The 55,182-nt window shown below is 70.8% G+C and carries 52 protein-coding genes, 1 pseudogene, 1 riboswitch and 2 other annotated features (2 of these 56 running past the window's edge); of the genes and pseudogenes, 20 read left to right on the forward strand and 33 right to left on the reverse strand.

Annotated features, from left to right (window positions below):
* A protein-coding gene (locus tag NP064_RS15895; RefSeq protein WP_227569883.1) for a flippase-like domain-containing protein crosses the window boundary here: on the forward strand, positions 1–970 show its final stretch. The gene continues 1,550 nt to the left of window position 1, outside the view; the window shows 970 of its 2,520 coding nt (coding positions 1,551–2,520); the start codon falls outside the window, past its left edge; its stop codon occupies positions 968–970.
* A 36-nt stretch (positions 971–1,006) separates the two neighbouring features.
* On the opposite strand, the gene NP064_RS15900 is transcribed toward NP064_RS15895, so the two are convergent.
* The 10 genes from NP064_RS15900 to NP064_RS15945 form a co-directional block, all read right to left on the reverse strand.
* On the reverse strand, positions 1,007–1,390 hold the full coding sequence (locus NP064_RS15900) for an SHOCT domain-containing protein (RefSeq protein WP_227569882.1): 384 nt from the start codon (positions 1,388–1,390) through the stop codon (positions 1,007–1,009).
* 79 nt (positions 1,391–1,469) lie between these two features.
* Positions 1,470–2,210: a Pr6Pr family membrane protein gene (locus NP064_RS15905; protein ID WP_227569881.1), complete on the reverse strand. Its 741-nt coding sequence runs from the start codon at positions 2,208–2,210 to the stop codon at positions 1,470–1,472.
* A gap of 131 nt (positions 2,211–2,341) precedes the next feature.
* A complete protein-coding gene (locus tag NP064_RS15910; RefSeq protein ID WP_227569880.1) occupies positions 2,342–2,518 on the reverse strand; it encodes a hypothetical protein in 177 nt (58 codons plus the stop codon).
* A gap of 15 nt (positions 2,519–2,533) precedes the next feature.
* A riboswitch (cyclic di-GMP riboswitch) is annotated at positions 2,534–2,608 on the reverse strand.
* A 429-nt stretch (positions 2,609–3,037) separates the two neighbouring features.
* The gene (locus tag NP064_RS15915; RefSeq protein WP_227569879.1) at positions 3,038–4,945 is read right to left on the reverse strand and encodes a penicillin-binding transpeptidase domain-containing protein; all 1,908 of its coding nucleotides are present in this window, start codon (positions 4,943–4,945) and stop codon (positions 3,038–3,040) included.
* A gap of 117 nt (positions 4,946–5,062) precedes the next feature.
* Positions 5,063–5,986: a cation diffusion facilitator family transporter gene (locus tag NP064_RS15920; RefSeq protein WP_227569878.1), complete on the reverse strand. Its 924-nt coding sequence runs from the start codon at positions 5,984–5,986 to the stop codon at positions 5,063–5,065.
* Positions 5,962–7,881: an FAD-dependent oxidoreductase gene (locus NP064_RS15925; RefSeq protein ID WP_284439677.1), complete on the reverse strand. Its 1,920-nt coding sequence runs from the start codon at positions 7,879–7,881 to the stop codon at positions 5,962–5,964. The genes NP064_RS15920 and NP064_RS15925 overlap by 25 nt, the downstream gene beginning before the upstream one ends.
* Before the next feature lie 34 nt (positions 7,882–7,915).
* Positions 7,916–8,455 carry a GyrI-like domain-containing protein gene (locus NP064_RS15930; RefSeq protein WP_227569877.1) on the reverse strand — a complete coding sequence of 180 codons (540 nt, stop codon included), beginning with the start codon at positions 8,453–8,455 and terminating at the stop codon, positions 7,916–7,918.
* Between the two features lie 92 nt (positions 8,456–8,547).
* A complete protein-coding gene (locus NP064_RS15935; protein WP_227569876.1) occupies positions 8,548–9,036 on the reverse strand; it encodes a nitroreductase family deazaflavin-dependent oxidoreductase in 489 nt (162 codons plus the stop codon).
* Positions 9,033–10,352, reverse strand: a complete 1,320-nt coding sequence (locus NP064_RS15940) for a TrpB-like pyridoxal phosphate-dependent enzyme (RefSeq protein WP_227569875.1) — start codon at positions 10,350–10,352, stop codon at positions 9,033–9,035. Before NP064_RS15940 ends, NP064_RS15935 begins: the two co-directional genes overlap by 4 nt.
* A 79-nt stretch (positions 10,353–10,431) precedes the next feature.
* Complete coding sequence (locus NP064_RS15945; RefSeq protein WP_227569874.1) at positions 10,432–11,022, reverse strand: 1-acyl-sn-glycerol-3-phosphate acyltransferase; 591 nt, start codon at positions 11,020–11,022, stop codon at positions 10,432–10,434.
* A gap of 81 nt (positions 11,023–11,103) precedes the next feature.
* On the opposite strand from NP064_RS15945, the gene NP064_RS15950 reads away from it, so the two are divergent.
* On the forward strand, positions 11,104–11,616 hold the full coding sequence (locus NP064_RS15950; RefSeq protein ID WP_227569873.1) for a metallophosphoesterase family protein: 513 nt from the start codon (positions 11,104–11,106) through the stop codon (positions 11,614–11,616).
* Positions 11,617–11,627: 11 nt separating this feature from the next.
* Here the strand turns inward: NP064_RS15950 and NP064_RS15955 are convergent, their stop codons facing one another.
* Both NP064_RS15955 and NP064_RS15960 read right to left on the reverse strand, forming a co-directional pair.
* Positions 11,628–12,089 carry a hypothetical protein gene (locus NP064_RS15955; protein ID WP_227569872.1) on the reverse strand — a complete coding sequence of 154 codons (462 nt, stop codon included), beginning with the start codon at positions 12,087–12,089 and terminating at the stop codon, positions 11,628–11,630.
* 223 nt (positions 12,090–12,312) lie between these two features.
* Positions 12,313–13,863: a glycoside hydrolase family 43 protein gene (locus NP064_RS15960; RefSeq protein ID WP_227569871.1), complete on the reverse strand. Its 1,551-nt coding sequence runs from the start codon at positions 13,861–13,863 to the stop codon at positions 12,313–12,315.
* A 142-nt stretch (positions 13,864–14,005) separates the two neighbouring features.
* Here NP064_RS15960 and NP064_RS15965 point away from each other — a divergent pair, with 142 nt between their 5' ends.
* The 4 genes from NP064_RS15965 to NP064_RS15980 all read left to right on the forward strand — a co-directional run bounded on the left by NP064_RS15965 (position 14,006) and on the right by NP064_RS15980 (position 16,435).
* A complete protein-coding gene (locus NP064_RS15965; protein ID WP_227569870.1) occupies positions 14,006–14,413 on the forward strand; it encodes a TIGR03618 family F420-dependent PPOX class oxidoreductase in 408 nt (135 codons plus the stop codon).
* A gap of 288 nt (positions 14,414–14,701) precedes the next feature.
* Positions 14,702–15,265 carry a hypothetical protein gene (locus NP064_RS15970; RefSeq protein WP_227569869.1) on the forward strand — a complete coding sequence of 188 codons (564 nt, stop codon included), beginning with the start codon at positions 14,702–14,704 and terminating at the stop codon, positions 15,263–15,265.
* 104 nt (positions 15,266–15,369) lie between these two features.
* Positions 15,370–15,822: a helix-turn-helix domain-containing protein gene (locus tag NP064_RS15975; RefSeq protein WP_227569868.1), complete on the forward strand. Its 453-nt coding sequence runs from the start codon at positions 15,370–15,372 to the stop codon at positions 15,820–15,822.
* Position 15,823: 1 nt separating this feature from the next.
* Entirely contained in the window at positions 15,824–16,435 is a 612-nt protein-coding gene (locus NP064_RS15980) for a PIN domain-containing protein (RefSeq protein WP_227569867.1), read from the forward strand.
* A gap of 37 nt (positions 16,436–16,472) precedes the next feature.
* On the opposite strand, the gene NP064_RS15985 is transcribed toward NP064_RS15980, so the two are convergent.
* Genes NP064_RS15985 through NP064_RS15995 form a run of 3 tightly spaced genes read right to left on the reverse strand, consistent with a single transcriptional unit; the run spans position 16,473 to position 23,188 of the window.
* Positions 16,473–20,912: a coiled-coil domain-containing protein gene (locus NP064_RS15985; RefSeq protein WP_227569866.1), complete on the reverse strand. Its 4,440-nt coding sequence runs from the start codon at positions 20,910–20,912 to the stop codon at positions 16,473–16,475.
* Between the two features lie 12 nt (positions 20,913–20,924).
* Positions 20,925–21,716, reverse strand: coding sequence for a hypothetical protein (locus NP064_RS15990; RefSeq protein ID WP_227569865.1), 792 nt, complete (start codon positions 21,714–21,716; stop codon positions 20,925–20,927).
* The gene (locus NP064_RS15995; RefSeq protein WP_227569864.1) at positions 21,713–23,188 is read right to left on the reverse strand and encodes a hypothetical protein; all 1,476 of its coding nucleotides are present in this window, start codon (positions 23,186–23,188) and stop codon (positions 21,713–21,715) included. Before NP064_RS15995 ends, NP064_RS15990 begins: the two co-directional genes overlap by 4 nt.
* Before the next feature lie 159 nt (positions 23,189–23,347).
* Here NP064_RS15995 and NP064_RS16000 point away from each other — a divergent pair, with 159 nt between their 5' ends.
* Positions 23,348–23,731, forward strand: coding sequence for a hypothetical protein (locus NP064_RS16000; protein ID WP_227569863.1), 384 nt, complete (start codon positions 23,348–23,350; stop codon positions 23,729–23,731).
* Between the two features lie 433 nt (positions 23,732–24,164).
* Here the strand turns inward: NP064_RS16000 and NP064_RS16005 are convergent, their stop codons facing one another.
* On the reverse strand, positions 24,165–24,536 hold the full coding sequence (locus tag NP064_RS16005) for a hypothetical protein (protein ID WP_227569862.1): 372 nt from the start codon (positions 24,534–24,536) through the stop codon (positions 24,165–24,167).
* On the reverse strand, positions 24,533–25,075 hold the full coding sequence (locus NP064_RS16010; protein ID WP_227569861.1) for a hypothetical protein: 543 nt from the start codon (positions 25,073–25,075) through the stop codon (positions 24,533–24,535). Before NP064_RS16010 ends, NP064_RS16005 begins: the two co-directional genes overlap by 4 nt.
* Here NP064_RS16010 and NP064_RS16015 point away from each other — a divergent pair.
* Entirely contained in the window at positions 25,074–26,681 is a 1,608-nt protein-coding gene (locus tag NP064_RS16015) for a pentapeptide repeat-containing protein (RefSeq protein WP_227569948.1), read from the forward strand. The two genes, NP064_RS16010 and NP064_RS16015, sit on opposite strands and share 2 nt — an antisense overlap.
* A gap of 161 nt (positions 26,682–26,842) precedes the next feature.
* On the forward strand, positions 26,843–28,051 hold the full coding sequence (locus NP064_RS16020; RefSeq protein WP_227569860.1) for a Fic family protein: 1,209 nt from the start codon (positions 26,843–26,845) through the stop codon (positions 28,049–28,051).
* A gap of 16 nt (positions 28,052–28,067) precedes the next feature.
* Here NP064_RS16020 and NP064_RS16025 read toward each other — a convergent pair whose 3' ends face one another.
* Positions 28,068–28,733, reverse strand: coding sequence for a cation efflux transmembrane domain-containing protein (locus tag NP064_RS16025; protein ID WP_227569859.1), 666 nt, complete (start codon positions 28,731–28,733; stop codon positions 28,068–28,070).
* A complete protein-coding gene (gene cmtR / locus NP064_RS16030; protein ID WP_227569858.1) occupies positions 28,730–29,086 on the reverse strand; it encodes a Cd(II)/Pb(II)-sensing metalloregulatory transcriptional regulator CmtR in 357 nt (118 codons plus the stop codon). The genes NP064_RS16025 and cmtR (NP064_RS16030) overlap by 4 nt, the downstream gene beginning before the upstream one ends.
* A gap of 174 nt (positions 29,087–29,260) precedes the next feature.
* On the opposite strand from cmtR (NP064_RS16030), the gene NP064_RS16035 reads away from it, so the two are divergent.
* Together NP064_RS16035 and NP064_RS16040 are read left to right on the forward strand one after the other, a co-directional pair.
* Positions 29,261–30,106, forward strand: coding sequence for a hypothetical protein (locus NP064_RS16035; protein ID WP_227569960.1), 846 nt, complete (start codon positions 29,261–29,263; stop codon positions 30,104–30,106).
* 54 nt (positions 30,107–30,160) lie between these two features.
* The gene (locus NP064_RS16040) at positions 30,161–30,496 is read left to right on the forward strand and encodes a hypothetical protein (protein WP_227569857.1); all 336 of its coding nucleotides are present in this window, start codon (positions 30,161–30,163) and stop codon (positions 30,494–30,496) included.
* Between the two features lie 482 nt (positions 30,497–30,978).
* Here the strand turns inward: NP064_RS16040 and NP064_RS16045 are convergent.
* The 9 genes and pseudogenes from NP064_RS16045 to NP064_RS16080 form a co-directional block, all read right to left on the reverse strand.
* Positions 30,979–32,216 (reverse strand): IS3 family transposase gene (locus NP064_RS16045; RefSeq protein WP_256813698.1). Its coding sequence is split into 2 segments (ribosomal slippage): positions 30,979–31,937 and positions 31,937–32,216, totalling 1,239 coding nucleotides; the frame shifts between segments, so codons are not numbered across the junction.
* Positions 31,825–31,938: a sequence feature (AL1L pseudoknot), on the reverse strand. It overlaps the preceding gene by 114 nt.
* Positions 32,217–32,559: 343 nt before the next feature.
* Positions 32,560–33,168: a DUF1643 domain-containing protein gene (locus NP064_RS16785; RefSeq protein WP_431355869.1), complete on the reverse strand. Its 609-nt coding sequence runs from the start codon at positions 33,166–33,168 to the stop codon at positions 32,560–32,562.
* Positions 33,165–33,863 (reverse strand): hypothetical protein, encoded by a 699-nt coding sequence (locus NP064_RS16050; RefSeq protein WP_227569855.1) that lies wholly within the window; start codon positions 33,861–33,863, stop codon positions 33,165–33,167. The genes NP064_RS16785 and NP064_RS16050 overlap by 4 nt, the downstream gene beginning before the upstream one ends.
* A complete protein-coding gene (locus tag NP064_RS16055; protein WP_227569854.1) occupies positions 33,860–35,650 on the reverse strand; it encodes a PglZ domain-containing protein in 1,791 nt (596 codons plus the stop codon). Before NP064_RS16055 ends, NP064_RS16050 begins: the two co-directional genes overlap by 4 nt.
* Positions 35,647–38,049 (reverse strand): DEAD/DEAH box helicase, encoded by a 2,403-nt coding sequence (locus NP064_RS16060; RefSeq protein WP_227569853.1) that lies wholly within the window; start codon positions 38,047–38,049, stop codon positions 35,647–35,649. The genes NP064_RS16055 and NP064_RS16060 overlap by 4 nt, the downstream gene beginning before the upstream one ends.
* Positions 38,046–40,664: a DNA methyltransferase gene (locus NP064_RS16065; protein ID WP_227569852.1), complete on the reverse strand. Its 2,619-nt coding sequence runs from the start codon at positions 40,662–40,664 to the stop codon at positions 38,046–38,048. The genes NP064_RS16060 and NP064_RS16065 overlap by 4 nt, the downstream gene beginning before the upstream one ends.
* Positions 40,661–44,350 (reverse strand): DUF6079 family protein, encoded by a 3,690-nt coding sequence (locus NP064_RS16070; RefSeq protein WP_227569851.1) that lies wholly within the window; start codon positions 44,348–44,350, stop codon positions 40,661–40,663. Before NP064_RS16070 ends, NP064_RS16065 begins: the two co-directional genes overlap by 4 nt.
* Positions 44,350–44,898, reverse strand: a complete 549-nt coding sequence (locus NP064_RS16075) for a hypothetical protein (protein ID WP_227569850.1) — start codon at positions 44,896–44,898, stop codon at positions 44,350–44,352. The genes NP064_RS16070 and NP064_RS16075 overlap by 1 nt, the downstream gene beginning before the upstream one ends.
* 301 nt (positions 44,899–45,199) lie before the next feature.
* Positions 45,200–46,436: pseudogene (locus tag NP064_RS16080) on the reverse strand (IS3 family transposase).
* Positions 46,046–46,159: a sequence feature (AL1L pseudoknot), on the reverse strand. Its footprint overlaps the pseudogene before it by 114 nt.
* A 165-nt stretch (positions 46,437–46,601) precedes the next feature.
* On the opposite strand from NP064_RS16080, the gene cmtR (NP064_RS16085) reads away from it, so the two are divergent.
* Both cmtR (NP064_RS16085) and NP064_RS16090 read left to right on the forward strand, forming a co-directional pair.
* Positions 46,602–46,955, forward strand: a complete 354-nt coding sequence (gene cmtR, locus NP064_RS16085; RefSeq protein ID WP_227568664.1) for a Cd(II)/Pb(II)-sensing metalloregulatory transcriptional regulator CmtR — start codon at positions 46,602–46,604, stop codon at positions 46,953–46,955.
* Entirely contained in the window at positions 46,952–47,617 is a 666-nt protein-coding gene (locus tag NP064_RS16090) for a cation efflux transmembrane domain-containing protein (protein WP_227568663.1), read from the forward strand. The genes cmtR (NP064_RS16085) and NP064_RS16090 overlap by 4 nt, the downstream gene beginning before the upstream one ends.
* 176 nt (positions 47,618–47,793) lie before the next feature.
* On the opposite strand, the gene NP064_RS16095 is transcribed toward NP064_RS16090, so the two are convergent.
* Positions 47,794–48,789, reverse strand: coding sequence for a helix-turn-helix transcriptional regulator (locus NP064_RS16095; RefSeq protein WP_227568662.1), 996 nt, complete (start codon positions 48,787–48,789; stop codon positions 47,794–47,796).
* A 90-nt stretch (positions 48,790–48,879) separates the two neighbouring features.
* Here NP064_RS16095 and NP064_RS16100 point away from each other — a divergent pair, with 90 nt between their 5' ends.
* From NP064_RS16100 to NP064_RS16110, 3 genes are all read left to right on the forward strand, one after another.
* Positions 48,880–49,620, forward strand: a complete 741-nt coding sequence (locus tag NP064_RS16100) for an alpha/beta fold hydrolase (RefSeq protein ID WP_227568661.1) — start codon at positions 48,880–48,882, stop codon at positions 49,618–49,620.
* A 169-nt stretch (positions 49,621–49,789) separates the two neighbouring features.
* Positions 49,790–50,134: a YciI family protein gene (locus NP064_RS16105; RefSeq protein WP_227568660.1), complete on the forward strand. Its 345-nt coding sequence runs from the start codon at positions 49,790–49,792 to the stop codon at positions 50,132–50,134.
* Positions 50,135–50,140: 6 nt separating this feature from the next.
* Positions 50,141–51,385: an RNA polymerase sigma factor gene (locus NP064_RS16110; protein ID WP_227568659.1), complete on the forward strand. Its 1,245-nt coding sequence runs from the start codon at positions 50,141–50,143 to the stop codon at positions 51,383–51,385.
* A gap of 2 nt (positions 51,386–51,387) precedes the next feature.
* On the opposite strand, the gene NP064_RS16115 is transcribed toward NP064_RS16110, so the two are convergent.
* Positions 51,388–51,936, reverse strand: coding sequence for a GNAT family N-acetyltransferase (locus NP064_RS16115; protein ID WP_227568658.1), 549 nt, complete (start codon positions 51,934–51,936; stop codon positions 51,388–51,390).
* Positions 51,937–52,067: 131 nt separating this feature from the next.
* On the opposite strand from NP064_RS16115, the gene NP064_RS16120 reads away from it, so the two are divergent.
* Genes NP064_RS16120 through NP064_RS16130 form a run of 3 tightly spaced genes read left to right on the forward strand, consistent with a single transcriptional unit; the run spans position 52,068 to position 53,165 of the window.
* The gene (locus tag NP064_RS16120; RefSeq protein ID WP_227568657.1) at positions 52,068–52,472 is read left to right on the forward strand and encodes a hypothetical protein; all 405 of its coding nucleotides are present in this window, start codon (positions 52,068–52,070) and stop codon (positions 52,470–52,472) included.
* Positions 52,473–52,524: 52 nt separating this feature from the next.
* On the forward strand, positions 52,525–52,782 hold the full coding sequence (locus NP064_RS16125; RefSeq protein ID WP_227568656.1) for a type II toxin-antitoxin system Phd/YefM family antitoxin: 258 nt from the start codon (positions 52,525–52,527) through the stop codon (positions 52,780–52,782).
* The gene (locus tag NP064_RS16130) at positions 52,767–53,165 is read left to right on the forward strand and encodes a PIN domain-containing protein (RefSeq protein WP_227568655.1); all 399 of its coding nucleotides are present in this window, start codon (positions 52,767–52,769) and stop codon (positions 53,163–53,165) included. The genes NP064_RS16125 and NP064_RS16130 overlap by 16 nt, the downstream gene beginning before the upstream one ends.
* A 353-nt stretch (positions 53,166–53,518) precedes the next feature.
* On the opposite strand, the gene NP064_RS16135 is transcribed toward NP064_RS16130, so the two are convergent.
* Together NP064_RS16135 and NP064_RS16140 are read right to left on the reverse strand one after the other, a co-directional pair.
* Positions 53,519–53,719 (reverse strand): hypothetical protein, encoded by a 201-nt coding sequence (locus NP064_RS16135; RefSeq protein ID WP_227568654.1) that lies wholly within the window; start codon positions 53,717–53,719, stop codon positions 53,519–53,521.
* The gene (locus NP064_RS16140) at positions 53,716–54,267 is read right to left on the reverse strand and encodes an NADPH-dependent FMN reductase (protein WP_227568653.1); all 552 of its coding nucleotides are present in this window, start codon (positions 54,265–54,267) and stop codon (positions 53,716–53,718) included. Before NP064_RS16140 ends, NP064_RS16135 begins: the two co-directional genes overlap by 4 nt.
* Before the next feature lie 54 nt (positions 54,268–54,321).
* On the opposite strand from NP064_RS16140, the gene NP064_RS16145 reads away from it, so the two are divergent.
* On the forward strand, positions 54,322–54,699 hold the full coding sequence (locus NP064_RS16145; RefSeq protein WP_227568652.1) for a winged helix-turn-helix transcriptional regulator: 378 nt from the start codon (positions 54,322–54,324) through the stop codon (positions 54,697–54,699).
* Here the strand turns inward: NP064_RS16145 and NP064_RS16150 are convergent.
* Positions 54,671–55,182: the 3' portion of a class I SAM-dependent methyltransferase gene (locus tag NP064_RS16150; RefSeq protein ID WP_227568651.1), read on the reverse strand. It continues 631 nt past the right edge of the window; the window shows 512 of its 1,143 coding nt (coding positions 632–1,143); the start codon falls outside the window, past its right edge; the stop codon is at positions 54,671–54,673. The two genes, NP064_RS16145 and NP064_RS16150, sit on opposite strands and share 29 nt — an antisense overlap.

The raw sequence follows: 55,182 nt of genomic DNA on the forward strand, positions 1-55,182 counted from the left end.
GCTGGTCAAGCGCCTGCCCGAGGCGGACGTCGAGCCCACCCAACTCGTCCGGTTCGGCGCCCGGACGCTGCTCACGATCGTCCTGACGGTCGTGGCCGCGGTGATCGTCCTCACCACCGTCAACGTCAAGGAGATCAGCGACGCCGTCGCCCAGAGCGACTGGCGCTGGAGCATCGTCGCGTTCGGGCTCGGGCTGTTCACCCACTTCGCGGCGGCCCTGGTGTTCGTGGCGTTCTCGCCCGTGCGGCTGTCCATCTGGAAGGCCACGCTCACGCAGACCTCCGCCGCGTTCGTCGCGGTCGCGGCCCCGGCGGGGATCGGCCCAGCGGCGCTCAACCTGCGGATGCTCACCAAGCGCGGGGTGTCGACCACGCTCGCCGCCGCGACGGTGGCCCTCGTCCAGGTCTCGCAGTTCGTGGTGACCATCGTGCTGCTGCTGGTGCTGTCGGTCGCCTCGGGCACCAACCAGGCCGAGCGGTTCAAGGTGCCCCCGCTGGCGCCCGTCATCGGCGCCGTCATCGTGGTGCTGGTGGCGGCGCTGCTGCTGGTGCCGAGCATTCGGCAGTGGGCGATGAGCAAGGTCGTGCCCACGCTGCAGCAGACCTGGCCCCGCCTCATCGAGGTGGTCGGCCAGCCCCGGCGCCTTGCCCTGGCCTTCGCCGGCAACGTGGGCATGACGCTCGGCTACGTGTTCGCCTTCGAGGCCTGCCTCGCGGCCTTCGGCGAGCAGCTCACCCTCATCCAGGTCGCGCTGATCTACCTGGCCGGGAACACGGCCGGCGCCGTCGTCCCGGTGCCCGGCGGCATCGGCACCATCGAGGTGAGCATGATCGCGCTGCTCGCCGGGTCAGGTGTCAACGCCGGTGTGGCGACCTCGGTGGTGCTCTTGTTCCGGGCGCTCACGTACTGGCTGCGGATCCCGATCGGCTGGGTCGCGATGCGGTACATGCAGCGCAAGGGCGAGCTCTAGCCGCGCGCCCGCCCCGGATCGGGCGAGGCCTCTGGATCAGGCGAGCGCTTTGGCCTTGAGCTGGGTGAACTCCGCGTCGTCGATCACCCCGGCGTCGTAGAGCTCCTTGGCATGCTGGATCTCCTGGGCGGGAGACCTGCCCGCGACCTGCCGGATGTACTGGTCCGTCTCAGCCTGAACGTGCTGGGCGGCCTCGGCCTGCCGATGGGCCATGCCCGTGCCGCGGAAGATGATGTACAGCAGCGCGGTCAGGAACGGGAAGACCACCAGCCCGATGATCCACAGCGCCTTCCACCAGCCGCTCAGCCCTCGGTCGCGGAAGATGTCCGCGAGGATCTGGAACAAGATCATGAGGTAGACCACGAACAAGAAGGCCCAGATCGCGATCCACAAGAAGTCCCACACGCTGTCCCACTCCATGACGCCCCCCGACGCTCCCGCTGAGCCAGCCGCAGGAGTCGGTCACGCGGCCCCCCGGACGTGGTCTGACATCTCGATGCTAGGCGCGCGTTCCACGCACGTCCCCTCGAAGCGGGTCATCCTGGGCAGACCCGGGCGGAGGCGCAGATTCCGGGATTGAGGCCAGGCGCGGGGGCGCCAGCAGGGACCGCGTGGGCAGCACCCGGTCGAGGCCGATGATGATCGCCCCGAGCACCCAGAACCCGACGCCGTACAGCGCGACGTTGACCAGCAGGCCTGCGTACCCGTGCACGGCCACGTCGACGAAGCCGTACGGGTACCCGAGCTCGGGGGCGACCGCGCCGCGCACGGTCGTGAACAGGCAGTACGCGAGCGGGTACGCGAGCCACGCGAGGGCCAGCCTCAGGCGCAGCCTGCGGTGGGGGTCGACGAGCACGAAGTCGGCGAGGGCCGCGATCGGGGTCACCACGTGCACCAGGTCGGAGTCCGTCAGGCCCAGAATGAGCTCGGGCTGCGGATCGCCCGGCTCGAGGATGACGGCGTAGACGAGCCCGGCGATGAGGATGAACAGCGTCGCGGCGCCTTTGAGCCAGGCGGGCGGCCCGTCGAGCCTGCTGCTGGTGGCTGGGGGCGCGCCCCGGCGGGTGGCGGCGCGCAACGACCCGACACCGGCCCAGGCCATCACGACCACGAGCAGCAGGTTCGACTGGTTGGTGAAGTAGACGAGCCCGGGCAGGTCGTCGCCCAGCCAGATCTCGCGCACGCCGACGATCCCGATCGCGGCGACGAGCAGGCGGAACACGCCGACGATCAGGTGCATCACGTCACTCCCGGGTGCTGGCCCTGCCGGGGCCGGACCTCGGCGGGCGGGCCGAGGCAGGCGCCAGTTTGCCAGGGGTGCGAGGAGCAGGCCAGGAGCCGCCTGCCGTCAGGCGGGTCCCGGCAGGTAGCTCAGGGGAGCCCGACGTAGTTGCGCTGAGTGGGGACGAAGTCGAGCTGCGCTGCGCCGGCGGAGGCGATCCGCGCCCACGCCTGGAGCCGTCCGGCGCCCGGGCCGGCCTGCTGCTCGATGCGGGTGAGCTCAGCCTCGGCCGAGTCGTAGGGGCCGAGGGGTCCGCGCTGGTCCATGTCCGTGTCCTGTCGTTCGGTAGCCCGGCTGACCGCATGGGTCCCGTGGCTTTGCGTCCCCTCCTTGCGGAGGGTTTGCCTGTTCGCTGACAGGTGCGACATTAGACGAGGGTGAGATCCCGCGGAAGCGTTTGCGTCGAACATCTCGTGAACAGACGTCCAAATCACCCAGTCAGACCAAACGGACAGAGGGGACGGGGCCACCTCCGTGTGAGCGCGCGGTGGCGCACGGGCGCCACCAGGGCCATACTGTTGTGACGCAGATCACACCAATGCGTGGTGGATGGCGTCATCCACCGACATCTCACGAGACGGGGCGCTCCCTCGCAGGAGCCCCGCCGCGCTGGACGTGCCGCGGGCGACACGCAGGGGGGGTCGTCCGCACACCGGCGCAGCCGCGTCACGCGGGGGGCAGACGTGGCGGCGCCACAGCGCGGGGCTTCTGACCGAGCCCCCCACGGCCGGTCAGAAGCCAACCCCCGGGTCAGCCGCGATGGGGCGGGCCCCCGGGGACCTCACTCAGCCAGCGGCGGCGCGCAGGAACGACTCGAGCAGCGGGCCCGAGGTCGTCGACCCGAAGTCGCCCTCCTCCACGAAGACCGCCACCGCCAGGTCCCCGTGCACCGCGATCATCCAGGTGTGGTTGCGCAACGCGTCCTGCGCGCCGAACTGCGCCGTCCCGCTCTTGGCCAGCACCGGCTCCCCGGGCACGTCCTGCAAGAACGTCCCGCCGCCCTCGGTGACGAAGGCCCGCATCATGCCCCGCAACGCCTCGGCCTCGGCCGCCGTGAGGGGAGCCGCCGCCGGAGCCTCGGCCGCCTCGGCAGAGGCCACGAGCCGCGGCACGACCCGCTCGCCCTGGGCCACCGACGCGGCGACGACGGCCATCGCCAGTGGCGACGCCTGGACCTTGCCCTGGCCGATCATCGAGGCCGCGTGGTCCGTGCCCTCCGCGCTGCTCGGCACCGATCCCAGGTACGCGGGGAAACCGACCGCGACCTCCTGGCCCAGGCCCAGGCTGGCCGCCGCGTCCGCGAGAGCCTGCTGGGACGCGGACTCCCGCGCCCCGATGAACGCGGTGTTGCACGACTGGGCCAGCGCCACGCGCAGCGGGATCTCGCCCAGCGCGCTCGCCGGGTAGCCCGGGTAGTTGGCGAACGACCGGCCGTCCACGGTGACCGTCGCCGGGCAGCTCAACGGGCTGTCCGGCGTCAGGCCGGAGCGCAGCAGCGCGAGCGAGCTCACCACCTTGAACGTGGATCCGGGCGCGTACGTGCCGACTGTCGCCGTCGACAGCCCGCCGCCGCCCGGGCCGCTCGCGGCGGCGAGCACCTCACCGGTCGAGGGGCGCAGCGCCACGATCGCGCTGGCGGGCGCCACCGGGGCGAGGACCTCCTCAGCGGAGCGCTGCAGCTCCACGTCGAGGGTCAGGGCCAACGGCTCGCCCTCCGCCGGGTCGAGGTGGAACAGCACCCGGGTGGCGGGTCCGGCGGCCGCGGTGATGGTCAGCCCGGGGTTGCCGCGCAGCTGCTCGTCGTACTGCTTCTGCAGGCCGCTGAGCCCGGTCAGGTCGCCCGCGGCGATCGCCCCCTCGGAGGCCTCGACGATCTCCGCGGTCGCGGGCCCGACGGCGCCCAGGATGGGCCGCGCGAAGGTGCGGGTCGGCGCCAGTGGGAGCTGGTCGGGGACGGCGTTGACGCCCGGCAGCGCGCTCAGCAGCGCCAGGTCGTACGCGGGGTCCCCCTGGCGCACGACGATGGCCTCGACGAAGGCCTTCTCCCCCGCGGCGGCGACCCGGCCGGCGTAGGCGTCGGCGTCCATCTCGAGGGCCGTCGCGAGACCGCGGGCCGCGGCGTCCTGGCCTGCGGCGTCGACGCGGGTCTTGTCGATGCCCAGGCGGGTCACCGCGCGATCCTCCACGATCACGGCGCCACCGGCTCCCAGCACGTCGGCACGGGGCGCCCGGTCGCGCTGGACGGCCAGGGTCTCCTCGGCCGTGAGGTCCGGGGCGAGCACCGCGGGGGACCAGACCGGCTGCCACTGGCCGTCGACCCGGGTGAGGGCGGCCTCGGTGGTGTAGGTCCAGTCGACGTCGCCCGGGTCGACGTCCCAGGTGTGGGCGAGCGTCGCGGTCGCCCGGTCCTCGTCCTGCTCGTCCACGGCCACCGACTCGACGGTCACCGCAGGAGTCCACTGCTCCAGGGCGGCGAAGGCCTCCTCCCGGAAGGCGGCGGCGGAGGCCGCGTCCGACTCGGGGAGGCCGGACCCAGCGAAGTCGCCCGAGGCCAGCGCGGCCGCGAGCGCGTCGGCGGCGCCCTCCGGGCCGGGTTGCGAGGACGTGCACCCCGCCAGCGCGCCCATCGCCAGGCTGAGGGCCAGCACGGCTCGCAGCCCTCCGCGACCACCGGTGCCGAACGTGCAGGTCATCTCTCCCCCAGCTGTCGTGCGATCGCCCGCTGTCCCGCGTCGCCGCGGCAGACGTGGCGCTCCGCGCCTCCGACATCCTGCCTGACTGGTCGCCTCCGCGGGCCGCCACGTGGTTTCTCAGCCGTGATGACCGCGCTCGTGCTGGGCGTGACGCTCGGGCTCGAGCTGGAACGTCGAGTGCTCGATGGACACGGGGAAGTGCTCGGCCACGCAGGACTGCAGCGCGTCGAGCATCTCGGGGGCGTGCCCGTCGTGGAAGCACGAGTCCTGGACCACGACGTGCGCGGTCAGCACGGGCAGGCCGGTGGCGATCTGGGTGCAGTGCAGGTCGTGGACCTCGACCACGTGGGGCACGCCCAGCAGGTGCGACCGCACCGCCTCGAGGTCCAGCCCGCGCGGGGTCGACTCGAGCAGCACGTCCACGGTCTCCCGCAGCAGGCGCAGGGTGCGGGGCAGGATCAGCGCGCCGATCAGCAGGGCCACCACCGCGTCGGCCCGGTCCCAGCCGGTCAGCGCGATGACCACGGCCGCCACGATCACCGCCACTGACCCCAGCGCGTCGTTGAGGACCTCCAGGTACGCCGCCCGCATGTTGAAACTCGACGACCGCCCGCTGGACAGCACCGCCATGGCGGCCAGGTTGCCGAGCAGCCCGACCACGCCGAACACGATCATCTCGGTCGAGGCGACCTCCGCCGGGGTGAACAACCGCCGCACGGCCTCCACCAGCACGTAGACGCCGACCACCAGCAGCACGGCCGCCTGGGCCGTCGCCGCGAGCACCTCCGCCCGGCGCAGCCCCCACGTGCGATGGTCCGTGGCCGGACGCGTCACGAGCGACGCCGCGACGAGCGCCATCAGCAGGCCGCCCGCGTCGGTGAGCATGTGCGCGGAGTCGACGAGCAGTGCGAGGCTGCCGCTGAGCAGCGCTCCGACGACCTGCGCGACCAGCACCGTCGCGGTGATGCCGAACGCCACCGCCAGCCGCCCACGGTGCTGCCCGGCGGGCGAGCCGCTCACGTGGTGGTGCTCGTGCCCCATGTCACCTCTCCGACTCCAGCCTCTCCCGACGCGCGGCTGGCTCCTGCCGTGCGTCCAGCTCCTGTCGCGCTTCCGGGACCTTGCCCGTCGCCGCCCCGGCGCGCTTCAGCACCCTCGACCGTACCCGGGCCCGGTGTGCGCGAGCGGATCGGCCTCAGGGCTCCGGGCGCGTGGGCGGGCACGGCGGGGTGGCGCGGGGCCACCGGGGGCACCCGCCGGTACGGCTCCCCCGGCGCGGGCCGCGGGTCCTCTTCGCCACGGTTGGGCCACAGCGCCATGGCCCGCTCCGCCTGCGCGGTGATGGTCAACGACGGGTTGACCCCGAGGTTCGCGGAGACCGCCGCGCCGTCGGCCACGTGCAGGGTGGGATACCCGTGCACCCGCTGGTACGGGTCCAGCACACCTGTCGCGGCGGTCGCGCCGATCGGGCAGCCTCCCAGGAAGTGCGCGGTCATCGGCATGTTGGCCAGGTCGCCGAGCGTGCCGCCCGCCACGCCGCCCATCTCCTCGGCGAGCAGCCGGGCCGCGCGGTGGCCCGACGGGATCCACGTGGGGTTCGGCTCCCCCCGGCCCTGCCTGCTGGTGAGCTGACGGTGGCGCGCCGGCACGGGCACGCCCAGCCGGCGCGGCGCCAGCGAGGTGGTGAGCGAGTTGTCGGCTGCCTGCATCACCAGCGCGATGACGGTGCGCTCGCTCCACCGGTACGGCGCGAAGGCCCGCAGTGTCGCGATCGGCGACCGTCGGGCGTCCCGGGCGAAGGCGCCGAGCACCGATGCCCACCGGCGCCAGGTGGGCGCGCCGGGCGCCAGCGCGGTCTGCAGCAGCGCCATCGCGTTGGAGCCCCTGCCGTACCGGACCGGCTCCACGTGCGTCGTCTCGTCGGTGAAGAAGGACGACGTGATGGCGACGCCCCGGGTCAGGTCCCGTGCCGGGTCCACGCGCGGCGAGCTGGCGCCCAGCAGCGCCTCTGAGTTCGTGCGGGTGAGCTCGCCGAGCCGCGGCGAGATGTCGGGCAGCCGCCCACTGGCCCTCATCCGGTGCAGCAGCGTCTGCGTGCCGTGCGTGCCCGCCGCGAGCACCACCTGGTCCGCCAGCCAGGTGGTGCGCCGCCGCAGGCCGGGCAGACCGGGCCCCGTGGACCGCGAGCGCACCGCCCACCCGCCACCTGTGGCCGGCGCGACGTCCGTCACGGTGGTCATCGGCACGATCTCGGCGCCCGCCTGCTCCGCGAGGTGCAGGTAGTTCTTCGTCAGCGTGTTCTTGGCCCCGACACGGCAGCCCGTCATGCACGCCCCGCACTCCACGCAGCCGGTGCGGGCTGGCCCCGCGCCCCCGAAGAACGGGTCGGGGACGTCACGGCCCGGCTCTCCGAACAGCACCCCCACGTCGGTGGGGTGGTGGGTGTGCTCGCGGCCCATCCGGGTCGCGACCCGCAGCATCAGATCGTCGGCGGGGGTGGTCGACGGATTGCGGGCGACCCCGAGCATCCGCGACGCCTGGTCGAAGTGCGGCGCGAGCTCCGCCTCCCAGTCGGCGATGCCCGCCCACTGCGGGTCCTGGTAGAAAGCCGGCAACGGCCGGTACAGCGTCGCGCCGTACACGAGCGACCCGCCGCCGACCCCGGCGCCCGCGAGGATCAGGGAGTCCTTGAGCAGGTGGATGCGCTGGATGCCGTAGCACCCGATCGCAGGCGCCCACAGGAACGTGCGCAGTTGCCAGGACGTGCCGAAGTCCTCGTCGGCGAACCGGCGGCCGGCCTCCAGGACGGCGACCCGGTAGCCCTTCTCGGCCAGGCGCAGCGCGGCCACCGCGCCCCCGAAGCCGGAGCCGACGACCAGCACGTCGTACCTGGTGGGACGCCCGTGCGCGCGGGACAGGGGGGCATCGTCGGCCATCTGCGCATCGTGGCACAGCGGCACGGGAAGCGGCTCACGCGAGCCGGAAGGCGAGCTCGGTGCGGCAGACGGCGTCCGGGGCGTCCGGTGGGCCGCCCGTCAGGTCGTACTCGACCCGGCCACCCCATGCCGAGCCGCGGCCGGTCGACCAGCGGTCCAGCGAGAGCCCTTTCGACCCGATCCACCACTCGAGCATCTGCCGGACCTCGTCGAGCTCGGCTGGATCACCCTCGTGGACCACCCACGCGTAGTCGCCCGCCGGGAGGCGGTCCAGGTGCACCCCGGCGCCGGGCTCCCCCACCGGGGACTGGCCGAGCTCGATCGCCTCGATGAGCTGCGGCATGCTCGCCCGCGCTACGGGGTACCCGACGTCCACTTGCGCGCGGGCGCCGTCGTCGACCACGAGGTACCGCAGCAGCGGGCCGCCTCCGGGCAAGAACTCGTGCAGGTGGAACCACAGCCGCACCACGTCCCGCAGGCGCGCTGACTCCTCGGCCAGCGAGCCGGACGTCATCGTGGCGCGGATCGCGGCGTACGGCTGCTCGTCCCGTCGAGCGCACACTGGCTCAGCCATGCCGACCAACCCCTCCCACGGTCGGACCCACCCCCTCAGTCTCCGCCGGGCGCCCGCCAGGGCACAACCACCGCCGGACCCGAGAGGACGGGTCAGACGGGGTCGAAGCGGACGAACAGCGTCCGGGCGCCTAGGTCCCGCCACCTCTGGTCGGCGGCCTCCGGGGCGAGGTCCGTGGGAGCGGACTCGCCCACGGCGCGGGCGATGCGCCGGGCGGTCCGTGGCCGGGTCGCCACGAGGGCGGCCATGCGGTCCGCCGCCTCGTCGGGGCCCAGCACCGCCGCACGGGCTGGCCGCTCGTCCTTGCCGATCTGCACCGTGACCTCGGGGTGCGCCTGCACGTTGCGGTACCAGTCGGTGCGGGGGCCGAACCCGGCGACCACCGTGATCGCGCCCGACTCCTCGCGCTCGACGATCTCCAGGACGGCCTGGCGCGGCTCGCCCGTGACCCGCCCGCGATGGGTCAGGAGCACGAAGCCCGAGCCGAGCATCCCGCCCAGCCCTCGGCGGTAGAGCCCGAGCGGCGCCCGGTAGAACCACCGGCGCCACCCGGTCGGAGGGCTGGACGGGGAGGGGCTCACACGTAGGAAGAGTACGCGGGCAGGTCGAGCACCCCGTTCCCGGAGAGGCCGATCACGACGACCTCCGGCTCGGTGACCTCGCGCGCGTAGGCCAGCGCGGCCGCTACGGCGTGGGTCGACTCGGGCGCGGGGACGATGCCCTCGGCGCGGGCGAACTCGATTCCCGCGGCGAACGCGTCGTCCTGCTCGACGGCCACCGCCTCCATGAGCCCCAGGTTCACCGCGTGCGAGACCATCGGCGACATGCCGTGGTAGCGCAGGCCGCCCGCGTGGATCGACGGCGGCACGAAGTCCTTGCCGAGCGTGTGCATCTTGAGCAGCGGCGTCAGGCCGGCCACGTCGCCGTGGTCGTAGCGGTACTCGCCCTGGGTGAGGGACGGGCAGGCGGCCGGCTCGCAGGCCACCGAGCGGGTGGTGGTGCCCTCGCGCAGGTTCTGCCCGATGAGCGGGAACGTCAGTCCCGCCAGGTTCGACCCGCCGCCCGCGCACCCGAACACGACGTCCGCCTGCGCCTCCCCCGCCTCGGCGAGCTGGACCAGCACCTCCTGGCCGATCACGCTCTGGTGCAGCATGACGTGGTTCAGCACGCTGCCCAGCGCGTAGTGGGCGCCCGGGTCGCTGACCGCCGCCTCGACGGCCTCGCTGATCGCCATGCCGAGCGAGCCCGTCGTGTCGGGCATCTCCGCGAGGATCGCGCGCCCCGCCTCGGTGAGGTCCGAGGGCGACGGGTGGCACACGCTGCCGTAGGCCTCCATCTGGATGCGGCGGTAGGGCTTCGCGTCGTAGGACGCGCGCACCTGCCACACCTCGCAGGTCAGCCCCAGCAGGGCGGCGGCCATCGACAGCGACGCGCCCCACTGCCCGGCCCCGGTCTCGGTGGTGAGCCGCGTGATGCCCTCGGCGGCGTTGTAGTACGCCTGCGCGACGGCCGTGTTCGGCTTGTGCGAGCCGACCGGGCTCACGCCCTCGTACTTGTAGTAGATCCGGGCCTTCGTGCCGAGCGCCCGCTCGAGCCGCAGCGCGCGCACCAGCGGCGAGGGCCGCCACATCGCGTAGATCTCGCGCACGGTCTGCGGGATCTCGATGTACCGCTCGGTGCTGACCTCCTGGGCGATGAGCGCCATGGGGAACAGTGGCGCCAGGTCGTCCGGGGTGAGCGGCTGGCGGGTGCCCGGGTGCAGGTGCGGTGGCACCGGCTCTGGAAGGTCCGCGTTGAGGTTGTACCAGTGGGTCGGCACCGCCGAGGGGATCACGGCGCCGAGTGGCTCGAGGGAGCGCGCCGGGGTGGGGGTTGCTGAGGTGTCGGTGAGCGCCATTGCTGTCCCGTCTCGTCTGTCCTGGGGAACGTCTACGAGCCGGAGCCTAGACCGCGCCATGCGGCCTCAGGGGGCGTCCTCAATCGGTGGTCGGCGCGGTGGTCTCGTCCCGCAGCCGCGGCTCGGTGCGCAGCTCCGGGTGGAAGCCCGCCTTGTCGGCGTAGAACGCGCGCACCCGGTCCATGTCCGCGGCGACGTCGCCGGTGAGCCGCAGCGTCTCGCCCAGGCCCGCCGTCATGGTGGTCCGGTCGACGAAGCCCAGGGTGACCGGCAGCCCGGTCTCATAGGCGACCCGGTAGAAGCCGGACTTCCAGTACTCGCCCTTGCTGCGCGTCCCCTCAGGAGTGATGACGAGGTAGAAGAGCTCCCCGGCGCGCACCCGGCCGATGAGGTCGTCCACCAGGCCTTGCGGGTTGCGGCGGTCCACGGGGATGCCGCCCAGGGCCCGCATCAACCAGCCGAACGGCGGGATGAAGAGCGTCTTCTTGCCCAGGTAGCGGACCTTCAGCCCGTGTGCCCACGCGATCGCCAACATCAGGATGAAGTCCCAGTTGGAGGTGTGCGGGGCTCCGATCAGGATGCCGACACCGTCGTCGGGGAGTTGCGCCTTGCGCAGCCGCCAACGGCTCACTGACCAGAAGGCGCGGGACAGGGCGCGCTGGATCCTCATCGGCTCATCACAGAGGGGATGGTAAGCAGCGAACCTCGGATCTGCCGGGACGTCCCGGATGACGTGCGGTAGGACAGGGGCATGACCCCTGCGCCCGTCCGGCTCCTGCTGCTCGCCGACACCCACGTGCCGGCCCGGGCGCGCGACCTTCCGGCCGAGGTCTGGGACGCGGTCGACACCGCCGACGTCGTGGTCCACGCGGGCGACTGGGTGGACGTGAGCCTGCTTGACGCGCTCGAGCAGCGTGCCCGCCGGCTTGTCGCGTGCCACGGGAACAACGACGGGCAGCCGCTGCGGGAGCGGCTGCCGCTGATCGGCCGCATCGAGCTCGACGGGGTGCGGCTCGCCGTGGTGCACGAGACGGGGCCCGCCGCCGGCCGGGAGCAGCGCGCGGACGTGGCGCATCCGGACGTGGACTGCCTGGTGTTCGGGCACAGCCACATCCCATGGGACTCGACCACGCCCGGCGGGATGCGCCTGCTCAACCCGGGCTCGCCAACCGACCGGCGGCGACAGCCGCACTGCACGTACATGACCGCGGCGATCGATCTCGGCGGGGTGCGCGACGTCGAGCTGCACCGGATCCTCCGCTGACGGGCGGCGGCTCAGGCAGGTGGCAGCGCCATGACCCGGGTGAGCGTCACGCCCGGGTCGTCGGGAAGCGCCGCGCCGCCCGAGCCCTCGACGCGCGCGACCGCTCCCCCGGCCACCCCCTCGGCCGCCGCACCGGTGGCGTCGACCGACGAGTAGACAAATCGGCTGGCGCCCGGCCGCACGTCCTGCGCCTCGACCCGGAAGTGGTCACCGGCCACCCAGATCTGCACCGCGAGGTGCTCCCCCGGCGTCCAGCCCCACTCGGCGAGGTCCGCCGCCGAGTCCACCGGCTCCTCGTCGTCGAAGAGCAGGGCCGAGTGCATCGCCATCGCCAGGTTCCGCACGCTCGACGCCGTCGAGGCGTCGTACGCCGGGCCGAAGAGCGCCGCCGGGGCGGACAACACCGAGCTGGGAGCCATCGCGGCCACGGCGATGAGCGCGCCTATGCCGAACACCAGTGACCGTGCCTGCATCGTGCTCCCCGTGCGGCGCGGGGGGTGGCGCGGACGTCCCGCACCGGCTGTCGCCCTCGCGCCGGATCGGATGAACCTCGCATATCAGACAGTGTTGTGCGGAGGTATCTGGTGATTGACACCCGGATGGGTGTTTCTCTCACCCGATCGCCGGGCAGGTCGACCCGCTCGTCGCGTGTGCCGCCAGGTCGTCAGACAGCGGCGGTCGGCCCCCTGCCGCGCGCTACGGCGTCGTGAGCTCGAAGCCGCGCACCGTCACGGACCCACCGAGCGCACGCGTCGCGTGGTGGAAGATCCCGGCCCGGTAGCCCATGAAGAACTGCCACGCCGCCTCGAGGGTCATCGCGGGCCCGAGCGGTGCGAACGTCTCGCCGTCGGTGCTCCACGAGAACGTCGCCTGCCGGTCGGCGCCGGGGCGGATGTCGGCCTGCACGCGCAGCCACACCCGGCCCCCGGTCAGCGGCGCCGACGCACGCTCGGTTCCGGTGCTCGTCGTCGCCCACTGCTCGTCCATCGTCAGGCCGTCGGTCATGACGACGCGGTCCGTGCCGTCGTCCGCCCGGACGACCCCGACCCAGGCCGACGTCTGGCGGAGCATGACGAGCCCCGCACGGTCACCGGCGCGCATCCCGGACACGTCCAGCTCGATCGTCACGGTCGACGTCGGGCCCTGCAGCCGGTGCGTGAGGGTGTTCCGGGCGGCGTACAGGTCGTCGGTCACGGTGACCGCGCGCAGCGTCAGCCCGTCGCCGGGCGTGACCGCCGAGAGGTCCGGGTTGTGGTTCCACTCCCACCGCGGGGCGAGCGTCGGCGCGGTGAACGTGTCGGCGCCCGTGAGCGGCTCGACGGCGCGTGCCGGCGCGGTCGCCGGGCGCGGGTAGTCCGTCGCCCAGCGCCCGTCGACTGTCCGCAGGACCGGCCAGCCGTCGACCCAGGTGATGGGGGCCAGCGTCGGCATCCGCCCCCCGGGGTAGGCGTCGGTGAACGCCATGTACCACCAGTCGCCGTCGGGGGTGTCGACGAGCCCGCCCTGGTGCGGCACGCCCCCGCCCTCGATCGGCCCCGGCAGGTCGAGCAGCACCTCGCGGATCTCGTACGGCCCCCACGGGGACCGCGAGCGCAGCACGTACTGCCCGTTGGCGGGCCGCGTGAGCCACAGGTAGTACAGGCCGTCCTTGCGGTAGAACCGGGCGCCCTCGAGGACACCGATCTCCGGGGGCGTGCGGAACACCACCTGCGACCGGACCTCGCGGGTGCCGGTCGCGTCGAGCTGCGCGACGCTGATCGTCGTGTTGCCGTACGCGACGTACATCGTGTCGTCGTCGTCGACGAGCAGCCCGGCGTCGTAGTACCCGGCCTCGATGCGCGCCTTCCTCGTCCACGGGCCCTCGACGGCCGGTGCGGTCCACACGTACGTCCGGTCGAGCTCGACGCAGCCGTACCAGTAGAACGTCGCCTCGCCGGGACGGTAGCCGAACGCCGACGCCCAGATCCCCTTGACGTACCGGCTGCCTCCGACGAGGTCATACCGCTCGTCGTCGAAGTCGAGGCGCGGCACGGAGTGCCCCGCGTGCTCCCAGGTGAGGAGGTCGTACGAGCGCAGGATCGGCGCACCCGGCGAGTAGTGCATCGTCGAGGCCGAGTAGTAGTACGTGTCGCCCACCCGGACGACGTCACCGTCGGCGAAGTCCTGCCAGACGACGGGGTTCGTGTACGTCGCGGGGGCCGCTGCCGGCGTGAGGGCCTGCGCGTCGGCGGGGTGCTGGTGGCTCATGCCGTCCCGGTTCATCGCTGCGGTGCACGGCGCACGGCCGTGCGCCGTCGGACGGCCCAGTTGACCACGGGCGGGACCCCCGCTCGCGCGGCGACGCACCGTTGGCATACTCGGGGCACACCCAGCAGCGAAGGAGCCGAGCATGCCGAAGCCGCCCCTGCCGCAGGACGTCGTCGACCTCCTGCGCCGTCCCAACCCGGCGGTCATGGCGACCGTCGACCTCCAGGGCCGTCCGGTGACCGTTGCGACCTGGTACCTGCTCGAGGACGACGGGCGGGTCCTGCTCAACCTCGACGCCGCTCGCGCACGGCTCACCCACCTGCGCGCGAACCCGGACGTCTCGCTCACCGTGCTGGCGGAGAACTGGTACACGCACGTGAGCGTCCAGGGCCGCGTCGTGGACATCAGCGACGACGTCGACCTCGCCGACATCGACCGGCTGTCGACGCACTACGGCGGCAACCCGTACCCGGTGCGCGACCGCCCGCGGGTGAGCGTGCGCGTGGAGATCGACCGCTGGCACGGGTGGGGCGCCGTCCGGCAGGACTAGCCCGGCCCCGTCTCGGCGCCAAGCTCACCGTCTGCGCACACGCATCCCGGTCGGCGCTGCGGTGCAGGAACTCGTCGAAGCTGTCCGAGCGGCGTGGCTGGCAACTACGCCGGCGGCACAGACGCGAAGCGGGCGCTGCTGCACTTGGAGTCCGCGGGGGGCCATGAGCGCTCCGCATGCGGCGCCATCGGGGCTCTGCTAGACCTGGCCTGACGCTCGACTCGTCGCGTGATCGGCTCTGGGGGGGCACCGATGTCGCGTGTGCTGTGGACCGTCTGGCTCGCCGGGGTGACTGACTCCGACAACTACTACAAGTCGACGACGGTGCGCTTCCTGCCCACCGACGTGGTCGCGACCATCGCGGTGTCCGCGTTCCGGGCCGAGCTGCCCGCCCGCGACAACCTCATCCGGCCCGAGGTGGACGCGTGGATCACCCCGAAGATCCCGCTGACCCCCTGGGGCGGGCACGAGTACGGCTCCTCGAACTCCCGGTGGGCGGACGACGTCAGCGAGCTCACGTTCAACATCCGGGTCTCGAGGGCCGCCACAGCCGCCACCGGCATCGTGCACGACCGTCGTGACGGCTCCCTGGGGACCCGTGCCGCGCAGGTGCTCCAGCGGGCCGTCGTGGACCGGGCCAGCGGCGCCATCCACCACCTGCACACCGACGTCACCCTCGAGGGCGCGACCCCGGTCGACCTGGACGCCCTCGACGTGCTGCTCGCACGGGAGGGCCTGGACGTCGTGGGCCTCGAGCCGCTCTCGGACGAGGCGGGCGCGCGGCCCGCGCGCTACGACCGCGAGCAGGATCGCGTGGTGTTCGGCGGGCCGCACTCCTCCGGCGCCGCCTGACCGGACCACCCAGGGCTCTGCTCGCCCTTCCGGAGTCGTCACGCGGGCTCGATTGCCCTTCCACAGGCCTGCCGCTTTCGTTTCTTTCGATCTAGACTCACGGCATGAGCACGATCCTTGAGCACACGGTGCTGCCTCCGCCTGCCAGCTCGACGCTGTCCGACCTCGCGGCAGCGTTGGAAGCGGCCGACTCGCCATCGCTCGTCAGCCCGGACGGATCGCAGATCGCGCTGCCCGATGAGGTCCTCGCGGTGTTGCGAGATGCCGTGCGCGCCATGGCACAAGGGCAGGCGATCACCCTGGCACCCCACGACACGGTCTTGACGACCCAGGATGCCGCCAACTTCCTCGGGATCTCGCGCCCCACACTGGTCAGACTCCTGACCGACGGGGTGATCCCGTACACCCAGCCCAACCGGCATCGACGAGTTCGACTCTCGGACCTAGTCGACTACCAGCAGCGCTCACGACACGAGCGCCGCCAGATCTTGGCCGAGATGTCCCGCGAGGCCACCGCGGACGACAACACAGGAGACGGCTTCGAGGCAACACGCTGAGATGACGACTCTCGCCGTCCTCGACGCATGCGTGCTCGTCCCACATCCACTGTTCGACACGCTGCTGCGCGTTGCTGACGCAGGACTGTTCCGCCCTTTGTGGTCGGACCAGATCTTGATAGAGGTCGAGCGAACACTGACTCTCAAGCGAGGCCTGACTCCTCACAAGGCGCGTCGACGCATCGACCAGATGAGACGCGCGTTCCCTGAGGCGCTGATCGAGGGATACGACGACCTCATCCCGGCGATGACCAACCACCCCAAAGACCGTCATGTCGTGGCTGCGGCAGTGTTCTCGGGCGCGAACCTCATCGTGACCGCCAACCTGAAGGACTTCCCGGCTCAGTCCTTGAGGCACTACGACCTCGAGGCGCGCCATCCGGACGACTTCCTCCTCGATCAACTGAATCTCGACGTGGACGCTGTCATCGAGTGCCTACACCAGCAGCGCGCCGACTACACCGATCCAGCCATGGAGGTCACGGAGTTCTTCGCGGCTTTCATGCCGACGGTGCCGCGATTCGCGCAGGCCGCCCATTCCCTGGAGGCCAGCGTGGCGCCCGAAGTCATCGGCACCTTCTTCGGCAGCGGTCTTCCTGGCGAGAACCTCTGACACCTCCACCGACTTGTGCAGCGACGCCGAGGCCCGGTCAACCCGTTGTCACGGGCTTGCGGTAGATGCGGGTGCTGGTGAGGCGGCCGGTGCCGTCGTCCTCGCCGAGGGCGTCGAGCTGGGCGCGGATCTCGTCCTCGACGATCAGGTACCGCATGCCGGTGCGCAGGTCGCGGTCGTTGCGCAGGCGCACGATCAGCGGGAACACCGACAGGGCGTTCGTGTCGAACAGGCCCGTGGTGTAGACGAGCTGCACGCCGAGCGCCGCGGCGACCCCGAGCTGCAGGTCCAGCAGGTAGCCGGCCGAGGCGCGCCCGATGGGGTTGTCCAGGAAGAGCACGCCCGCGTGACGGCGGCCGGAGATGCCGCGGTCGTTGGCCCGCAGCGCCGCCATGGTGCAGTACAGGACGATCGCTGAGGTCAGCAGCTGGCCGCCGGAGTACACGTGCGCCACGTCGGCGATCCGCACCCGCTCGGTGCGCAATGAGGCGTCGGGCTTGAGCATCTCGACCTTGACGCCCTGCGGCAGCGCCGCGTGCACGCCCTGGAGCAGCAGGCTCATGCCGTCGCGCTTGCGCGGCTTGTCGCCCCGGGAGGCGGCGGCGTCGATGACCTGCGCGAGCTGCTCGTCGAGCAGCGTGGGGTCCGGGTCGGCGAAGCGGATGCGGAGGAACTTCTGCCCGCCCCAGTCGCCCAGGGTGTCGGGCAGCACCGAGACCTTCTCGGCGCTGCGCAGCGTGGTGAGCGCCACCTCGACGAGCCCGCGCAGGCGCGCGGTGAGCTGGGTGCGGTGGCGCTCGATCTGCGCCAGGTCGTCGCGCAGCGTGCGCAGGCGGGGGCGCAGGGCGTCCTCCCACTCGGCGGCGTGGCCGGGCAGCTCGTCCAGGTCCACGTCGCGGATCTGGCGCTGCACCAGGCTCTCCACGGCGTCGAACTGCGGGCTGGCGGCGTACCGGCTGAGCGCCTTCGACGCGTCCCGCAGCTCGGCGGTGGCCTCGGCCAGCCGGGTGCGCGAGGCGGCGGCGGCGCGGAGCACCTGCTCGCAGCGCTCCCGGGCCAGGTGCTGGTCGCCCGCGAACGGCTCGACGTCGTCATCGGCCGGGTCGAGCCGCAGGTCGGCGACCCGCTCGGCGAGCACGCCGTACACGTCGACGTCCTTCTGCACCTCGGCGACCTGCTCGGCGGCCTCCCGGAGCTGGCGCCGGGCGTCCTCGTGCCGCTCTGCGGCGGCGACCTCGTCGGCGGTGGCGCGGTCGATCAGGCCGGCGCCGTGCTCGACGTCCTCGGGGGCGCCGTAGGGCTCCAGGGGGCGGTCGTGCCGCGGGTGACGGCGGTGGTCCTCGCGCAGGGCGCCGATCTGCTCGGCGGCCTCACGGGTGCGGAGCTCGAGCTCGCGGACCCGCTCGACCGCGCGGCGGGCAGCGGCTGCGCGGGCGGGCGCGTCACCACCGTCGGGCGTGGCGAGCAGTGCCGTGGCGGCGGCCCGCACTGGGGCCTCGAGCCGCTCGACGGCGGCGCGGGCGTCGGACTCGATCGCCTCGGCCCGCTCCAGGTCGACGCGCAGATCGGCGCCGACCTCGACCTTGGCGTAGGCGTCGACGGCCGCGCGGTACGCGGCGCGCAGGGTCGGCACGTCCTGGGGCGTGGCGTCGGCCTCGGTGTCGACGGCCGCGTCCAGTGCGGAGCCGCCGCCGGTCACCCCGGAGATCTCCGCGCGCGCGTCGTCGGCGTTGCGGGCCTGCGCGTGCCGGTCCCCGAGGGTCTGCTCGAGCTGCTCGCGCAGCGCGGCGACCCGGCGACGGGCGTCCGTGGCTGCCGCCTCGGCGCGCGCGGCGTCCTCGTGGGCGGCCGCCAGGGTGCGGGTCGAGGCGGTCACGTGCGCGACGTCGCGGGCCAGCATCGACAGCCGGCCGGTGAGCGCGCGCGCCACGTCCTGCTCGGCGCGCAACGCGTCGAGGGCCTCGGCGAGCTCGCGCGTGCGGGCCTCGCTCTGGTCGAGCCGCTCCTGCGCGGCGGCCGCCCGGGACTCGGCGTCGGCGAGCGCTCGGGCCGCGGCGTCGTGCGCGTCGGCGAGCGCGGCGAGGTGCTCCCCGGGGAACGCGGTGAGCCACCGGTCGAGCCGCCCGGCGAGCGCCCGGTCGGCGTCGATCTGCGCGGTGAGCGCCGCGAGCCGGCCCATCCGCTCCTCGTGGACGCCCTCGAGGTGCTGGCGCTCGGCCTCGGCCAGGTCGTCGTCGTACATCGCGGGGTTGGGCGGCACGATCAGGCCCAGTCCGGCGGGGGCGGGGGCGTCGAGGTCCGCGAGCGCGACGGTGGTGCCGACCGCCACGACGGTGCGCGGCAGCAGGCGGGCGTCGGTGAGCACCTGGCGGGCCTCGTCGAGGTGCTGCGGGGAGTGCAGCACGACGCCGTCGACCAGGTGCGGGTAGGTGGCCAGCACCCGCGGCTGCTGGTGCGCGGGGAGCTGGGACAGGTACTCCCAGCCCGCGTAGGACGGGATGCCCGCCTGCTCGAGCGCGTCCTTGACGGCCGCGACATCCGCGGAGGGCGGCAGCAGGCCGCCGGTGCCGAGCGCGTCGAGGACCTTGCGGTCGGCGGCGTCGTCCATGCGGAGCTGCATGCGCTCCTGGTCGGCGGCGGCCACGGCGGCCACGAGCCGCTCCTGAAGCACGGGTGCGTCGCTGGGCAGCCGGACCTCGTCGGCGCCCAGCAGCGCGGCCAGGCGCTCCTCGCCGGAGAGCGCCTGGGTGCGGGCCTGCGCGTCGGCGTGGGCCTGCTCGGCGGCGGCGGCGGCGTGCCGGGCGTCGCTCAGCGCCTGGTCGGCGGCGCGCGCGGCGCGGGCTGCCTCCACGCGGTCGGCTGCCGCCTCGCGCTGCGCGTCGGCGGCCTGGCGCATGCGGTCGCTGAGCGCGCGCTCGGCCTGCTCGGCCTGGCGGGCTGCCGCCTCGGGCTCCTGGTCGGCGGCGACCAGGCCCTCCTCGACCGCGGCGGCGACTGCGGCCTGGGCCGCCTGGATGCGCTCGTCGAGCTCGACGGCCCGGGCGCCATGCGTGCCCGCGGCCTTGCCGTGGCCGTCGGCCTCAGCGCTGACCGCGTCGATCTGCGCCTTGAGATCGCGCGCGCGGGCGTCGGCCTGCGCCACGAGGGCGTCGGCGTCGGCCGCCCTGGCCAGCAGGCCCTGGACGAGCCGGGTGGCGGCGCGGTCGCGCGCGGCGAGGGTCGGGGCGGCCTTGCTCTCCTGGTCGCCGACGACGGCGCGCAGCGCGGCCGCCTTCTGCTGCGCCTCGCCCAGGGCCAGCAGGGCGTCGGTGACGCGCCAGGCCTCGACCACCGAGCGGGCGTCGTCGAGTGACGCGTCGAGGGCCTGCGCGGAGCGCTCGGCGTCGGCGAGGCGCATGCCCGCGACGCGGCGGCGCAGCTCGGCGACGATCTCCCGGAGCCGACGGTGGTCGGACTCCGCGGCGCCCTCACGCTCCTGCGCGGTGTCGAGCCCTTGCTGCAGGGCGCCGACCCGGGACCGCTCCTGGGTGAGCCGCTCGCGGATGCTCGTGGCGAACCGGCCGGCGGCGCGCGCGGCCTGCTGGTCGGCGCTCGCGGCGTCGCGGGCGGCCTCGGCAGCGCCGGCCAGCGGCGTGAGGCGGTCCAGGGCGCCGGAGATGAAGTCGCGCTCCGCCGCGAGCGCGTCCCGCTGCGACAGCGTCGCGGCGTACCCCTCGAGCACGTCCGCGAGGCCGCGCGGGTCCTCCTCGTCGGTGACCGAGGTGAGCAGCCAGTCGACGAACGCCTCGTCGCTCTTGAACGTGAACGCGTCGGCCGCCTCGCCCTCGCCGGCGTTCATGGTGCGCTGGTAGGCGAACAGCTCGGAGTCCAGGCCCAGGGTGTTGAGGTGCTCGGTCCACACGCCGTGCACCTGCTCCCACACGAGCTGCAGGCGCGCGTCCTCCTTGTGCGCCTCGCTGAGCCGGTCCCGGAAGCCCGCCAGCTCGACCAGGCGGCCGTCCTGCGTGAAGGGCAGCGTGTCGAGCGACAGGGTGTCGGTGGGCCGGAACGAGTACCAGGTCTCGACCAGGCGGGTGGGGTCGGACGAGACGGCGTGCCCGCGCCACGCGGCGACCTTGCCCGTGACGACGACCTCGCCCGTCACGGTGTGCTGCCACTCGAGGACCACGTGCGACACGTCGCCCGCGAGCACGAAGTTCTCCAGCGCGCGCGAGTTGGTGGTGCCGACGACCTGCCGCTTGCCGGGCAGCATCACCGAGAAGATCAGCTTGATCAGCACCGACTTGCCGTTGCCGTTCTCGGCGAACAGCACTGAGGCGGGCGACGGGCGCAGCGGGGCCCGGCCGTCGTCGAAGAATGACGGCTGGGCGGGGCCGGTCACCGGGGCGCCGACGCCTCGCAGGTCGAGGGTGACGTCCTGGTAGCGCGCGGCCTTGGGTCCGACGGAGTGCAGGCGCACCCGGGAGAGCTCGTACATGGGGTGCTGACCTCAGAGGGTGTCGGAGTGGACGGCGTGCAGCGAGCCGGCGCCGTCGGTGACGGTGACGACGCCCAGGCTGGTCAGCTCGCGGAACGCGGCGTTCGCGGCGAGCTCGCGGACCTGGACCTGGAACCGAGGGGTGGTGCGGTACGCCCCGCCGTTCTCGTCGTTGCGGACCACCAGGAAGCCCTGGTCGGCGAGGAACCGCACGGCCTTGGCGACCATGCCGCGCGTGGTGTCGGACGCCGCGCGGCCGTCCTTGGTGCCCGCCGCGGCGGGGCGGCGCGCGTAGGCCCGCCAGGCGCGCTCGAGCTCGGGGGCCGTCTCGAGCGGGTCGTTGTTCTCCTCGGCCAGGGCGGCGCGCTCGTCGAGCACCCGGCAGGCGTCGCGCACCACGCCGTCCACCTGGTCCACGGTCACGTAGCCCACGTAGCTGTCGTTGGCCAGGTCGTCCGGGCGGGGGTACGCGAGCGCCGCGACGGCCAGGTGCGCGATGCCGTGCACCACCTTGTCAGTGCCGCGGCTCGAGAGCGCGGTCCGCTTGGCGTACTCCTCGATCCGCACCGCGAACACCGAGTCCTCGCGCGGCGCCAGCACGATGCCCGATCGCGGGTCCACGTCCAGGATCAGCAGGTTGAAGCCGGCGGCCACGGCCTTGACCAGGTCCGCGAACGCGTCGTCCTCGCCGTGGCGGCGCACCAGGTCCGCGTACTCCAGGTCGCGCGCGGGGACCTGGCGGGGGCGCAGGCCCCACTCGACCAGGCGCGCGGCGGCGGCGACGTCATCGGTGATGGTGCTCATGCGACTTCCTCGATCTCGTCGTCCTGCTCGTGCGTGCTGCTTCCCTCTTCGCCGCCCGCCGCGCTCGGCGGGGCGAGGGCCGCCAGCCCGACCAGCAGGTCGGAGCCGCCGAACTCCGGGTCGTCGAGCACCGTGCCGTCGTCCACGGCGACCAGCACCCGCTCGTCGCCCTGGCGCACCGCGCCGCTGACCCCGGGGTCCACCGCGTGCAGCACGCGCAGCGCGATGAGGTGCGGCAGCGCCGGGTCGGCGGCCCGAGCCTCGGCCAGCAGCGCGGACAACCGGCGCGGCATGCCGTCGACGGTGAGCAGCCGGTCAGCCTCGTCCCACTGCTCCACGCTGAACACGTCGGGGTCGGCAGCCGCGGCCAGATCCGGGTCGGGCAGCTCCTCCCCCAGGTCGTCCCGCTCGATCGGCGGCGCCAGCAGCAGGTAGACGACGTCGATCAGGCGCGGGACCCCGTGCACCGCGACGCCCGTCCCGGCCCGGAAGAACGCGCCGGTCACCTTCGCCGCGTCCGCCACCGGCAGCGCCAGGGTCGGCATCAGCAACTGGCCGAACAGGTCGACGGTCTCGCGGCGCGGCGGGCCCGAGAACTGCTGGCGGTCCTGCTCGGCGCGGAACGTGGCGCCCGCGCGCTGCAGGTGGGCCTGGAGCTGGGAGTGGCGGCGCACGCACTCCTTGACGATGTCCACCAGCTCGGCGGCCTTGCGCTTGTGCACCGGGTCGTCGGCCTCGTCGCGGGCCGTGGTGATGTTCGTGAGGATCGACGTCTCGGCCCGGAAGCGGGACGCGACGTGGGTCAGGGCCTCGTCGATGAGGTCCGGCACCTCGCGGGCCCAGTCCACCGACCGCACGTCACGGCGGGTCGCCTCGAGCTGGCGGCGCAGCCGGTCGGCGTACTGGATCGTGCGCAAGCGCGCCTCGATCGCCAAGGCCTGCGCGTCCGACAGCCGGCCGCCCGCGATGAGCGCCTCGAGCTTGGTCTCCGCGGCCTCCTGTGCCGATTCCACGTCGGTGTCCAGCGCGCCCACCAGCACGTTGATCGCCTCGTCCGTCGAGCGCAGGTACACGTCGCCGTCCGCCGACGCGAGCTCGACCAGCAGCTTGAACGTCCATGTCCGCCGCTCGTACGCGCCCCCGGCGCCCATCGAGCCGTAGACCACCTCGAAGCCGCGATCCTGCGAGCCCACGTTGATCAGGTTGTCCAGCACCCAGCGGGCCACCCGGTCATGCTCCGTGCTGTCCCGCTCGGGCGCCTGCGCGGCGACGAACGGGCGGGTCCGCGCCACCACCAGCTCGTGGTCGGCGCCGCGGTCGAAGTCCATCGCGATCGTCACTTGGTCGATCAGGTGCAGCGCGATCTCGGCCATCTGGTACCGGTCCGCGTCGACCCACTCGAGCAGCCCCTTGCGGGTGTCCAGGTCGTGCAGCGGCGCCGTGCACGCCAGGGCCTTCATCCTGCGGGTCATCGGGTCGTCCGACATTCGTCCCAGGCCCGCACCGATCATGCACGGACGGTATCTCGTGGGGCCCGGAACCTCCGCACCGGGGCACGCGCGACCGGCCGAACGCAGGACGCCAGCTGGCTCCGGGTGGAAGCATCGGCAGAGCCACCCGAGGAGGAACCCGTGGAGCCCGTGCAGATGTGGCTCGGCATCGCGCCGAGCGTCGCGTTCCTGGTCCTCGCCAGTCTGGCTCTGCGCGCGTCGTGGCGCTGTGCTGCCGGCGCCCGTGTGCGGTGGCTGGTTGGCATCGTCTCCGTGCCGCTCGTCCTCGCGTGCTGGATGGTGACGGCGGCCCCGCAGCAGGTCGAGACGGCGAACGGCGTCGTGACGTGCATCGAGGAGCCGATGTTCGGGATGTCAGCACGCTCCCAGCTGTCCAGCCCGGGCTGCGTCCGGGTGAACCGGTGGGTGACGGGAGTCAGCCTCGCGGGCGCAGCGGGGGTCGTGGTGGCGGGCGTCATGGTGCTCCGCGCAGCAGAACGTCGAAGTCGTGTTCGGACCGGGTGAGCCGAGCCCCGCCGCGGTTCGGGTCCAGCCCTCATGCCACGCAGACGCCAGTGACTGCACGCCCGCGTGCCGCTGGGTCACGTCGAGCTGCGCGAACAGCTCGGGCCAACGCGTCTCGACATCGAATCTCTCGGCCACGGCGGACTCCCCTCGATTGAGCGTGCCCCTACCGGATCCACCAAAAGCGGTCCATCGCGAGTTTCGGTGCGTTTGGGTTTCGGTGGCGAGTTTCGGTGCGTCGGCCGCCGTTCGTCCGCGACCTCGACGAGCCGCGCCTGCGGGCTCACCGGAAACGATCAGTTCCGGTGTGTTGTAGTGATCCGACTACACCCGGCACCCGGCACCGGGCTCGAGCCCGACGCGCTGTCCGCCAGCGGCGCACCGTGCATTCGCACGCGCCTTCGCCCTTGGCCGGCGTGACGGGGCGCACCGGTCAGCTCGCCTCGACTGTGCCGTCCTCGCGAACGTGGATAGTGGTGGTATCGCAGATCGGCGGATCGACGGTCCCCAGGACCTGGCCGTTGGCCGTGTCGGTCACCGTGGCGCCCACGTCGACGCACGGCTCCCCCTCCTTGACGGGCTGGCCCGCGTACCGGACCGTTCGGCCTTCGCGTGCCCCAATCTCCTGGGGCTCTGTGGCCGCGCCGTCGAACGTCAGGGTCACCGACGTTGTGCGCTCGTTAATCAACTCAGCCGAACTTGGCGGTGGATCGTCGTAGATGCAGGCCGACGTCGTAAGGAGACAGGTCAACGCCAGCGCGAAGCCTGACAAGGTCTGGCGCGCAGTTGCGGCGTGCGTGGTCATGGGGTCGCTCCGCTGGTGGGCGTGGTGGCTCGGTAGGCGAAGATCCCTGTCGCCGATTGGTCGGGCACCTGCCATGACGGATAGGCGAGGTAGAAGACGTCGGCGTCGACGGCAGAGAGCTGCACCGTCCGGTTCGTCGACGCCTCACCCGCCGGGTGTGATTCCGACGTCAGGCTGTCGACCTCCGGTGCAAGCGTGTCGAGCGCAAGTCGCGTGTGCGCGATGGCGCCGGCTGTCCCGTCCGATGCCACGGCCCGGAGGTGGAGCCAGTGCACCCCGTCCGGCAACCAGGACGACCAGTACGGGTCTAGCTGTGTGATCTCCTGGCCGGGATCGGACGCGGGCTCCTGGTCGACGGTGACCGCCCATCCAGCGACGTCGGCCTCACCTTCAATCGCCCACGAGGCGCTTACCCATGACGTCGTCACCCACGCATCCGAAGCATCGGTCCACACCACCGGCGCGGGAATCTCGTCCACGGCGGCCGCCGACATTCCCTGGAGCGTCAGTGCGACGACTATCAGGACACCGGTGGCCATGACGCGATGGTGCGACCTCGCCCGCTGCCGATGTGTGCGATGTGCTGAGCCACCATGCAAAGTCACGTCTACGCCCCCGGTCCGCTCTGACGGGCTCGACCGTGGCACGCGGCGTCACCACGGGCAACGAAATGCCGGGGAGTCATCCGAATGGAGCAGCCAAGAGGCGCACTTCGCCGGGGGGTCGAGGTCTTCCCGTTTGGGAATCGCTCATCAGGCGTCACATCGGCTCCTTGACGAGTGGGCGCTGCATCGCAGCAGCCGTCTCGGTCGACCCGCCCGCGGTGGTGTCGAGGCGAGAGGGCACTGTTCGCCACGGCGCGGCCGGGGACCGGAAGCTGGTCCCCACAAACGATCGTTTCTGGCGAGGTCGCCAGCGCAGCTCGTCGACGTCGACGGTGAACGGGAGAGCGTCCGCCGGAACTCGCCACCGAAACCCCGGCGCACCAGGAGCGACCCGCGCGGCCGCAATCCCTCAGCGCACCGGCTTTCGGAGTTCGAGGGTGGCGGGCGCAACGCCGACCTGTGGACCAAGGCCCAGGGGCAAGCACCAGCTCGAACGCTAGTAGAGGGCCGCACCCCCGACCCAGTGAGCCAGCGTGCGACAGTGGAGCCACTGGCCTGCGGCTCAAGCGCCGGTCTCAGCGTCGCCGCGAACCAGGGGCCTCGACCGACAGGACGCGCACATGACCGGGGATCCGCACAGGGGTCCAGGCGTCGGCGGCCCCCTCGACCCCCGCGCCCTGCGCGCCGACTGCGCGAGCTGCGCTGGCCTCTGCTGTGTGGTCCCCGCGTTCTCCCGGTCGTCGGACTTCGCGATCGACAAGCCCGCCGGCCGCCCCTGCCCGAACCTCCAGCGCGACTGCCGGTGCGGCATCCACAGCGAGCTCGACCAGCGCGGGTTCCATGGCTGCACGGTGTTCGACTGCTTTGGCGCCGGGCAGAAGGTGGTCCAGACGGTGTTCGCCGGGCGCGACTGGCACGAGGACCCGGCGGTCGCGCAGCAGATGTTCGCGGTGTTGCCCGTCGTCCGACAGCTGCACGAGCTGCTGTGGCACCTCGCCGAGGCACTTGCCCTGGACCTGCCCGCGGGCCTGCGCGCCGAGCTCGCCGCGGCCGGGGAGCGGATCGACGCGCTGACCCGGCAGGCCCCGGTGGCGCTCGCGGCCGTCGAGCCCGGGGACGAGTTCCAGAGGGCGAACCCGCTGCTGCAGCGGGCCAGCGAGCACGTGCGCGCGCGGGTCCGACCGCGCGGCGCCGACCGGAGGGGCGCGCAGCTCATGGGCGCGAACCTGCGGGGGGCGATCTGCGCGGCACGAGCCTGCGCGGCGCCCGGCTCGTCGGGGCCGACCTGCGCGCGGCCGACCTGCGACTGGCCGACCTGCGACTGGCCGACCTCACGGGAGCGGACCTCCGGGGCGCCGACCTGCGCGGGGTCGACCTGAGCACCGCGCTGTTCGTCACCCAGGCGCAGCTCGACTCCGCGCGCGGCGACGCGAGCACGCGCATCCCCGCCGCCCGTGTGCTCCCCGCACGCTGGACCCGCCCGGCGGTCGCGGTGCGGCTGGACCCACCGCGGGGACAACGGCGCAAGCCCACTCGTTGAGCCTCGCCCTCCTGTTCAGGGGGCCGGGAGCGGCAACGAGCCACTCGACGTTGCTACTCATGCGGTCTTCTGCTTGTAGGTTCACCTCGACGCTGCAACCCGACTGGCACCGTCGGGCCGAACCTACAAGCGAAACGCAGGTTTGGTTGTAGGTTGGCCGGGTGGATGCAGCGAGATTTGCCGATAGTGCCTTTGGTGCGCCAGCCCGCGAACCAGGCAACACCTGGGCGTTCACCTACTACTTGCCGAAGCGGATCCCGAGGCGACTCGAGCTCGGCCAGCAGATCGTCGTCACACTGTCCGACGCGGACGCCGCGCTGGGGCATCTCCAGGGCCTCGGCATGCTGATTCGCGATCCGGGTCTGCTGATCGGGCCATATCTGCGTAGAGAGGCACTGGCCAGCTCACGCATCGAGGGCACTCAAGCGTCGCTCTCCGACGTTCTCCAGGCAGAGATCGATGAGGACTCTCGAGACGACGACACCAACGAGGTGCAGCGATACCTTGATGCCACTCGCGTTGCGTACGAGCTGGCGAAGAGCCTGCCGATCACGCAGCGCCTTGTCCTTGAGGTGCATGCCACGCTGATGCAGGGGGTTCGGGGCGAGGAGAAGAGCCCTGGCGAGTTCAGGACGTCGCCGGTCTGGGTGGGGAAGGCGGGAGCGACACCTGACTCGGCGACATTCGTTCCCCCACTTCCGGTTCACCTTCCGGATCTGCTGCGCGACTGGGAGATCTTCGTCAACGACGATGGGGAGGAACTGCCGGCGCTCGTGCAGGCAGCCTTGATGCACTATCAGTTCGAGACGATTCACCCCTTCCTCGACGGCAACGGCCGCATGGGCAGACTCCTGATCAATCTTCTCCTGATGTCGCGCGGCCGGCTGCCCTTACCACTTCTCTACCTGTCCAATTACTTCGAGACTCACAGGGAGACGTACTACGCCCGGTTGCAGGCTGTTCGCGAAGAGGGTGACGTCGACGGGTGGCTCCTGTTCTTCCTTGAGGCAGTGAAGCACCAGGCCGACGATGCGGTAGCCCGCTCGCGCCAACTCATCGAGATCCGCGAGGAGTACTACTCGGACGCGATCAAGGGCCGCTCGAGCCTCCCGCGCCTCGTGGAAATGATCGTGCAGAACCCGTACGTCACCGTCCGCTCCGTGCAACGACGCCTCGACCTGACGCACCAGGGGGCGAGGAACCTCATTAAGGCGGCCGAGGCGCGGGGGTGGTTGCGGAGCCTGGGCAACTACGGCAGAGGGGGGCGCGAGCACTGGTTCGCACCTCGGGTGTTCGCCGTGATGGAGGCGCCTATGGGCTATGACGGGGGAGCGGACCAGCCTCAGGCGAGGAACGGGCCAATGCGCTGACCCTGTCGCGCCCTCCCTAGTCCGCGTGCTGCGCCACGTCGTCCTCGTCCAGGCCCTCCAACACCTCGAACGGCGACTCGAGCTCGCCGCCCCACGCCTCGAGTCCCTCGCGCACCGCGAGCACGGCGACGACGAGCGCGGCGACCGAGTCGGCCCAGCCCCACCCGAACAGGGTGTTCGCCAGGAGTCCCACGAGCACCGCGCCGGACAGGTAGCAGCAGAGCAGGAGCTGCTTCGCGTCGGCCTGCACGGAGCGCGACCCGAGCTCGCGGCCGGTGCGGATCTCGAACCAGGCCAGCGCCGGCATGATCAGCAGGCTGGCGGTGGCGATGCCGATGCCGAGCGGGCTGTGGTCGACCTCGCCCACGCCGGCCAGGTTCAGCACGGCGTCGATGCTCACGTAGGCGGCCAGCGCGAAGAAGGCGATCGCGATCGCCTTGACGGTCGTCTTCTCCCATCGCTCGGGGTCCGCGCGGGTGAACTGCCACGCCACCGCTGCGGCGGAGGCGACCTCGATCACCGAGTCGAGCCCGAACCCGATGAGCGCCGCGGAGGACGCCAGCGAGCCCGCCGTGATCGCCACGACGGCCTCGATGACGTTGTAGGTGATCGTGAACGCGACGATGCCCCGCACGCGGCGGTGCAGCGTGGCGCGCCGCTCGGCGGTGAGGGCGGCGCTCATCGTGCGCTCTCCTGGTCGCAGCCGGGCGACGTGCAGGCGTCGTCGAGGCAGGGGGCGCCCTCGTCCACCGCGAGCGTGACGTCGAGCAGCAGCGTCAGCGCGGTGGCCAGCCGGTGGTCGCTGATCTCGTACCGGGTCTGGCGACCCTCGGGCACGCCGACGACGATGCCGCAGTCACGCAGGCACGTCAGGTGGTTCGAGACGTTCGACCTGGTCAGGTCGAGCTCGCACGCCAGGACTGCCGGGTAGTTCGGGCCCTCCAGCAGGCTCATCAGGATCCGCGAGCGGGTCGGGTCGGCCATGGCGCGGCCCAACCGGTTCATCACGTCGAGGCGCGAGGCAATGGTCAGCACCCGCTGACCATACAGCCTGGGCTGTATCAACACGGGCCGCCCTCTCCTCGCGCAGGCCGCTCGAGCCCGCTACGCGCCGACGCCGGCCTGGTCGAGACGCCTGTGGATGGAGGAGAAGAGCGAGAAGGCATCCAGGAAGTCGTCGCGTGCTTCCGTCGAGCCCAGTCGCGTGCGGTGCGCGCTGACCTCTGCAGCAACGGCCTCGTTGACCTCGGCCTCGGCCGCAACGGCACGATCGGGGGCGACGCCATCGGTGTCGGGATGCGCCGCGCGGGCGACCCCGACACCGACGTCCTCACCACACCGAACTCCTGGAGCGCCTGGGGGATCTCCGACGGCAACTACAGCGGGTCGGCCGACCGGCACTCCGGCGTGCCCGAAGGCATGCTCGGTCTCTCCGGCTTCAACCCCAACGGGAGCACGGGCGCGCTCAACGCCGAGCTCTTCGCGTACACCCCCTCCGGCATGGAGACCCGGCTCAGCGTGCGATTCGATTACCGGCCCTTGGCCAGCCCCAACGTGTACGCGATCGACGTCCAGGTCCAACGCAGCACCTTGTCCAAGACCACCGGCCCGACACTGTTCGACATGGTCCTGGGGTTCGATGTCCCACCCGACACCGGGGACACCCATGTCACCTGGAACTCCGCGACCGCCCAGATCCCCGCGTTCGTCACCCACATGGGCTGCGACGGGTACCACAGCGGGAACCCCTTCCAGCCCGCGGGAGCACCCGCGACCCTCGGAACGACCTGCGGTCAGAACGGCCAGGGCACACATGTCCAGCTCAACCTCGGCGACCTCGCCGTCGGTGAACAGGCCACCTTCACCATGTATGTCGGGGTGACCACCAGCACACGCACCGCCACCATCGCGATCGACACCATCGACGCAGCCCTCTACGCCACCGCCGAGCCCGCCTCAGGAGCCGAGGCACCCGGCGGCGTCGTCGGCATCTTCGCCCTCTCCCCCCTCACCCACATCCCCGCCACGCCCCCACCAGGACACGGCCGACAATGAGGGACACAGCAAACAGGCAGGCACCACTCGCACGACAACCCGAGGAGTGAACACATGAGACGGCAGATGCTCGCCACCCTGGTGTGCCTCGCGTTCACCACTGCACTCAGCGGGTGCATCAACTACGACGCGGCACGGCCTTCAATGACGCTTACGAATAACTCCGATGAGGCCGTAACTGTCAGCATCGAAGGAGCAACGCCCTCCATGGAGCAGGACGTCGGCCCCCACGAGGAGCTTGGGTACGAAATCGATGAGTGCGCCGGCACAGCCATCGTGGTCGAGACGCAGAACGGAGACCCAGTGGGTCGCGTTCAACAGAAGGCATGCCCATCGTGGACTCTGACAATCGAAGAGGACGGCACACTCGACTACGCCGAGTGGGACTAGGCACACGCTTGGAAAGAGGCTGGCGCGTGCTGCGCTCGTCTCCTCGCCGACCAAAGTTGTCGGACTCCCGCGACGCACCGGCACTGATCAGTTCCGGAGCCTTGTAGATACCTGACGGTCACCGCTCACTCGTACAGGCAAGATCACCAGTCGTCGTTAGGGACTCGTGTGGCCGGCAACACGACACTCCGAAGAGGGCTACTCAGTCCGCTTCGAGCACCGCGGCAGACTCTCCGGGCGCGAAGGTGATGTCCCCGGGACGGATAACACTCATCGTGTAGGTCACGCCGAAGACGCGCGACGACAGTTGGGTCTGCTGCACGGATAGGTGACAGTTGACCTGCCCCCCTTAACTGGGACGACCCCGGTCGCTCTCGCGGACCGGGGTCGTAGGTCTGGTGTTGCTACCGCGTCACGGTGATCCGGCCATAAGTGACGGGATTCTGCGACGAGTTGTCCAGGGGGTCTGAACCGCCCCGGGTTCAGTGGAGGCTCGGTTCTCTGGTTTCCAGCGTCGTCGAGGCTGGGTTCTGACGGTAGTAGACGGTCTCGTGCTCGGCGGGTGGGATGTCGCCGAGCTCGGTGTGCAGGCGCCGGTTGTTGAACCAGTCGACCCACTCCAGGGTCGCGATCTCGACGTCGTCCAAGGTCCGCCAAGGTCCGCGGCGGCGGATTAGCTCGGTCTTGAACAGCCCGATCGTGGACTCGGCCAGGGCGTTGTCGTAGGCGTCGCCGACGGTCCCGATCGAGGCCCGCATCCCGAGGGCTGCGAGCCGCTCGGTCAGCGCCAGGCTGACGTATTGGGCGCCCGCGTCCGTCTGGTGGATCAGGCCGGCCAGGTCGGTGACGCCGGCGCGGCCGCGGGACCACACGGCCATCTCCAGGGTGTCGGTGACCAGGTCGGCGCGCATCGTGGTGTCGGCCTTCCAGCCCACGATCATCCTGGAGAACACGTCGATGATGAACGCGACGTAGGTGAACCCGGCCCACGTCCGCACGTAGGTGAAGTCAGCGACCCACAGCTGGTTCGGGACCCTCGCGGTGAACGCGCGGTTGACCAGGTCACCCGCGCGGCACCCGTCTTTGCCTGGGATCGTGGTCCGCTTCACGCGGCCGCGGACGGCTCCGTGCAGGTCAGCGGCCCGCATCAGCCGCCCGACCCGGCAGCGCCCGACCGGGTGGCCGAGGCGGTGCAGGTGCTTCCACATCTTCCGGGCCCCGTAGACCCCGTAGTTCGCCGCATGCTCGACGGTGAGGACGCGGGTCAGCTCTGCGTCCCCGACTGACCGCGCCGCGGGCGGGCGCGACCTGGCCGCGTAGTAGGTGCTCGGGGCGACCTGCAGCTCCCTGCAGATCGGCTCGACCCCGAACCGGGACTTGTGGCCGTCGATGTACTGCACGATCACCGTTGTGGGCGGTCGAGCTCCGCCGCGAAGAAAGCCGACGCCGACCGCAAGATCGCGTTGGATCGGCGAAGCTCACGGTTCTCCCGCTCGAGCTCGGCGAGGCGCTGCGCGTCCGACGTGCTCGTCCCGGGTCGGTCGCCGGCGTCGACCTCGGCCTGGGTGACCCAGTTCCACAACGTCTCGGGGTTGATCCCGAGCTGGTCACCGATCCGGCGCAGCGCTCCGACCCGCGTTGCGGGATCACGCCGCGCGTCGACCGCCATCCTGATCGCTCGCTCCCGAAGCTCCTCGGGGTACTTCCTCGGTGCTGCCATGGCTCTCATCCTCCGTGGGTTGAGAGCCTCCATGGAAACCGGGGCGGTTCAGACCGTCTACTACCGTCAGAACCCAGCCTCGACGACGCTGGAAACCAGAGAACCGAGCCTCCACTGAAGCCGGGGCGGTTCACCTCACCCCGATCGAGTACGAGACGATCATGACCACTCAGGTCGCACTCGCCGCCTGAGAACACCTGTCACCTATTCGTGCAGCAGACCCTAGGAGCGCACCCAGTCGTTGACAGAAAGATCTGGTTGATCAAAATGTGGGAGTCACGGGTGCTGTTGCGCGGCTCTTCAGATCCAACCGGATCTGGAGAGCCGCTTTGCGGTCACGCCTTCATGCTCGCGTGACGTCCCGCACCGGTACGGCGACGAGCACTTCCCGGAGGCGCTCCGCGGATGAACCGCCGTGCGTGCGGCCGTGCCGGTCGCTCACGTACTGATGCCACCGCGAAGGGTGCCGCGGCTGACCACCAACACACCAGGCGGTGGAGTGCCCAGCGCCCTCGATGGCCGTGGAGAGCCACGCCAGCTGCTGACGCTGATGCTGAGCCGCTAAGCCGGACGGCTTGGCCACTCCCCATCCGGCCAAGACCATGGTCGAAGCTGCGAGAGCTTCCTGCAGCGATGACCGCGCCCTCATCCAAGGTGCCGCTTCGGCCGCCACAGCCCGCATCCCGCGCAGATCTTGAGAAGCGGCATCACAGAGGTTTGCGATCATCACCACGTCGCAGCCCAGCAACTCGGCGACAAGCTCCACCTGCCGGCGGGTTCGTACGCCGCTCGTGAGCGGGGGTGTAGCTAGAACAGCGCACAGGACAACGGGAGCGCTCCCCGCAAACTGCGCGACGTGCCGAAGTTGGTCGTGCGGCGGCGGCGAGGGCCGTGCAGATTGGTGCCGGTCGTCGGCGAAACCGGCTGGTGGGGAATCGGCTAAAACGGTCACTGGTCGAGGACCAAGACAACCCGCCCGATGCCTTCGGAGTGCCGTCTGAGACCCACGGCCTGCCGCGGAAACGTCTTTGGCAGCTTGAGCGCGAAGAACTCAGGTGCGTGGATGACGTCGTCCACGGACATCGACTCGGCTTGACGGCTGTCCAGCAGGCAGCGCACGAGCCACGCAGCGAGTTCAGGGTCGGTGGCGGAAAGGTGGCCGCGTGCGCTGTGTGACGACGACGGGTCGCCAGCGAGAACAGCCAAACTACGGAGGGTCTTGATGCCGCGCTGCGTCGCGATGTCGACCGTGCGCCGGGGACCGAACGCCGCACGCATCCGTCGACGTACAGCGACGGTGTCGACGCCACCAGCGGCGACAAGCTCTCTGCCACATGCGTGCAAGAGCACGCGAAAGGACGGCTGGCTGACAAGCAGTGCGCCGAAATGCAGCGGCCGCCAGTCGGGTGCGCTAGCCGAGTGCCTCAGCGCCCAGTCGGTGATCTCATTCCGTGAACTAGCCGGTCGCAACCACACGGCCGTCAGCGCCGTCAAGGTCTTCTTCATCGCGGCAGCACCGAGCGGCTCGTCTGCCAGCTCCGTCGCGAGCGTATCGCGCGCGTCCGCAAGTTCAAGGCCCTCGCGGGCAACCCGAAGGGCGGCGTCCAGCCAACGGACGTCCAGGTCTCGATCCAGCAGGCCGGTCATGGTTCGACCCGGACGAGCGGAACGATGACTTCATCCTGGCTGAGACCGCCGTGGGTCACCGTGACGCCGCCCCGACGAAAGCAGGTCCGGCCGAACGCGAATAGAGGCGCACCGGCCGACGCAGGGAACCCCGGCGGCGTCCACGGCAGCCCAGGTAGCTGGGTCGCGTCGCGCAACAACTCAGACCGGTAAGTGCGTACTCGTTGCCCCCTGCCCGTCACCCGAACGCCCTCGTTTGGGATCGGCGAATCCATACCGAGGCACGGCAGATTGCCGTGGTCGGACGTGACCCACACCTGCATCTCGTTGCGTCTGGCCCAGTCCAGCGCACGTTCAAGAAACCCGGACCTAAGCCACGTGGTGACGCCGGCGTGAAACTGGTGGTCGGCGTTGACGCTGGCCCCGTGCATTAGGTCGTCAACTGCGTTAACAGCCAAGCCCACGGCGACCGCACCGGCCGGCGGGTCGACCCATTCCGACGCTTCGTGGCCGTAGATCCGGTCGTAGTGGATGTCGGCCGCGTCCAGACCCTCAGCTCGCCAGAAGGTGTTCCACCTAGACGCCTCAGTATCGGTTCGCTCGAGGGTGTCGGGGAAGCTCGTGGGCAGGGCGCCGGCGAAGATGGACTGCCTGCTGACCGTCGTGATCGTGGGCAGGCAGGCCAGCACGCGTCGGTCGTCTGCCACCCGCAGGTTGAGGGCCTTGACGATGTGCAGCCACTGCCCAATGCCGAGGCCGTCGAGGACAAGCAGCATCACCTTGGACCCAGTGTTCACGGATGCCGCCGCCAGGAACGGAGCGACTCGGTGCACGCTGGCCGGTCGCATGACGGAGCCGGACAGCAGCACCGCGTAGTTGCTCTGCAGCCAGGATGACCAACCGACATCCAGCTCGGCCCAGCGAGCCCAGGCGGAAGCAGCAAGAACGGCGGTGCCCTCTGTCGGAGGCAGCGCTGCAATCGACCAACGCAGCCGCGCCCATGCGTCCGCCACGGTCAGCCAGTCGCTGTACGACGTGGCTGCACTCGGAAGTTCCGCAAGCAGCTTTTCGCTGGCTGACAGGCCGGTCTCCTCGGGCCGGTAGAGCCGGAGACCGATCGGGAGGTCGGCAACCACCCGCTTCGGCGTCCGCAGCAGCCGCCGCTCAAGCAGTCCCAGGAACTCCTCGGTCACGGTGCGCAGTTCTGCATCGTGCGGGTGCGCGCCACCTCTCGCACCCCAATCGTCGAGCAGCGCGCTCAACACCTCGGTCGGGTCCGGGCCGGACAACACCGCGGCCGCGAGCCCGGGCGGGCAGGTTGGCGCGAGAAGCGCCCGGAGCGCGGGCCCCGCGTGCTCGACGAGCCGCACAACGCTGAGCAGCGCGGTGTCCGGCGGCGGGGGCCACGCCAACCCCGTGAGCTCGCGGGCAAGCGCAGCCAACCGGTCGTTCAGCGGACGGTCGCCGATCAGCGCCCGCACCGCCGGCACGGGGAGCTCGGCGACTTCGGCCAAAGCCTCAGTGGGAAGCCGCAGGTTTAGCGTCAGCAGTGGGAGCGCCCGGGCATCCGGAGGAAGATCGTCTGCCGTGCACAAGCCGGGGATGATGACATGAACCAGCACCGGCGCAGCGTCGGGCCGCTGGCGCAGAATCGTCTGCTCGAGGATGCGGCGCAGTGTCCACCTGTCGGCCACAGTCAGCACGGCGGGTCCCGCAAGGGAGTCCAGCCCGCTCCCGTCGAGGTAGAGCAGAGTCTCTCCCGGCTGCAAGGCTACGTCACCGAGCAGCGTCGACCAGCTGCTGCTCATGACTCCACTCGCACGACGAGAGCCAGGCGCACTGTCGGGTTGAGCGGCAACTGCCCGCCCCCGACTTGACGCAACTGCTGGTAGCTGTAGTCGATCAGGGCGCGAAGTAGCGCAGCATGTTGCTCCTCACGAAGCGGGACGACCGGCAGCGCCCGGCTGCCGTCGAAGTGGTCCGGCAGCGCCGCCAATAGCTGCATCCCGCGCAAGGGGTCTTTTGGGCCGCGGTCGTCCAGGAAGACCGCGACCGCGCCGGCCAGCGAGCCGTAGGCGCCGCCGGCGACCCGCCCGACCGCCAACCATCCGCGTCCTCCTTGCGTGTCCCGCAGGACCGGCACCGGTTCGCCCGGGACAACTGCGCTATTCCGGTGGAGCACTGCAGTCGCCGGTTCTCCTGCCACGTGCTGAAGGCGCTCGAGCAGCGCCGGCAGAGTCGACTTCGGTTTCCGCGGGACGGTGATGCTGATGTCCGACAGAACGGCCCGTGCTTCCGTCGACTCCGCGAGCTGAGCCTGTGCCAGCGCCTGGAACTGGTCGGCCGCGGCGGCGAGCGAGTCTTGCTGCAAGATCGCGGCCACGAAGAGGGAGTCAGCCAACTGGTCAGCGGTGGCGAGGACGTCGCCGCGCTTATCGACACCGAGCTCGGCGAGGATGAGGTCAAGCTTGGCTTCCAAGACTTCCAGAACCCGCTGGTCAACCGAGTCGGCAAGAACGAGGTTGAAGGCACGGACGGGGACGGCTTGGCCGATGCGGTCCACGCGTCCGATGCGCTGCTCGAGCAGCGTGGGCGCCCAGGGGAGGTCAAGGTTGACGATGACGTGCGCGAACTGCAGGTTCACGCCTTCGCCGCCCGCGTCCGTAGAAACCAGCACCTGAGCGTCGTCGCGGAAAGCGGCTTGGGCGGCGGCTCGCTCGTTCAGACCCAACGTCCCGTCAACGGTGACCGTGCGGATGCCTTGAGCTTCCAGGACCTTGACTAGCGCGCGCTGCGTGGCACGGAACTGGGTGAAGACGAGGACCTTTACTGCAGGGTCGGCCTCGGCCCGTTGCTGCTGTCGCAACAGACGCAGGAAGTGCACCGTCTTCGGGTCGCTCTCGGCGCTCAGCGTCTGCCTGGCGAGCTCGATCAGTCGGTCCAGGACTGCTGCGTCCGCCGCGCGTGTCGGTGCCGTCAGCAAGGCCTCAGCCTGCTCCTCGTCCAGCTCGTCCCACAGCGTCGGCTCATCGGCAGCTGAACTGCGGCCGATCGCGTCGCGTCGACGTTCCAGAGCCGCCAACACCGCGGCGGTCGAACTCGCCACCAGCCGCTGGAAGAGCAGCATGAGGAACCCGGTTGCACTGTCACCCGTGGCCCGAGCCTGCAGGAAGCCTTCGCGCACGTAGTCGGTGACTTCGTCATACAGCTGCCGGTGCAGAGGGTGGTCGTCCCACGGGACAACTTCCAGGCGCGTGGTGCGCGGCTGGAACAGCACCCGCCCGGCATGGTCGACGGCGCCGCGCTTGTCGGTGCGGGCGACGATCGTCGCGACGGTGTTCGCGGAGACCTCGCGTCCGCTGCGGAATGCCGGGTCGATCAGCCCGAGAAAGCGGCGGAAGCTCTCGGACTTGCCGGAGTGGGGCGTCGCGGTGAGCAGCAGGAGGTTCGGCGTGCTGTCAGCCAGGTCGAGCGCCAGCTGGTGTCGGGCGACGTCCTCACTGGAACCGGCGACGTGGTGCGCCTCATCGATGATGACCAAGTCCCAACCTGCGGAGACGACGCCTTCGACGCGCAGGGCGTTGTAGGCGTCGACCTGCAACGGGGACCAACCTGCTCGCCGTCGCAACGGCTTGATCGCGTCGACGCTGGTGACGACCAGCGGGAACACGCGCCAGACGTCGGCGCTGCTGTCGACCGGTACCCCTTCGGGACCGATGCGAGTGAAGTCGAGCGAGAACTTCTCCCGCATTTCGGCCACCCACTGCAGCTGAACGCCCTTTGGCGCGACGACGAGCACCCTGCCCACGCGGCCGCGGGCGAGTAGCTCGCTGACGATGGCGCCGGCCGTGGTGGTCTTCCCGAGACCAACTTCGCAGCAGATGGCAAGGCGGACAGGGTACAGCCGAAGGGCCCGCTGCAGGATCGAGACCTGGTGGGGGAGCAACTCGACGTGCATGCCGGCTGCGACGGGCTCCCCGGCGCTGGCTTGAGATAGCGCCCGAAGAGTGATCGCGCGCGTGGACACTTCCGAGCTCGTCCAGGCCCGCCGGCTCAAGTCACTGAGGTCGGCGGCGTCTAGCGTGTGCACGCGACCTTCGGCTGGCGCGTACACGTCCACGGTGCAAGTGCCGAACAACTCCTGTTCGGCGAGGACCTGCACGACCTGGCGGCCGTCCGGCCACCAGCGCCAGTTCTGGTCGCTCACTGACCCAGGCGGGAACGGGCGTTGCGGACGTAGGCGAGCACCGCCGGCATCTCAACGAGGTAGTCCGGCGGCAGACGCTTGGCTACCTTGACGATGGTGTCGTACTCCGACTTCGCCCAGGCGTTCCTGAACCCGGCCAGCACCGCCTCGCCGCGGAAGCGGTGCAGCGGGCCAGTGTCACTGGCGTAGCTGTCGAAGGTGCGCAGCAGGTCGCGCTGACGAAGCTGGTCAAGGTGCTCACTCTTTCGCGGGTCGGGGACTGCCCACGCGCCGTCGCTGTCTTGCACGAAGTTCTGCTCCAGCAACTCGCGGAGGTCGGGGAGCTGGTCGGGGCGGTCACCGCTGGTCGAGATCTCACGCAGGTAGTCCGGCTGGATCTGAGAATGCTTCTGCGGCTTGCGCTTGAGCTGCTGGCGCAGCCACGAAACCGCACTGGTCTCGTCGGTCACAAACAGCTGAACGCTGGCGAGCTCCTTGAAGGTCATCTTCTTGCGCTCGTAGGTCTCGACCTGGTCCGGCCGGAAGTACATGTCGTCGCGCTCGTTGTAGTGCGCATCTAGACCGCGGTAGAACTCGCTGGCCGTCATCGGCACCGGCAGGCCCGCGCTGACGTAGTACGACACCACGCGGTGGTAGATCCGGTCAGAGTGCCGTTCACGCACGGGCAGCAGCACTCCGGCGGTGTCGTGCACGACCGGCAGGTGCTTGAGGTGCTCGCCGACGAACGCCCATACCGTCGGGTCTGCTCCACCGGCAGCGGCAATGCTGGCGGTGGTGGCCGCGTCCGGCTTGTAGCAGGAGATCATGAGGTCCTGCTTGACGGCGTTGACGGCGGTGGCCTGTCGGTAGCTGTCCTGTGTCTTGTCCAAGACGCGGGTGTCAGCGACGACGAAGCCAGCGGCAGTCAGCGCTTCCTGCAGCGCGGCCCACACGACATTTGAACTGTTTGAGAACTCCACCGTCATCCAACGTCCGGGCTTCAGGACTCGGGAGAACTCCTTGAAGCACGCCGTCATGAGGTCTGCGTACTCGCGGTTGCTCTTGCCTCTGGCCTTGTCGACGATGGCTTCCCGCTCAACTTGTGTCAGGACGCCGTGCCAGCCTTCGATGACGTGCGCGAGGTCGGAGTACGGGATGTTCTCGCCGAAGGGCGGATCGACAAACGCGTAGTCAACCGAGGCATCCTCGAGCGGGAGCGCTGAGGCGTCACCTGTGGTGATCCTGATGTCCGCGTTCGGGGGAACCGACTGCCACAACTTCACCAAAGTCGACCGCTTGCCCCGCTTTGGTTCGGTCCCCTCAAGGTTGTACCTGGGCGAGCACTCAGAGATGAGGGAACTGACGTAGTACACGCCGCTCTGGGCCCGGTTGACCTGCGAGTGGTCGGTGGCCTTGTAGCGGTTCATCCAGCTCAGGCCCCAGAAAGCCTGCTCCACCCAGAACTTGAGTGCGCGCCTGATGTCGAGACGAGGCTCTTCCACGGCCCAGGTCCAGAGACGGGACAGCGACGCCAGAGCTCTATCGGCGTACAGGTGCTGAACCGCGGTGAAGCCCTTCGGGGCAAGCCTGGAGCCATGCACCATGGCACTGATGGGCAACGCTGCGGACGGAGCGCCCGGTGCAGTTAGGGAAGCCACCCGTGCGAGCACGGCCCGATCGGCATCGTCCAACGGCTTGTTCCCGGTGACCGTCACGTTGCCCATCCGCCAGCGGTAGTGAACCCGGACGGGCCGAAGCTCGACACGCTCGATGACCTCACCCGTCAGGAGGCGGACGGGCACCTTCCGGCGCTCGAGCGGCGGAGAAGACTTCTTGCCCACAGCCGCGCCGCAACCAGGGCAGGGGAACACATCACGAACCTTCCCCGTCGAGGCGGAGAAGGCGGTGTCGTAGAAGACGACGGCGCCTCCGCAGTGAGGGCATGTGAACACCTCGGACCAAACGGTGTAGTCGATCAGCGCGGCATGTCCGTCAGGCGTGGTGGTTCGGTACATCCACCCCAACTCGTCATCCAAGCGCTTGAGCAGCGCAGCACTCGCGCTGCTGAACGCCTCCGCGTCAACGGGCAGAGTCACACCGCTGGCAAGGAAGGTGGCGTTCGGCGCGAGATCATTAAGCACGGCACGCCGGGCGCCCCATTGCGCCGTGCGACCGTGCTTCGCGAACTCGAACCCGATCGACTGGTCCGGCGTCGCGCACATCTGCGCCGCAACACCGGTCATCCCTGAGCCAGCAAAGCCGTCAAGGACGACGTCTCCGGGCTTGGTGTAGTGCAGAAGCAGGCGGACGATGACCTCTGGGGGCACCTTCGTCGGGTACGAATGCGCCTTGTACTGCAGCGTGTTCTTGCTGCCCTGGACGTCGTCGAGGTAAGGCCCGGGGTCATCACGCGCCACGTCTCCACGAGGGCCCGCCATCGACCAATCCCGCATGAACGGGTTCACGGTCGCGGTGTGCCATGGCGGGCTCGACATCGCGAGGACACTGGCGATGCTCTGCCCAGGTGGGAGCGCGATGTTGCCGCTCTCGAGCTCCATGCGGAGTTGGTCGAGTGCGGCCTGTCCCTCCAGCTCACGCGCCGTCTGGTCGTCTGTCTGGAACAGCTGGTCGGTCATGCCATCTCCTCGTCAGCGGCGACCAGGCGGACCCTCGCCGGGTCGCCGCCTGCGCCGCTGGCGACCTCGTTCAGCCACTTCTCGAAGGCGTGGGCTGCCTCAGCGACCGTGATCGCGCGCGAGGCCGGGAACAGCGCGGTCCGCAAGTTGGCGCTGGACACCTGGACGAGCGCGAAGCGCTGCATGAGTTGCTCCGCCGCGGCGACGAGCTCGGAGGTGACCTCGCCCGGCGCGATCCTGTCATCGAGTAGGCGCTGCACCTCAACCCGGGCTGCAGGGTCGAGCAGGCTCGCCTGCTCTGCGATCTCGGGCGTGCCGAGGGAGCTGCGCAAGGCCGCCATCCACTCCTCCCAGAGCTCGGCCGCCCGGTCAGTCACCTGCTTCAAGCGGGCATGCGCCGTTTCAGCGGTCGACGGGCGGGGCCGGTAGTTGCAGTGCGGGCAGGTGTACGCCGCGTCGAACACCTCCGGGCTGAACTGCTTGCAGGCCGTCAGGCCCACGAGCTTGGCGTCAAGGTCGCCGAACTGGCCGCTTGGCAGGAACGTCACCGCAGTCAGGACCTGCAGGTCCCGCCACGTGCCGCTCGTGACGAGCTCTTGCTTCTGCGCCTCGCCCGCACCGGGGAGTCGCTCCGCCGTGTGCCGGTCGACGGCGAACGCTCGGTACTGCTGCTTAAGCTCCTCTGCACTGCGGCGCACATTCGCCGCCGCCTGCTTGTCCAATTTCGCCGCACGCAGCACCTCACGGAGGTGTCCACGTACGGTCTCGGCGGTCTCTGCGTAAGGGTCCGCGGAGCCCAGCACGTTTCCGGCGTCCTCCAGGTAGCGCACCAGCGGGCTGAGCTGCTCGCTCACGCGGCGCAGCTCCTCGATTCGTGCGATCTCCTGCTTGCCTGCGGTGGCCGCGTCCAGCGCCGCGGTGTCCGAGGTAAGCCGCTTGAGCTTGCCGGCGCTGTTGCGGTTCCGGACGTCTCCCAGTAGCGCCAGGTAGCTCTCGACGCGGCCGAGCCGGCCGAGCGGGTCGTCGAAGAGCTCCTCACCCCACAGGCGCGGTGAGGACTGCACGTACGTCTTGAGGTCGCTGGCGCTGCCGTGAGCCCCCTCGGCCTTGGTGACAAAGCTGGCGGCCGTCTCGCCGGTGATCTCGCCCTGCCCGAGAGCAGGCGGCAGCCCGAGCAGGGTGGCGACGCGCGAGAGCACCGCAGCGTCGGCGCCGGCGGGCGTGGTCACGAATGCCACCCGTTCGAGGTCGTTCTGGTTCATACGGGTGGGCACGTCGAGGTTGGCAGCGGTCACGCGCTGTCCGTTCGTGAAGCCGACCTCGGCTCGGCCCAGGTAGGTGAGCGCGGCAGCCACCACCACAAGCCACAGCGGTTCCAGGTGCCATGACCCCCACGTCCGCACGCCAGGGTCCCGCTCAACGAGCAACTCGTCACCATTCACAGCCTGCCCACGAGCCGCGGCGAGCAAGCGCAGCAGTTCCGTCGCGAACGGGCCGGTATCAGTGACCTGCTCGTCGATATCCCGCAGCCCGAGCGCGTTCAGGACCGATCGCCCGAGGGCGGTGTCCTTGCCGCTGAGCTGGCCAAGCGCAGCCTGAGTCGCGTTCATCAGGTTGCTTGGGGTGATCTCGTCGCCGAAGGTGGGGTAACCGGGGTAGCGCGTCGCGAAGTGCGGCGTGAGGGCGTTCGACGCGATCGTGTCGAGCTGCTCTTTAAGGCTGCGACGGCTGCCCTGCACGCCTGCCAGCCACTGAGCAATCGTCTTGCGCTCGCCCTGGTAGGTGACGTGCATGCTGTTGATCAGGTTGGCGCGGAGCCAGGTGACCATCTCGGTCAGGTGCTTCGCCGCTCGGGCTTCGAACGCCGCTCGGTGCTGGGTTGTGCTCTCCCGCACCTTTTCGAGCGACGCCGCATAGCGGCGCAGGGAGATGGTGAACGCCTCGGCGGGAGCGTCCAGCCGCAGGAAGACCTCATCGGAACGCATTGCGTCGTCGAACTTCGGCGGGTCGTAGGGCTGCAGGAAGTAGATGTAGAAGTCCCGGGGCGGCTGCGCCGTGGACCGCTCATTCGGCGCGCCAAGGAACAGATAGCCGAGCCGGCGCACCTTCTTGGCAGCCCACGGCAACTCGTAACTGTAGATGCGGTATCCCGCGACGTAGGGATTCGCGGACACCTCGAGCAGGGTCTCCAGCGCCTTGTAGTAGGCGCCATCGAGGGCGTGCAGGTCCAGGGTCGCTGCCCGCTGGTTGACCTGCTCCTCGTAGTCGACGTCCTTCTTGATGTCGATGTACACCTGGCCGTTCACCTCGTTGACGGAGATGAACTGACCGGAGACAGCCTTGCTGATCTCGTCGACGATGGTCTCGATCGAGTTGGCGATGAAGGCGGCGTCGAGCTCGGGCGTGCCAGGGGGCAGCAGGCACAGGTCGTCGCGCAGGTTGTCGTACGTGAGGCCGAGCGGCGCCTCGATGTCGTCCGTGGTCAGCCGATGTACGGCGAGGGCGTCGACAATGCGCAGCGCGGGTGCCACGTCGGCTTGAGCCTCCATGTTCCGTCTGACGTGATCGCGCAGCACGCGTGTGCGTTGGAGCACGTCCCGGACCTCGGGGATCACCCGGTTGGCCGGATCGCCCTCGAGCTCAGCTCGGTAGGAGTCGAAGCAAATTACGCCGGGCTCGTCGGTGGGCACTTCTTGGTCCAGGCGCTGCCTGATCTGCTCGCTGAGGCTGGACAGCACGCGGCGCTTCTCGACGATCGTGAGGGCTTCGAAGGTGCGCAGGTACGCCGGGTGGATGGGGAACATGTCCACGAAGGCGTCGAGGTCACGTCCGATCGACTCGAACGCCGGCGCGAACTTGGTGAGGTGATCCCGGATCTGCGCACGCTGCTCGTTGTCCTTGCGGAGGATGCGCTGCTGCACCACGTACGCGACGTCCTCGCGGGCGATGCGGAACGACTGGAAGCGCTCGCGCACACGTCGCACGGCGTCCTGAGCCGCGGCGAAGCGGGGGTTGTCGAACAACGTCTCCTGCACGCCAGCGATGAGCCGGAAGCGCTCGCCCGGGATGAACTCCGCCATCTCACGCAGGAAGCCCAGGTCGAAGGCGATCTCCATGTCACGGCGGGTGCGCAGGTAGTCGAGTAGCTCGTCGATGACCAGGAACAGCCCATGCTCGGGGTACTTCTCCTCGAACGCGGCCATCATCTGCTGCAAGGGCTGCTTGTTGTTCGTGACCTTGTCCAGCGGCGGGAAAGTGTACTCGACCCCAAGAGCAGCCAGGCCGGCCGTCAACTCGGTGGCGAGAATGTCTCGCAGGCTCATCTGGACCGCGCCGATCTCGACGCGGATGACCTTGAACTTCCCGGCGATCGCCGCCGCCGCTTCGCCGGTAGCCGCGTCCGTCATCTCAGCGGCCAGATCAGCGTTCTCAGCGACGGCGGCGAGGCAGCTCATGAAGTGGGTCTTGCCGGTGCCGTAGGTGGCTACGAGCAGCACCCCCTTGTGGTCCCAGTCCGGGTTGTCGAAGCGCAGGTTCGGCAGGACCACACCGACGAGTTGCTCACGCATCTTCTCGGAGATGACGAAGGTGCGGACGTCCTCACGGGCTTGTTCCGCACTCACGCCAGCGCGAAGCTGCTTGACGCTCTCGACGGGCTCGAAGTGGACGAGGTCGCGATACAGCATCAAGGGAGCCTTTCCAGGGTGAACGGGACGTCATCGGCGAAGACCGTCGGGCAGGTTCTGATCACGATGGCGCCGGGGACACTGTAGGCAGTGTGCCCGCCAGGTCGGACATCCGTCGGGTAGTGCAGTCCGGAGCGTGAAGCCGTACCTGGCCACACGACGGCCACAGGCGGAGCCGTCGTGGCCAACACCCTGAAGAGCCGGACCGGGTCGAGGTTCAGCACATCGTCGAACAAGACCTCGATCCCGTTGAGCACAGGGTGGCCGCTCAGCCGCTCGCGGACCGTCGTCTCAGCCGGCGGGGCGCTCAGTGCAGTCAGGTCCAGGCCCACGTGGAACGGCTTGGCGCCCCGAAGCTCAGCCAGAGTCTCGGCGACCTCTTCACGGCTGTCGCCTACGACGAAGGCCACGCGGCCCGGCGCTCGCTCGAGTTCACGCCACAGGTCGACGCCGGCCTGAGGCCACATCCGCAAGTCACCTCCCACCGAATTCTGGTCCACTGTGCTGATCGTCCGCCGCACCCAAACCGCGTCGAGCTGGAGGGACAAGCAATCCCTTCGTTTGCCTTGCGCGTTTTCGTGGCCAGGGCGCCAATCAGACTTCGGAAATCTCACACCACCCAGGCGTAGGTTCATCGTCGTCGTCGGTGCGCTCGAACCCCGATGGTGGACACTCGGCAAGCAGTGGTCAGTGTAGCCGCGTGGTGGGCGTTCCCGTAGGTGAGGGGACTGAGGTAGCCGCAGGTCGAATGCCGGGGGCAGGTGTTGTAGCGGGTGATCCACGCGAACACGGCGCGGCGGGCGTGGGCGACGGCGTCCAAGGCTGGGGCACAAGTGAACCGCCCCGGGTTCAGTGGAGGCTCGGTTCTCTGGTTTCCAGCGTCGTCGAGGCTGGGTTCTGACGGTAGTAGACGGTCTCGTGCTCGGCGGGTGGGATGTCGCCGAGCTCGGTGTGCAGGCGCCGGTTGTTGAACCAGTCGACCCACTCCAGGGTCGCGATCTCGACGTCGTCCAAGGTCCGCCAAGGTCCGCGGCGGCGGATTAGCTCGGTCTTGAACAGCCCGATCGTGGACTCGGCCAGGGCGTTGTCGTAGGCGTCGCCGACGGTCCCGATCGAGGCCCGCATCCCGAGGGCTGCGAGCCGCTCGGTCAGCGCCAGGCTGACGTATTGGGCGCCCGCGTCCGTCTGGTGGATCAGGCCGGCCAGGTCGGTGACGCCGGCGCGGCCGCGGGACCACACGGCCATCTCCAGGGTGTCGGTGACCAGGTCGGCGCGCATCGTGGTGTCGGCCTTCCAGCCCACGATCATCCTGGAGAACACGTCGATGATGAACGCGACGTAGGTGAACCCGGCCCACGTCCGCACGTAGGTGAAGTCAGCGACCCACAGCTGGTTCGGGACCCTCGCGGTGAACGCGCGGTTGACCAGGTCACCCGCGCGGCACCCGTCTTTGCCTGGGATCGTGGTCCGCTTCACGCGGCCGCGGACGGCTCCGTGCAGGTCAGCGGCCCGCATCAGCCGCCCGACCCGGCAGCGCCCGACCGGGTGGCCGAGGCGGTGCAGGTGCTTCCACATCTTCCGGGCCCCGTAGACCCCGTAGTTCGCCGCATGCTCGACGGTGAGGACGCGGGTCAGCTCTGCGTCCCCGACTGACCGCGCCGCGGGCGGGCGCGACCTGGCCGCGTAGTAGGTGCTCGGGGCGACCTGCAGCTCCCTGCAGATCGGCTCGACCCCGAACCGGGACTTGTGGCCGTCGATGTACTGCACGATCACCGTTGTGGGCGGTCGAGCTCCGCCGCGAAGAAAGCCGACGCCGACCGCAAGATCGCGTTGGATCGGCGAAGCTCACGGTTCTCCCGCTCGAGCTCGGCGAGGCGCTGCGCGTCCGACGTGCTCGTCCCGGGTCGGTCGCCGGCGTCGACCTCGGCCTGGGTGACCCAGTTCCACAACGTCTCGGGGTTGATCCCGAGCGGTCACCGATCCGGCGCAGCGCTCCGACCCGCGTTGCGGGATCACGCCGCGCGTCGACCGCCATCCTGATCGCTCGCTCCCGAAGCTCCTCGGGGTACTTCCTCGGTGCTGCCATGGCTCTCATCCTCCGTGGGTTGAGAGCCTCCATGGAAACCGGGGCGGTCGGCAGTACTGCGACGCCACCCTGTGCCGCTGCAACGAACGACAACGCCCACCCCCAACAGTCGCTCGAGGCAGCACGACTCGTCAGTTGATACAGCCGTCGCTGTATGGTCAGCGCATGCTGACCATTGCCTCGCGCCTCGACGTGATGAACCGGTTGGGCCGCGCCATGGCCGATCCGACCCGCTCGCGGATCCTGATGAGCCTGCTGGAGGGCCCGAACTACCCGGCCGTCCTGGCGCGCGAGCTCGACCTGACCAGGTCGAACGTCTCCAACCACCTGACCTGCCTGCGTGACTGCGGCATCGTCGTCGGCGTGCCCGAAGGCCGCCAGACCCGGTACGAGATCAGCGAGCCTCGACTGGCCACCTCGTTGACCCTGCTGCTCGACGTGACACTCGCGGTCGACGAAGGCGCACAGTGCGTTGACGCCGCCTGCCCAACGGGATGCGACGGGGGGTGCGTCCGATGAGCGAGGCCCTCACCGCCGCGCGCCGTGCCACGCTGCACCGGCGCGTGCGGGGCATCGTCGCGTTCACGATCACCTACAACGTCATCGAGGCCGTCGTGGCGATCACGGCGGGCTCGCTGGCGTCCTCGGCGGCGCTCATCGGGTTCGGGCTGGACTCGGTGATCGAGGTCGCCTCCGCCGCAGCGGTGGCCTGGCAGTTCACCCGGGCCGATCCCGAGAAGTGGGAGAAGGCCACGGTCAAGGCGATCGCGATCGCGTTCTTCGCCCTGGCCGCCTACGTGAGCATCGACGCCGTGCTGAACCTGGCCGGCGTGGGCGGGGTCGACCACAGCCCGCTCGGCATCGGCATCGCCACCGCGAGCCTGCTGATCATGCCGGCGCTGGCCTGGTTCGAGATCCGCACCGGCCGCGAGCTGGGGTCGCGCTCCGTGCAGGCCGATGCGAAGCAGCTCCTGTTGTGCTGCTACCTGTCCGGCGCGGTGCTGGTGGGGCTCCTGGCGAACACGCTGTTCGGGTGGGGCTGGGCCGACTCGATCGCTGCGCTCGTCGTCGCCGTCCTCGCCGTGCGCGAGGGTCTGGAAGCGTGGGGCGGCGAGCTCGAGTCGCCGTTCGAGGTGCTCGAGGACCTCGACGAGGATGACGACAGCGCCGAACGGGTCTAGCGGCGCCGTCGCCGCGGCGGGTCCAGACCCCCAGCTGATTTCGGTCACGCCGGCTGCGCCCTGATATGCAGCGGGCGCCCTTGACAGCGTTTGGGCGGAGCACGAAGCCGGCCGCATGGCGCCCTACGTCACGATCGACCAGGCCCGGCTGATCGATCCAGGCGGGGCGGTGTCGATCAAGGACTCTGCGGCTTGGTCGCAGTGTCGGCGACGGCGCCGCGCGCCGCGCTGACCCGGAGGCGGTCGGACAGGGCGAGGACCTCGTCGCGCAGGGCGTCCGGGGTGATCACCTCGAAGTCCCAGCCGAGCCCGGCCAGCATGCGGGCCATGCCGTCGAGGTGCTCGGCGCGCGTCTCGAGGAGCACGCCGTCAACGTGCTCGCTCAGCCGTCCCACGCTCCGGGGCAGTCGCTCGCCCGCGTCCGCGAGGGTGGTCCGCAGCACGACGGAGACCTCGTGCGACCACTTGACCGCCGCGATGCCTGACACGACCTGCGTCCTGGCGTCGAAGTCATCGGGCACGACGTAGGAGCCGTCGTCCTGCCTGACCGAGGCGATGCGGTCCAAGCGGAAGGTCCGCACGTCATCACGGCCGTGGTCGTGTCCGGTGACGTACCACCGGCCGGAGTGGAAGACCAAGCCGTAGACGTCGAGCTCGCGCTGCGACTCCTGCCCGTCCCAGGCGGTGTACGCGATCACGACGGTGCGCCGCGCTTGCGCGGCCGAGGCGAGGCCAAGCAGCGTGTCGGCGCCGGCGGGAGCGGTGGCGCTCACCGGGGTGGTGAACTGGGCGGTCGACAGCAGGCTGTCGAGCCGCTGGCCCAGGGCCCGCGGCAGCACACGCGACACCTTGGCCAGCGCGCTCGCCGTCGCCGCGTGGCCGGTGGTGGCGAGCCCCGCGCGCTCCGCGGCCCTGAGGCCCAGGACGACGGCGATGGCCTCGTCGTCGGTGAGCATCAGCGGCGGCAGCTTGTAGCCCGGCGAGAGCCGGTAGCCGCCGTACCTGCCCCGCTGCGCCTGGACGGGGATGCCGAGGTCGGCGAGGTGCTCGGCGTAGCGCCGGACCGTGCGCTCGTCGACCCCGAGCCGGGCAGCGAGGTCGCCGACGGTGCGCTGCCCGCCCGTCTGGAGCAGCTCCAGCATGGCGAGCACGCGAGCGGTGGGGCGGGTCATGGCCCTCCTCGGCGCCGCTAGGAAAGAACTGTGAGGCAGGCTCTGCATACCGGGCGGAATCTGTCCACAATCCACCCTAGCGTTGCCGCCATGAGCACCGTCACCTACGTCCTCGTCCCCGGCTTCTGGCTCGGCGCCTCGGTCTGGCGCCCCGTCGCGGACTCGCTGAGGGAGCGCGGCCACGTCGTGCACGCCGTCGAACTCTCAGGAATGGGCGAGCGCGCCGACCTCGCCTCGCCCGAGACCGACCTGACGACCCACATCGACGACGTCGTGCGCCTGCTCGAGCAGCACGACCTGCGCGACGTCGTGCTCGTCGGCCACAGCTATGGCGCCCTCGTGACCACCGGTGCGGCGGACCGCGTGCCTGAGCGCGTGGCACGCTTGGTGTACATCGACTCAGGGCCTCTGCCGGAGGGCATGGCTCAGGCCGATTTCGAGGGACCCGACGCGCGCGCGGCGAACCAGGAGCTGGTCACGACGCACGGCCAGGGCTGGAAGCTCCCGCCGCCGCCCTGGGCCGCACTCGCCGCTGAGGCGCCCGAGGTCGACGACGCCGCTGTGGCCGCGCTGGTCGACGGCTCGCAGCCGCAGCCCTGGCGTACCGCCACCCAGCCGGTCGCGCTCACGGGCGCCTGGGAGCGGCTGCCACGGACGGGCGTGCTGTGCAGCTTCAGCCTTGAGCAACTGCAGCAGATGGCGCCACACGCGCCCGTGTTCGCGCACATGGTCGACGGCGACTGGACCTACGTGGAGCTTCCGACGTGGCACTGGCCGATGGTGAGCCGACCGGCAGAACTCGCCAAGGTGCTGGACTCGGTCAGCCGCTAGACGCTGGCGTCCGACGCGCGCTGACGCCGAGCCGGCTGCGCCTGGTGTGCGGCGGGCGACCCTGGCAGCGTGGGCGGAGCACGATCCGTGTCGATCTGGCGGCGCCCCGCACGTCTAGAGGGTGAGACGTCGGCACACCGTCGGCGCCGTTCACGAGGAGGGTCACGACATGACTCAGTACCTGCTCAGCGTCTACCAGCCCGATGCCGCGCCGCCCGCCGGCGTCGACCTCGAGCAGATCGTCGCCGACGTGCAGAAGGTCGACCAGGCCATGAAGAACGCCGGCGTGTGGGTGTTCGCAGGCGGCCTGCACGAGACGTCGACCGCCACGGTGCTGCGCGCCCAGGACGGCGAGGTGCTCGTCACCGATGGGCCGTACGTCGAGGGCAAGGAGCACCTCGGCGGCTTCACCATCATCGAGGCGCCCGATCTCGACGCCGCGCTCGACTGGGGCAGCCAGCTCGCTGGGGCGACGACCCTGCCCATCGAGGTGCGGCCGTTCCAGGGCGGCTGACCCGACATGCCACGGCCCGGCGGCGCCGTGCCCCCGGAGGAGATCGGCCAGGTCTTCCGCCGGGAGCACGGCCGGGCGGTGGCCGTCCTGACGCGGGTCCTCGGCGACCTCGACCTCGCCGAGGACGCGGTGCAGGACGCGTTCACCGAGGCGGTGCGGCGCTGGCCCGCCGACGGGCTGCCGCCGAGTCCCGCGGGCTGGATCATCACCACGGCCCGCCGCCGCGCGATCGACCGGCTGCGCCGCGATGCGATGCGCGACGACCGGCAGGCCCAGGCGGCGCTGCTGCACGCCCGCGACGAGCCGATCGAGGAGGGTCCCGTGCGCGACGACCGGCTCCGCCTGCTGTTCACCTGCTGCCACCCGGCACTGGCGCCCGCCGCTCAGGTGGCGCTCACGCTCCGCATGCTGGGCGGCCTGACCACCGCGGAGATCGCGCATGCGTTCCTGGTGCCCGAGCCGACGATGGCCCAGCGGATCGTCCGCGCCAAGGGCAAGATCCGCGACGCCCGCATCCCGTACCGGGTGCCGCAGGACGCTGACCTGCCCGATCGGCTGCGCGGGGTGCTGGCCGTCGTGTACCTGGTGTTCAACGAGGGGTACACCGCGTCGTGGGGCGACCGCCTGGTGCGCGACGAGCTGTGCGCGGAGGCGGTGCGGCTGGGCCGGCTGCTGGTCGAGCTGATGCCCGACGAGCCGGAGGCCGCTGGCCTGCTGGCCCTGATGCTGCTGACCGAGTCACGCCGGGACGCCCGCACCGGGCCGGGCGGCGAGCTCGTGCTGCTGGCCGATCAGGACCGCGCCCGCTGGGACCGCGGGCTGATCGACGAGGGCCAAGCGCTGGTGCGCGCGTGCCTGCGCCGTGGCCGCCCGGGGCCGTACCAGGTGCAGGCCGCGATCCAGGCGGTGCACAGCGACGCCCTCACCGCGTCGGCCACCGACTGGCGGCAGGTGCTCGCGCTCTACGACCTGCTGCTGACGCTGGCCCCGACGCCGGTGGTGGCCCTGAACCGGGCCGTGGCTGTGGCGGAGGTGTCCGGCCCCGCGGCGGCGTTGGACCTGGTGGAGGCGCTGGACCTCGACGGTTACCACCTGCTGCACGCCGTCCGCGCCGACCTGCTGCGACGGCTCGACCGCACCGCCGAGGCGGCCCAGGCCTACGACGCCGCGATCGAGCGCACCGCGAACGCCGCCGAGCAGGAGTTCCTCCGCCACGCCCGAGCGTCACTGCCGGGCGACCGGGCGCCCTGACGTCAGGCCGGGACCTCGAAGACGATCTCGAGCCCGTCCTCGTCGTCCCACTGCTCCCCCACCTCCACGAACCCGTGCTGCAGCACGAGCGATCGTGAGGCGGCGTTGTCGGGGCTGATGGTCGCCCGCACGACCCGCACCGACGGCTCACGCCGCGCGCGGTCGAGAAGGGCGCGGAGGGCCGCCCGCGCGTGTCCGCGGCGTCGATGATCGGGATCGATGGTGTACCCGACCTCCACCATCCCCTGCGCGTCGGGCGGGCCATGGAAACCGGCGTAGCCGACGACGGCGCCGGTCGCCGTGTCGACGACGGCGCCCGTGATCCACGGCACCGCGGCCGGGTCGGCCTCCACCTGCCGGCTCCGCAGGCCCCACACGTATCTCGCGCGAGCCCCGACGAAGAGCGGGGTCAGCGGCGCCGGAGCCGTCAGGTTCGCCGCGGCGAGGTCTCCGGCCGCCAGCGAGCGAAGCGTCGCGGCCGGCAACGCGACGAGCTCGACGGTCGCGGATCCGGCCGGGGAGGACACCTGCGCCGGGTCGTCTGTCGTCATCGCCCGACCGTGGCATGGGCGCGGGGCGCCGTCCAGGCGTTTCCGAGGTTGGATCGACGGGAACCCAGCCCGGGACATGTCGTTCCGAGATTCCCGGCCGCCAGCGCCTGCCGCCGTGGGAGCCTGACCCCATGAACGCACCGACCGCACCCCGTGGCAGCACCCTCGTCTGGGTCGTCGGACTCGCCGCGGTGACCCTGATCGCCTACCTCGCCCTGCTGGGCTGGGACCAGTCGAAGACGCTCGACCCGGTGACGCAGAACGAGACCGGGCCCTACGAGGCCTGGCAGGTCATCGCGCTCGTCGTCGTGCTGGGCGCAGCGGCGTTCCTCGCGGGTCGCGCGGGCCGGCTGGTTCCTGCCCTGGTGACGATCCCGGTGGTCCTGACGCTGGCCTTCGCAGTCGACGCCGCGACCGACAAGAACGCGGATGGGCTCTGGCCGATCGGCGCGGCGCTGGTGGCGCTGGGCTCGGCGGTGGGCGTCGCGCTGGTGGCCGCGATCGGCCAACGCTCACGCCAGCGCCAGCCTGCCTGACACTCACCTGCCTAGCCAATCTGATTCTCTGATTCCGAGGTACCATCGGCCCATGAAGACAGTCACCGCCACCCAGGCGTCCCGTGGCTTCTCGGACCTGCTCGACGCCGTCGAGCATGGCGAGACCGTGCAGGTCACACGCGCCGGCCATGTCGTCGCCGAGATCCGTCCGGCGGTCCCGTCGACAGGCCGCGCACTCCGCGCGGCACTCACCGGCCTACCCCGCCTGGACGACGCCCTCATGTCAGACATCGCCGCAGCCACGTCACTGCTGACAGCAGACGAGAGCGACCCGTGGCCCGTCGACTGATCCTGGACACGAACACGCTCATCGCCTACGAACGCGAGGCATTCGACGTGTCGTCACTTGACGACGACGACCTGGCGATCGCCGCCACCACCGTGGCCGAGTTCCGCACCGGCATCGAGCTCGCCGACACCCCCACGCGCGCGGCCGACCGCGCTCGCATCCTCGCCGCGATCACCGATGCCGTCACGGTGCTGGACTACACGGCCCGCACCGCAGCCGAGCACGCGCGGCTGATCGCGCACGCCCGTCGTGCGGGCGTCCCGCGGGGAGCACACGACCTGATCATCGCGGCGCACGCCCTCGAGCACGGCCGCGCCGTGATGTCCCTGGACAGCAAGGCGAGGTTCGGCAACCTGCCAGGAGTCCTCTCTCTCACGCCCTGACCGTGCGGGTGTGCCGCAACGTCCGAGACGCGTTCGAACAGGTGTTCGAGTTACCGTGAGGGCATGTCGATCGAATGGTCCCGGTGGACCCGCGTGCCGCAGGGCGGCTGGGAACGGGTCCCCCCTCGACGATGCCCACTGTGCGGCGCCTCGTGGACGCTCCGCGGAGCGGGCCGCCCCGCGGAGCGGAACGTCGGCTGCACGTGCACGCCGCGGCGCCGGCACACGGTGTGGCGATGCCCGGCGTGCGGGGCGTACGCCGCGGAAGGATGCGTCGACGTGAGCCGGTGGATCGCTTCGACGGCGCCGGTCGACCTGCCCGAGGCCTTGCGCGCCGCCGTCTAGCGTCCGACCTACGGGCGGTTGCGGGTCGCCAGATGGACCAGCCCGCCGACAACGGCGATGCCGGCGAGCGCGATCACCAGCACGGTGATGAAGTCGCGGACCCCGTGGGTGGACTGCGACGCCACGAACGAGCTCACGAAGACAGCGAGCGCGACCGCCACGGCCATCGCCTTGCGCAGCTTGAGCCCGCGCTCGCGGTTGGCGCTCATGCGTGGTGGCGGCGCGCGAACGCGACGAACGTGTCGAGGAACTCGTCGAGCCGGGCCGCGAGCGCGTCTTCCGGCGCACCGGTCGCGTCGAAGGATGCCGGGGTGACCTGCAGGTACATCTCCGGCTGGCCCATCAGCACCACGTCGAGGGCGGGCAGGATCGAGCGGAGGTGGGCCTGGGCGGCGGCCGTGCCGATGGGGCCGGGCGAGGCGCCGAGGATCGCGGCGGGCAGGTGGGCGAGCGCGTTGGTCCCCTTGGGGCGGCTCGCGAAGTCGATGGCGTTCTTCAGCACGGCCGGGATGCTGCGGTTGTGCTCGGGAGTGATGAAGAGCAGCGCGTCACAGGCGGCGAGCGCCTCCTTGAACGTGACGGCGACCCGCGGGTAGTCGGCCTCGAGGTCGCGGTTGAACATCGGCAGGTCGCCGATGGGGATCTCCGCGATCTTCACGCCCTCGGGCGCCCGGGCGGCCAGCGCCTCGGCCAGCAGCCGGTTGAGGGAGCCCTGCGCGAGGCTCCCCACGAGGCATCCGACGATCAGGTCAGCCACGGACCCACCTACTTCTCTTTTCGAAGTGACTTCTAATCCCGTAGTCTGACACAGATGACCGCCGACCCGGAGCGCGCCGGCGCCTTGGCGCGAGCCTTCGGTCTGCTCGGGAAGCGGTGGAACGGGGTGATCCTGGGATCCCTCGTGGACGGCCCGCTGGGGTACACCGCGCTGCGCCGCGCGGTCGGCGCCAGTGACTCGGTGCTCGCGGGTCGGCTCGCCGAGCTGACGGCAGCAGGCGTCGTCGCCCGAGCCGTGGAGCCGGGGCCGCCGGTCACAGTGCGGTACTCGTTGACGGAGTCAGGGCAGGCGCTGGCGCCCGGCCTGCATGAGCTCAGCCGGTGGGCGCAGCGGCACCTGCCCGATCCGGGCCGCACGCCGGGCACTGAGCCCGGCGGGAAGGTCAGCGACGGGTCGAGACCGTCACCGTGAACTTGGCGTTGCGGGCTGCCTGACGCGTCGGGCCGACCACCTGCTCCAACGTCGGCCGGTACATCAGGTGGGAGTTCCACACCGCCCACAGCTCGCCGCCCGGACGCAGCACCCGCGCGGCATCGGCGAAGAGCCGCCGGGCCAGCCCCGGGTGCACCGCGGCGCCGACGTGGAACGGCGGGTTGAGCACCACCAGGTCGATGCTCGCGTCCGGCACGCCGGTCGCGGCGTCGGCCCGCAGCACGGTGACCCGGTCGGCGACGCCGTTGGACTCGGCGGTCGCCTGGGCCGAGGTCACCGCGGCGAACGACTCATCCGTCGCGGTGACGCGCAGGCTCGGCCGCGACTGGGCCAGCGCGACGGCGAGCAGCCCCGTGCCGCAGCCCAGGTCGAGGGCGGTCGCTGCGTCGGGCGCCATCTGGGCCAGGTGCTCCAGCAGGAACCGCGTCCCGATGTCGACGCTGGTCCCCGCGAAGGCGCCAC

The organism is Cellulomonas chengniuliangii, from assembly GCF_024508335.1.
GTDB classification, from domain to species: domain Bacteria; phylum Actinomycetota; class Actinomycetes; order Actinomycetales; family Cellulomonadaceae; genus Cellulomonas_A; species Cellulomonas_A chengniuliangii.

What these genes read in the sequence shown, in the direction of transcription:
- NP064_RS15900 (WP_227569882.1), bottom strand. Translation starts at nt 1,390, where the DNA reads ATGGAGTGGGACAGCGTGTGGGACTTCTTGTGGATCGCGATCTGGGCC.
- NP064_RS15905 (WP_227569881.1), bottom strand. Translation starts at nt 2,210, where the DNA reads ATGCACCTGATCGTCGGCGTGTTCCGCCTGCTCGTCGCCGCGATCGGG.
- NP064_RS15910 (WP_227569880.1), bottom strand. Translation starts at nt 2,518, where the DNA reads ATGGACCAGCGCGGACCCCTCGGCCCCTACGACTCGGCCGAGGCTGAG.
- NP064_RS15915 (WP_227569879.1), bottom strand. Translation starts at nt 4,945, where the DNA reads ATGACCTGCACGTTCGGCACCGGTGGTCGCGGAGGGCTGCGAGCCGTG.
- NP064_RS15920 (WP_227569878.1), bottom strand. Translation starts at nt 5,986, where the DNA reads ATGGGGCACGAGCACCACCACGTGAGCGGCTCGCCCGCCGGGCAGCAC.
- NP064_RS15925 (WP_284439677.1), bottom strand. Translation starts at nt 7,881, where the DNA reads ATGGCCGACGATGCCCCCCTGTCCCGCGCGCACGGGCGTCCCACCAGG.
- NP064_RS15930 (WP_227569877.1), bottom strand. Translation starts at nt 8,455, where the DNA reads ATGGCTGAGCCAGTGTGCGCTCGACGGGACGAGCAGCCGTACGCCGCG.
- NP064_RS15940 (WP_227569875.1), bottom strand. Translation starts at nt 10,352, where the DNA reads ATGGCGCTCACCGACACCTCAGCAACCCCCACCCCGGCGCGCTCCCTC.
- NP064_RS15945 (WP_227569874.1), bottom strand. Translation starts at nt 11,022, where the DNA reads ATGAGGATCCAGCGCGCCCTGTCCCGCGCCTTCTGGTCAGTGAGCCGT.
- NP064_RS15950 (WP_227569873.1), top strand. Translation starts at nt 11,104, where the DNA reads ATGACCCCTGCGCCCGTCCGGCTCCTGCTGCTCGCCGACACCCACGTG.
- NP064_RS15955 (WP_227569872.1), bottom strand. Translation starts at nt 12,089, where the DNA reads ATGCAGGCACGGTCACTGGTGTTCGGCATAGGCGCGCTCATCGCCGTG.
- NP064_RS15960 (WP_227569871.1), bottom strand. Translation starts at nt 13,863, where the DNA reads ATGAGCCACCAGCACCCCGCCGACGCGCAGGCCCTCACGCCGGCAGCG.
- NP064_RS15965 (WP_227569870.1), top strand. Translation starts at nt 14,006, where the DNA reads ATGCCGAAGCCGCCCCTGCCGCAGGACGTCGTCGACCTCCTGCGCCGT.
- NP064_RS15975 (WP_227569868.1), top strand. Translation starts at nt 15,370, where the DNA reads ATGAGCACGATCCTTGAGCACACGGTGCTGCCTCCGCCTGCCAGCTCG.
- NP064_RS15980 (WP_227569867.1), top strand. Translation starts at nt 15,824, where the DNA reads ATGACGACTCTCGCCGTCCTCGACGCATGCGTGCTCGTCCCACATCCA.
- NP064_RS15985 (WP_227569866.1), bottom strand. Translation starts at nt 20,912, where the DNA reads ATGTACGAGCTCTCCCGGGTGCGCCTGCACTCCGTCGGACCCAAGGCC.
- NP064_RS15990 (WP_227569865.1), bottom strand. Translation starts at nt 21,716, where the DNA reads ATGAGCACCATCACCGATGACGTCGCCGCCGCCGCGCGCCTGGTCGAG.
- NP064_RS15995 (WP_227569864.1), bottom strand. Translation starts at nt 23,188, where the DNA reads ATGACCCGCAGGATGAAGGCCCTGGCGTGCACGGCGCCGCTGCACGAC.
- NP064_RS16005 (WP_227569862.1), bottom strand. Translation starts at nt 24,536, where the DNA reads ATGACCACGCACGCCGCAACTGCGCGCCAGACCTTGTCAGGCTTCGCG.
- NP064_RS16015 (WP_227569948.1), top strand. Translation starts at nt 25,074, where the DNA reads ATGACGCGATGGTGCGACCTCGCCCGCTGCCGATGTGTGCGATGTGCT.
- NP064_RS16010 (WP_227569861.1), bottom strand. Translation starts at nt 25,075, where the DNA reads ATGGCCACCGGTGTCCTGATAGTCGTCGCACTGACGCTCCAGGGAATG.
- NP064_RS16025 (WP_227569859.1), bottom strand. Translation starts at nt 28,733, where the DNA reads ATGAGCGCCGCCCTCACCGCCGAGCGGCGCGCCACGCTGCACCGCCGC.
- NP064_RS16040 (WP_227569857.1), top strand. Translation starts at nt 30,161, where the DNA reads ATGAGACGGCAGATGCTCGCCACCCTGGTGTGCCTCGCGTTCACCACT.
- NP064_RS16050 (WP_227569855.1), bottom strand. Translation starts at nt 33,863, where the DNA reads ATGACCGGCCTGCTGGATCGAGACCTGGACGTCCGTTGGCTGGACGCC.
- NP064_RS16055 (WP_227569854.1), bottom strand. Translation starts at nt 35,650, where the DNA reads ATGAGCAGCAGCTGGTCGACGCTGCTCGGTGACGTAGCCTTGCAGCCG.
- NP064_RS16065 (WP_227569852.1), bottom strand. Translation starts at nt 40,664, where the DNA reads ATGACCGACCAGCTGTTCCAGACAGACGACCAGACGGCGCGTGAGCTG.
- NP064_RS16070 (WP_227569851.1), bottom strand. Translation starts at nt 44,350, where the DNA reads ATGCTGTATCGCGACCTCGTCCACTTCGAGCCCGTCGAGAGCGTCAAG.
- cmtR (WP_227568664.1), top strand. Translation starts at nt 46,602, where the DNA reads ATGCTGACCATTGCCTCGCGCCTCGACGTGATGAACCGGTTGGGCCGC.
- NP064_RS16090 (WP_227568663.1), top strand. Translation starts at nt 46,952, where the DNA reads ATGAGCGAGGCCCTCACCGCCGCGCGCCGTGCCACGCTGCACCGGCGC.
- NP064_RS16095 (WP_227568662.1), bottom strand. Translation starts at nt 48,789, where the DNA reads ATGACCCGCCCCACCGCTCGCGTGCTCGCCATGCTGGAGCTGCTCCAG.
- NP064_RS16100 (WP_227568661.1), top strand. Translation starts at nt 48,880, where the DNA reads ATGAGCACCGTCACCTACGTCCTCGTCCCCGGCTTCTGGCTCGGCGCC.
- NP064_RS16105 (WP_227568660.1), top strand. Translation starts at nt 49,790, where the DNA reads ATGACTCAGTACCTGCTCAGCGTCTACCAGCCCGATGCCGCGCCGCCC.
- NP064_RS16110 (WP_227568659.1), top strand. Translation starts at nt 50,141, where the DNA reads ATGCCACGGCCCGGCGGCGCCGTGCCCCCGGAGGAGATCGGCCAGGTC.
- NP064_RS16115 (WP_227568658.1), bottom strand. Translation starts at nt 51,936, where the DNA reads ATGACGACAGACGACCCGGCGCAGGTGTCCTCCCCGGCCGGATCCGCG.
- NP064_RS16120 (WP_227568657.1), top strand. Translation starts at nt 52,068, where the DNA reads ATGAACGCACCGACCGCACCCCGTGGCAGCACCCTCGTCTGGGTCGTC.
- NP064_RS16125 (WP_227568656.1), top strand. Translation starts at nt 52,525, where the DNA reads ATGAAGACAGTCACCGCCACCCAGGCGTCCCGTGGCTTCTCGGACCTG.
- NP064_RS16135 (WP_227568654.1), bottom strand. Translation starts at nt 53,719, where the DNA reads ATGAGCGCCAACCGCGAGCGCGGGCTCAAGCTGCGCAAGGCGATGGCC.
- NP064_RS16145 (WP_227568652.1), top strand. Translation starts at nt 54,322, where the DNA reads ATGACCGCCGACCCGGAGCGCGCCGGCGCCTTGGCGCGAGCCTTCGGT.